The sequence below is a fragment of the Staphylococcus sp. NWU MK-U1 genome (assembly GCF_033283505.1).
In the GTDB taxonomy this organism is placed as follows: Bacteria; Bacillota; Bacilli; order Staphylococcales; family Staphylococcaceae; genus Staphylococcus; species Staphylococcus haemolyticus.
This window is the reverse complement of sequence record NZ_JAVSMG010000001.1, coordinates 346,029-403,699: the sequence shown is the minus strand read 5'-3', so window position 1 is coordinate 403,699 and position 57,671 is coordinate 346,029. Positions and strand designations below refer to the sequence as shown.

At 32.5% G+C, this 57,671-nt stretch carries 50 protein-coding genes, 2 pseudogenes and 1 riboswitch (2 of these 53 cut by a window edge); of the genes and pseudogenes, 38 read left to right on the top strand and 14 right to left on the bottom strand.

The genetic code is table 11. The features are described 5' to 3' along the window. Positions 1-458: the 5' portion of a 7-cyano-7-deazaguanine synthase QueC gene (queC, locus tag SBL16_RS02070; RefSeq protein WP_107612034.1), read on the bottom strand. It extends 214 nt beyond the left edge of the window; 458 of the gene's 672 nt are visible here — the first part of the coding sequence; its start codon is at positions 456-458; its stop codon lies off the left edge, out of view. Positions 459-618: 160 nt separating this feature from the next. Continuing rightward, positions 619-665: riboswitch (PreQ1 riboswitch) on the bottom strand. A 155-nt stretch (positions 666-820) separates the two neighbouring features. Here queC and SBL16_RS02065 point away from each other — a divergent pair. The 7 genes from SBL16_RS02065 to ltaS all read left to right on the top strand — a co-directional run bounded on the left by SBL16_RS02065 (position 821) and on the right by ltaS (position 7,623). After that, positions 821-1,393 carry an anthranilate synthase component II gene (locus SBL16_RS02065; protein WP_107612035.1) on the top strand — a complete coding sequence of 191 codons (573 nt, stop codon included), beginning with the start codon at positions 821-823 and terminating at the stop codon, positions 1,391-1,393. A gap of 3 nt (positions 1,394-1,396) precedes the next feature. Continuing rightward, the gene (locus SBL16_RS02060; RefSeq protein WP_107612036.1) at positions 1,397-2,542 is read left to right on the top strand and encodes a chorismate-binding protein; all 1,146 of its coding nucleotides are present in this window, start codon (positions 1,397-1,399) and stop codon (positions 2,540-2,542) included. Continuing rightward, positions 2,543-3,151 carry an aminotransferase class IV gene (locus SBL16_RS02055; protein ID WP_107612037.1) on the top strand — a complete coding sequence of 203 codons (609 nt, stop codon included), beginning with the start codon at positions 2,543-2,545 and terminating at the stop codon, positions 3,149-3,151. A 57-nt stretch (positions 3,152-3,208) separates the two neighbouring features. Next, on the top strand, positions 3,209-3,415 hold the full coding sequence (locus SBL16_RS02050; RefSeq protein WP_107612038.1) for a hypothetical protein: 207 nt from the start codon (positions 3,209-3,211) through the stop codon (positions 3,413-3,415). Positions 3,416-3,439: 24 nt separating this feature from the next. Further along, entirely contained in the window at positions 3,440-4,156 is a 717-nt protein-coding gene (locus SBL16_RS02045; RefSeq protein ID WP_053018718.1) for an allophanate hydrolase subunit 1, read from the top strand. Continuing rightward, the gene (locus SBL16_RS02040; protein WP_107612039.1) at positions 4,144-5,148 is read left to right on the top strand and encodes a biotin-dependent carboxyltransferase family protein; all 1,005 of its coding nucleotides are present in this window, start codon (positions 4,144-4,146) and stop codon (positions 5,146-5,148) included. Before SBL16_RS02045 ends, SBL16_RS02040 begins: the two co-directional genes overlap by 13 nt. Before the next feature lie 537 nt (positions 5,149-5,685). Further along, positions 5,686-7,623 (top strand): polyglycerol-phosphate lipoteichoic acid synthase LtaS, encoded by a 1,938-nt coding sequence (gene ltaS, locus SBL16_RS02035; RefSeq protein ID WP_107611493.1) that lies wholly within the window; start codon positions 5,686-5,688, stop codon positions 7,621-7,623. Between the two features lie 218 nt (positions 7,624-7,841). On the opposite strand, the gene SBL16_RS02030 is transcribed toward ltaS, so the two are convergent. Continuing rightward, positions 7,842-8,660: a ZIP family metal transporter gene (locus tag SBL16_RS02030; protein WP_107611492.1), complete on the bottom strand. Its 819-nt coding sequence runs from the start codon at positions 8,658-8,660 to the stop codon at positions 7,842-7,844. 119 nt (positions 8,661-8,779) lie between these two features. Between SBL16_RS02030 and SBL16_RS02025 the strand changes: the two genes are divergently transcribed. The 7 genes from SBL16_RS02025 (at position 8,780) to SBL16_RS01995 (ending at position 18,673) form a co-directional block, all read left to right on the top strand. Then, positions 8,780-10,660: an ABC-F family ATP-binding cassette domain-containing protein gene (locus SBL16_RS02025; protein WP_107611491.1), complete on the top strand. Its 1,881-nt coding sequence runs from the start codon at positions 8,780-8,782 to the stop codon at positions 10,658-10,660. Between the two features lie 14 nt (positions 10,661-10,674). Further along, on the top strand, positions 10,675-12,453 hold the full coding sequence (recQ, locus tag SBL16_RS02020; protein ID WP_107611490.1) for a DNA helicase RecQ: 1,779 nt from the start codon (positions 10,675-10,677) through the stop codon (positions 12,451-12,453). A 184-nt stretch (positions 12,454-12,637) separates the two neighbouring features. After that, positions 12,638-13,606 (top strand): ABC transporter ATP-binding protein, encoded by a 969-nt coding sequence (locus SBL16_RS02015; protein WP_107613362.1) that lies wholly within the window; start codon positions 12,638-12,640, stop codon positions 13,604-13,606. Continuing rightward, the gene (locus SBL16_RS02010; protein WP_053018714.1) at positions 13,603-15,117 is read left to right on the top strand and encodes an ABC transporter permease/substrate-binding protein; all 1,515 of its coding nucleotides are present in this window, start codon (positions 13,603-13,605) and stop codon (positions 15,115-15,117) included. The genes SBL16_RS02015 and SBL16_RS02010 overlap by 4 nt, the downstream gene beginning before the upstream one ends. 169 nt (positions 15,118-15,286) lie before the next feature. Beyond that, a complete protein-coding gene (locus SBL16_RS02005; protein WP_107611488.1) occupies positions 15,287-16,801 on the top strand; it encodes a peptide MFS transporter in 1,515 nt (504 codons plus the stop codon). A gap of 108 nt (positions 16,802-16,909) precedes the next feature. Then, entirely contained in the window at positions 16,910-17,965 is a 1,056-nt protein-coding gene (hisC, locus tag SBL16_RS02000) for a histidinol-phosphate transaminase (protein ID WP_107611487.1), read from the top strand. A gap of 174 nt (positions 17,966-18,139) precedes the next feature. Further along, a complete protein-coding gene (locus SBL16_RS01995) occupies positions 18,140-18,673 on the top strand; it encodes a 5' nucleotidase, NT5C type (RefSeq protein WP_107611486.1) in 534 nt (177 codons plus the stop codon). A gap of 72 nt (positions 18,674-18,745) precedes the next feature. Here the strand turns inward: SBL16_RS01995 and SBL16_RS01990 are convergent, their stop codons facing one another. The 4 genes from SBL16_RS01990 to SBL16_RS01975 form a co-directional block, all read right to left on the bottom strand. Beyond that, complete coding sequence (locus SBL16_RS01990; protein WP_107611495.1) at positions 18,746-19,672, bottom strand: diacylglycerol/lipid kinase family protein; 927 nt, start codon at positions 19,670-19,672, stop codon at positions 18,746-18,748. Positions 19,673-20,115: 443 nt separating this feature from the next. Next, positions 20,116-21,621 (bottom strand): S-Cys-Gly-3M3SH uptake peptide MFS transporter, encoded by a 1,506-nt coding sequence (locus SBL16_RS01985; protein WP_317952548.1) that lies wholly within the window; start codon positions 21,619-21,621, stop codon positions 20,116-20,118. 300 nt (positions 21,622-21,921) lie between these two features. Then, positions 21,922-22,422, bottom strand: coding sequence for a preQ(1) synthase (gene queF / locus SBL16_RS01980; protein ID WP_107611484.1), 501 nt, complete (start codon positions 22,420-22,422; stop codon positions 21,922-21,924). A gap of 5 nt (positions 22,423-22,427) precedes the next feature. Continuing rightward, positions 22,428-23,312, bottom strand: a complete 885-nt coding sequence (locus SBL16_RS01975; RefSeq protein WP_160380477.1) for a DMT family transporter — start codon at positions 23,310-23,312, stop codon at positions 22,428-22,430. 788 nt (positions 23,313-24,100) lie between these two features. Here SBL16_RS01975 and nrdI point away from each other — a divergent pair. The 8 genes and pseudogenes from nrdI to SBL16_RS01935 all read left to right on the top strand — a co-directional run bounded on the left by nrdI (position 24,101) and on the right by SBL16_RS01935 (position 32,955). Continuing rightward, positions 24,101-24,499 (top strand): class Ib ribonucleoside-diphosphate reductase assembly flavoprotein NrdI, encoded by a 399-nt coding sequence (gene nrdI / locus SBL16_RS01970; protein ID WP_037536384.1) that lies wholly within the window; start codon positions 24,101-24,103, stop codon positions 24,497-24,499. Then, positions 24,462-26,567 (top strand): class 1b ribonucleoside-diphosphate reductase subunit alpha, encoded by a 2,106-nt coding sequence (gene nrdE, locus SBL16_RS01965; RefSeq protein ID WP_011276424.1) that lies wholly within the window; start codon positions 24,462-24,464, stop codon positions 26,565-26,567. The genes nrdI and nrdE overlap by 38 nt, the downstream gene beginning before the upstream one ends. Positions 26,568-26,694: 127 nt before the next feature. Further along, the gene (nrdF, locus tag SBL16_RS01960; RefSeq protein ID WP_011276423.1) at positions 26,695-27,663 is read left to right on the top strand and encodes a class 1b ribonucleoside-diphosphate reductase subunit beta; all 969 of its coding nucleotides are present in this window, start codon (positions 26,695-26,697) and stop codon (positions 27,661-27,663) included. Positions 27,664-27,912: 249 nt separating this feature from the next. Then, positions 27,913-28,881 carry an ABC transporter permease gene (locus tag SBL16_RS01955; RefSeq protein ID WP_011276422.1) on the top strand — a complete coding sequence of 323 codons (969 nt, stop codon included), beginning with the start codon at positions 27,913-27,915 and terminating at the stop codon, positions 28,879-28,881. Next, positions 28,871-29,830 (top strand): iron chelate uptake ABC transporter family permease subunit, encoded by a 960-nt coding sequence (locus tag SBL16_RS01950; protein ID WP_107611481.1) that lies wholly within the window; start codon positions 28,871-28,873, stop codon positions 29,828-29,830. Before SBL16_RS01955 ends, SBL16_RS01950 begins: the two co-directional genes overlap by 11 nt. Continuing rightward, positions 29,827-30,609: an ABC transporter ATP-binding protein gene (locus SBL16_RS01945; protein WP_011276420.1), complete on the top strand. Its 783-nt coding sequence runs from the start codon at positions 29,827-29,829 to the stop codon at positions 30,607-30,609. Before SBL16_RS01950 ends, SBL16_RS01945 begins: the two co-directional genes overlap by 4 nt. Before the next feature lie 115 nt (positions 30,610-30,724). Further along, the gene (locus tag SBL16_RS01940) at positions 30,725-31,762 is read left to right on the top strand and encodes a ferrated catecholamine ABC transporter substrate-binding lipoprotein SstD (RefSeq protein WP_016930968.1); all 1,038 of its coding nucleotides are present in this window, start codon (positions 30,725-30,727) and stop codon (positions 31,760-31,762) included. Between the two features lie 154 nt (positions 31,763-31,916). Then, positions 31,917-32,955, top strand: a pseudogene (locus tag SBL16_RS01935) (ferrated catecholamine ABC transporter substrate-binding lipoprotein SstD). A 57-nt stretch (positions 32,956-33,012) separates the two neighbouring features. Here the strand turns inward: SBL16_RS01935 and SBL16_RS01930 are convergent. The 3 genes from SBL16_RS01930 to SBL16_RS01920 form a co-directional block, all read right to left on the bottom strand. Continuing rightward, a complete protein-coding gene (locus tag SBL16_RS01930) occupies positions 33,013-33,327 on the bottom strand; it encodes a CHY zinc finger protein (RefSeq protein WP_029376644.1) in 315 nt (104 codons plus the stop codon). A gap of 32 nt (positions 33,328-33,359) precedes the next feature. Next, a complete protein-coding gene (gene murB / locus SBL16_RS01925; protein WP_107611479.1) occupies positions 33,360-34,283 on the bottom strand; it encodes a UDP-N-acetylmuramate dehydrogenase in 924 nt (307 codons plus the stop codon). A gap of 89 nt (positions 34,284-34,372) precedes the next feature. After that, positions 34,373-34,888, bottom strand: coding sequence for a GrpB family protein (locus SBL16_RS01920; protein ID WP_107611494.1), 516 nt, complete (start codon positions 34,886-34,888; stop codon positions 34,373-34,375). Between the two features lie 109 nt (positions 34,889-34,997). Here SBL16_RS01920 and SBL16_RS01915 point away from each other — a divergent pair, with 109 nt between their 5' ends. The 3 genes from SBL16_RS01915 to SBL16_RS01905 all read left to right on the top strand — a co-directional run bounded on the left by SBL16_RS01915 (position 34,998) and on the right by SBL16_RS01905 (position 37,758). Next, positions 34,998-35,873, top strand: coding sequence for an EMYY motif lipoprotein (locus tag SBL16_RS01915; protein WP_107611478.1), 876 nt, complete (start codon positions 34,998-35,000; stop codon positions 35,871-35,873). A gap of 132 nt (positions 35,874-36,005) precedes the next feature. Continuing rightward, positions 36,006-36,326: a bacillithiol system redox-active protein YtxJ gene (gene ytxJ, locus SBL16_RS01910; RefSeq protein WP_011276412.1), complete on the top strand. Its 321-nt coding sequence runs from the start codon at positions 36,006-36,008 to the stop codon at positions 36,324-36,326. 310 nt (positions 36,327-36,636) lie between these two features. Then, on the top strand, positions 36,637-37,758 hold the full coding sequence (locus SBL16_RS01905; protein ID WP_053017754.1) for a glycerate kinase: 1,122 nt from the start codon (positions 36,637-36,639) through the stop codon (positions 37,756-37,758). Between the two features lie 75 nt (positions 37,759-37,833). On the opposite strand, the gene pepT is transcribed toward SBL16_RS01905, so the two are convergent. From pepT to gdpS, 4 genes are all read right to left on the bottom strand, one after another. Beyond that, on the bottom strand, positions 37,834-39,063 hold the full coding sequence (gene pepT, locus SBL16_RS01900) for a peptidase T (protein ID WP_107611477.1): 1,230 nt from the start codon (positions 39,061-39,063) through the stop codon (positions 37,834-37,836). A 14-nt stretch (positions 39,064-39,077) separates the two neighbouring features. Then, positions 39,078-39,572, bottom strand: coding sequence for a threonine/serine exporter family protein (locus SBL16_RS01895; RefSeq protein ID WP_011276409.1), 495 nt, complete (start codon positions 39,570-39,572; stop codon positions 39,078-39,080). A 16-nt stretch (positions 39,573-39,588) separates the two neighbouring features. Continuing rightward, a complete protein-coding gene (locus SBL16_RS01890) occupies positions 39,589-40,350 on the bottom strand; it encodes a threonine/serine exporter family protein (RefSeq protein ID WP_037536365.1) in 762 nt (253 codons plus the stop codon). Between the two features lie 224 nt (positions 40,351-40,574). Then, positions 40,575-41,645: a GGDEF domain-containing protein GdpS gene (gdpS, locus tag SBL16_RS01885; RefSeq protein ID WP_037536363.1), complete on the bottom strand. Its 1,071-nt coding sequence runs from the start codon at positions 41,643-41,645 to the stop codon at positions 40,575-40,577. Positions 41,646-42,009: 364 nt separating this feature from the next. Between gdpS and SBL16_RS01880 the strand changes: the two genes are divergently transcribed. Beyond that, positions 42,010-43,095 (top strand): glycosyltransferase family 4 protein, encoded by a 1,086-nt coding sequence (locus SBL16_RS01880; protein ID WP_107611476.1) that lies wholly within the window; start codon positions 42,010-42,012, stop codon positions 43,093-43,095. A gap of 60 nt (positions 43,096-43,155) precedes the next feature. Here the strand turns inward: SBL16_RS01880 and SBL16_RS01875 are convergent, their stop codons facing one another. After that, positions 43,156-43,797 (bottom strand): YigZ family protein, encoded by a 642-nt coding sequence (locus tag SBL16_RS01875; protein WP_037536361.1) that lies wholly within the window; start codon positions 43,795-43,797, stop codon positions 43,156-43,158. 143 nt (positions 43,798-43,940) lie between these two features. Between SBL16_RS01875 and fakB1 the strand changes: the two genes are divergently transcribed. The 12 genes and pseudogenes from fakB1 to uvrA all read left to right on the top strand — a co-directional run. Beyond that, positions 43,941-44,807 (top strand): fatty acid kinase binding subunit FakB1, encoded by an 867-nt coding sequence (gene fakB1 / locus SBL16_RS01870; protein ID WP_107614335.1) that lies wholly within the window; start codon positions 43,941-43,943, stop codon positions 44,805-44,807. Positions 44,808-44,952: 145 nt separating this feature from the next. Beyond that, positions 44,953-46,209 (top strand): DEAD/DEAH box helicase family protein, encoded by a 1,257-nt coding sequence (locus tag SBL16_RS01865; RefSeq protein WP_317952538.1) that lies wholly within the window; start codon positions 44,953-44,955, stop codon positions 46,207-46,209. Next, positions 46,202-46,876, top strand: a pseudogene (locus SBL16_RS01860) (ComF family protein). Before SBL16_RS01865 ends, SBL16_RS01860 begins: the two are co-directional and overlap by 8 nt. 61 nt (positions 46,877-46,937) lie before the next feature. Continuing rightward, the gene (gene hpf / locus SBL16_RS01855) at positions 46,938-47,516 is read left to right on the top strand and encodes a ribosome hibernation-promoting factor, HPF/YfiA family (RefSeq protein ID WP_053019045.1); all 579 of its coding nucleotides are present in this window, start codon (positions 46,938-46,940) and stop codon (positions 47,514-47,516) included. 430 nt (positions 47,517-47,946) lie between these two features. Next, on the top strand, positions 47,947-50,484 hold the full coding sequence (secA, locus tag SBL16_RS01850; protein ID WP_107611473.1) for a preprotein translocase subunit SecA: 2,538 nt from the start codon (positions 47,947-47,949) through the stop codon (positions 50,482-50,484). Positions 50,485-50,586: 102 nt separating this feature from the next. Next, a protein-coding gene (prfB, locus tag SBL16_RS01845) for a peptide chain release factor 2 (RefSeq protein WP_100479628.1) occupies positions 50,587-51,703 on the top strand; the annotation gives its coding sequence in 2 pieces (ribosomal slippage) (positions 50,587-50,658 and positions 50,660-51,703; 1,116 coding nt in all). 260 nt (positions 51,704-51,963) lie between these two features. Continuing rightward, a complete protein-coding gene (locus SBL16_RS01840; protein ID WP_182477419.1) occupies positions 51,964-52,821 on the top strand; it encodes a CHAP domain-containing protein in 858 nt (285 codons plus the stop codon). A gap of 400 nt (positions 52,822-53,221) precedes the next feature. Further along, a complete protein-coding gene (locus SBL16_RS01835; RefSeq protein ID WP_107611471.1) occupies positions 53,222-54,037 on the top strand; it encodes an oxidoreductase in 816 nt (271 codons plus the stop codon). Between the two features lie 207 nt (positions 54,038-54,244). Further along, positions 54,245-54,886: a YfbR-like 5'-deoxynucleotidase gene (locus tag SBL16_RS01830; protein WP_107611470.1), complete on the top strand. Its 642-nt coding sequence runs from the start codon at positions 54,245-54,247 to the stop codon at positions 54,884-54,886. Between the two features lie 5 nt (positions 54,887-54,891). Next, positions 54,892-55,119, top strand: a complete 228-nt coding sequence (locus SBL16_RS01825; RefSeq protein ID WP_037536344.1) for a CsbA family protein — start codon at positions 54,892-54,894, stop codon at positions 55,117-55,119. A 451-nt stretch (positions 55,120-55,570) separates the two neighbouring features. Continuing rightward, positions 55,571-57,556: an excinuclease ABC subunit UvrB gene (uvrB, locus tag SBL16_RS01820; protein WP_016930981.1), complete on the top strand. Its 1,986-nt coding sequence runs from the start codon at positions 55,571-55,573 to the stop codon at positions 57,554-57,556. 7 nt (positions 57,557-57,563) lie between these two features. Continuing rightward, positions 57,564-57,671, top strand: partial view of an excinuclease ABC subunit UvrA gene (uvrA, locus tag SBL16_RS01815; RefSeq protein WP_107611469.1) — the start only. Its footprint extends 2,727 nt past the window's final position; only the first 108 of its 2,835 coding nucleotides appear in the window; its start codon is at positions 57,564-57,566; its stop codon lies off the right edge, out of view.

Sequence of the window (57,671 nt, the reverse complement as noted above, 5' to 3'; positions counted from 1 at the left end):
ATAGATAAACTAAGCGTTACATTCATTGATTTAATAAAGCTATCACGACAGTCTGGATAACCTGAAAAGTCCGTTTCACAAACCCCGGTAATAATATGTTTAGCATTGCGTTGATAAGCTAATGCACCAGCAAATGATAAGAATAATAAATTACGTGCTGGTACAAACGTGTTTGGAATACCGTCTTCACCAGTTTCAATGTCCATATCATGTTGTGTTAAGGCGTTTGGAGTTAATTGTGATAATAGTGACATATCTAAAATATGATGTTTTAAATTTTGCTCTTTTGCGATGCGTGTAGCAACTTCAATTTCTGCATCATGTCGTTGACCGTAATTAAATGTTACCAATTCAACATCTTTAAAATGTTTTTTAGCGTAAAATAAACACGTTGTGCTATCTTGCCCCCCGCTAAATACTACAATGGCTTTGTCCTTGTTTAAATTTTGATTTGTCATGAATATTCTCCTTTTTTGAAAAGATTAGATCATACTTTATGCCGTCTCTAACCTAGCCATGAGAACATAAAAAAAGTCTATCTCTATAAAAAAGATAGACTTAGAAACATTTCAACTAGTTATACAAAAGTAATGTTACTTTCAAACTAAATATTTCGATTATTGTCTAGTTTTTTATAGAGGGTTTCAGCTAGGAACCTCTTTTGAGTTTTTAGTACGCTAGTTAGCGTAATATATTCACTTCTTAAAATCAAGCTATATTTTAAAGCAATATAAATAGTAAACCCTTACATTTTCAAAAAATTATTAATTATAATAAAGTTATAGATGAAGTTATTTAACATAGAGTTGGAGCGACATAAATGATTATAGTTATAGATAATAAAGATTCATTTACATATAATTTAATAGAATATTTTAAGACAGAAACTGATAAAGAGATAGTTGTATACGAGGTAGATGACGTTTCCGTTGATCTATTAAGGTCATCTAACGTAGAGGCAATTGTCATCTCGCCAGGTCCAGGTAAACCTAGTGACTATCCAATTTTAACTGAAATTATGAATCAATTTGAGGGTGAAATTCCTATATTAGGTGTCTGTTTAGGTTTCCAATTTATTTATGAATATTATGGAGGTACGATTATTCATGGATTAAAGCCGGTTCACGGTCATACCACAACGTTAACTCATAGAGGAACTGGACTATTTAAAGGACTACCTCAAGCGTTTGAAGTAATGAGATATCATTCACTCATTGCAGATAAAAATCATATTCCTACCATTTTAGATATGACAGCTTATAACGAAGAAGGGATTATAATGGCTTTTGAACATAATAAATATCCTATTTATGGCGTTCAGTATCATCCTGAATCTATTTTAAGTGAATATGGGCATGAACAGATACGACTATTTTTAGAAAAGTGGGGATAGACTATGAACATCGCGTTTAATTATAGATACTATACGACACCTGACCATTTTGAAACAGTAGCATTAAATTTTGACACGTATGCCTCTAAAAAGGTGGCTTACACTTTGAATGACATCGGTGCAGTAGTTCGCTTTGCTCAAGATGAACAATCAAACGGGCGTTACGTAGCGCTATATCTTACATATGAAGCGGCAAAATTTTTTAATCAAGAAATGGCTACGCACGAATTGAATAATAATCAAGTCATAGCTCTTGCATATAGTTTCAATCCTAATATGGCTAAACATCCGTCTAACAATCTTTCGCAAAGCTACAAACCTAAACATCAGTTTCGCTTTTTGGAAAGTGATGCAGAAATGCAAGATAAGATCAAACAAGTTCAAGACGCAATCACTGATGGAGAAACGTATCAAGTGAACTATACAACACGTTTAGTTAGTGATATCCATTACCCTATCTCTGATTTATATTATTATTTAACTCAGACAAATAATGGTGATTATACTGCATTATTAGATGTAGAAGAGATTAAAGTTGCCTCAATTTCTCCTGAATTATTCTTTCAAAAAGGAGCATTCAATAACCAAGAAAATGTAGTTGTAAGTAAACCGATGAAAGGGACAATGCCACGTAGTATTAATAAAGATGAAGATTTGATGAATTATGACATATTGAAGAACTCTCTTAAAGATCGTGCTGAAAATGTAATGATTGTTGATTTATTGCGTAATGATATTTCTAGAATTTCTAAGCCAGGAACTATACACGTTAATAAGCCATTCTTTATAGAAAGTTATAAGACTGTTTATCAAATGACGAGTATGGTCTCGGGTCGATTAGAAGCCGAAACGAGTTTGACCGATATTTTAAAAGCGCTGTTTCCATGTGGTTCCATTACGGGCGCACCGAAACTTAATACGATGTCATACATTAAAGCGCTTGAGCCTAATCCTAGATATATTTATTGTGGAACAATTGGATTATTATCTCCGGATAATAAAATGATATTTAATATTCCAATTCGAACGCTTGAGTATCGAAATGAGAAAGTTCATTACGGTGTGGGTGCAGGTATTACAATTGATTCTATACCTGAAAAAGAAGTACAAGAGTTTCGAGATAAAACAAAGATATTGGAGATGTTATAAATGAACTTGTTTGAAACGATGCGTCTGGAAAATGGTGAAATTCCAAGACTTCAATATCATATTAATCGAATACAACAATCATGTGGACGTTTGGGTTATGCCTTTTCAAAGGAAAACTGGTTACATCTTGTAAAAGAGATTATAAAAAATCATCAACAGGGCACGTTCCGACTTAAAATAGAAATAGATAAAACTGGCGATATGAATTATGTAATTAAACCTTTATCTCAAAAGTCGCTGTTTACGGCTAAATTTCAGCAAGTTCAAACGCATTATAACGAACGATATATCATTAACAAAACCACAGAACGCCAGCATTTAGCACACAATCATGAAACAGATTTAATATTATTATATGATGAAAAAGGTAAAATTCTGGAATTTGATATTGGTAATATCATGATAGAGGAAGAAGGTACATACTATACGCCGAGTTATGACAACGACTTTTTATTGGGATGCATGCGTCAATCTCTTATAGATGAAGGAAAACTTTCAATCAAAAATTATACTAAAACAGAACTCAGCGAGAAATTAAATAATCAGCAGGTACGTATCTTTTTACTAAATAGTTTACGAGAGGTTGCCGATGTGTCTATTTATCTATAAAATAATATTGGAAGTATATGCGTATTTATTGATAAAAACGAACTAACGGAGTGAAATATGGCAATATTATGGGTTGTAATTATTGTGATTTTAAATGTGATAAGTAAATATTTAGCAGATCGATATTTAAATAATAATGCACTCATTAATGCACGTATTGTGGCAACCGTTACCGTTTTAATTCAATGTGTATTCATTTATTTTTTAATTAAATCAATCATTCCTTATGCGGTTGATTTTCTAAATATATTTTATCATCATTAAATATAATTATTTTGAGGTGGAGTTATGAAGATTTATAGTCAGGGAGATCAAGCAATTGTAATTGCGGTTGAAAAAGATGTATCTAAAAATGTAACAACTGAGTTAATCGCAGTGCGTAATCATTTATTAAAGAAAGATTTACCATTTATAACTGAAATTGTTCCTACTGAATCAGATATGATGATTTGCTATGATGCTCGAGATATGATTAAACATCATAATATTACTTCACCTTTTCAATATATGAAGGCATTAGTAACATCTATACAAGAAGAAATAAAACAATTAGAAATGAACAAAGATGAGAGCACGACCTATGAAATTCCTATTATTTATGGTGATGAATTTGGCCCCGATTTACAGGACTTGCTAGAGTATTACAAATTAACAAAAGATGAATTTATTCAATTACATTCTGATAAGGCTTACTTTGTCTCTATGATGGGCTATGCTCCTGGCTTTCCATATTTAACTGGAATGAATGAAGCATTGTATGTTAATCATACAAGTAATAAGAAGAAACTTGTTACTGCAGGTTCAGTTATTATTGAAGGAAAAAAATGCGGGATTGTAACAACTGATACATATAATGATTGGTTAGTGATAGGGTACACGCCTATGACGTTGTTTACTCCTGAAAAAGAAGATTTTACACTGCTAAAATTAGGAGATAATGTCACTTTCAAACCAGAAAAACGCAAAGATATTGAATTAGGAGAATTTAAACCATGTCAATCATAATAGAAAAAGCCGGATTGTTTAGTAGCTTTCAAGATTTCGGGCGTCATGGATATGAATATGCAGGTGTTATTCCGTGTGGAGCTTTAGACACACTAGGTCATGAAATTGCAAATCGTCTTGTCGCTAATGACAAGAATGAAGCAACACTTGAAATGACACATATTATGGCTAAAATTCGATTCACTGAACCTACTTTAATTGCATTAACAGGTCAAAATTTTGAAGCTTATACACAAAACATGCGAGTAAAACCTTATAAACTATACCTTTTAGGTAAAGATGATGTGTTATCTTTTAAAGAAACAAATAAAACGTCACGTGTATATCTTGCTATAGGTGGAGGATTTAAATTAGACAATTGGCTGGGTTCGAATTCTACAGATTTAAATGTTCACATTGGTGGCTATCACGGGCGTAAACTTGAAAATGGCGATGAAGTTGAAATGAAAAGAGAATATACTGAACGTCATCATAAGTTGTTTGAAAATCTAAAAGAAAAGCGTACTACTGATTGGGGTATTGATGGTTATGCATTGTCGTTCAACTATATCTCTGACGTGTTTCATGTTATCGCTAATAAAGGTACTGAAGACTTTGATAAGGAAACGCAATCCCATTTTATTAAAGGCGAATATAAAGTAACTAATAAATCGAATCGTGTTGGTATGTTATTAGATGGTGAGAAGATAAAAGCATATTACGATGATATGCCTGCACATCAATCTGTTAAAAGAGGAACGATTCAAGTTAAACGAGATGGTACACCGATTATCTTATTAAACGATCATTATACAATAGGAAGTTACCCTCAAATTGGAACGATTGCGAGTTATCATTTGACTAAACTTGCACAGAAACCACAAGGTTCACGTTTGAAATTCCAATTTATTGATATTGAAACTGCTGAAAAAAATGTTGTGAACTTTAGCAATTGGATGAATCAACTGTTTCACGGCATTGAATTCAGAATGCAATTAGAAATGATGAAATAACTGTTAATAATTAATTGAATGGACGATTTATTTATACGGATTTTTAATAGATTGAGTAGGTCTATAGTCTGATTAAAAATATCATATAAGAAGCTATAATAAATAAATCAGTGCGTCATCATTATACTTGTATATATTTGTGACAAACTATTGAGATGTCGATATATAAAGATGTTTTTTCTTGATAAATGAGTAAAAATACTATATATTTATATATTGAACTACGGGCAATATTACAATAATATTACAAAGCTCATAATTTGTTAATACTTTATTAATAATTAAATAGAATAGCATCCAACATTGTATACATAAGGCATTACTAACGTATAGTTCGTCATTGGGATAAAAATGTAAGAGTGAATTATCGTTTGTATTTAATGTATGTGTATGACATATTCTTAATAAATTAAAATAGCGAAATTTAAAAATTAGTAAGTAATTGCATAACGGTCATATTTGAGTAAGTGTTTAAGTCTTCGGTTAAGTCTTTAACATTTCTTCAAAGTTGAATAACTATAAACGGAGGAAACATACATGAGTTTACACAAAAAGAAAATAAGTCTTTTTGCGTTTTTCTTACTGACTGTTTTTACAGTGACATTGAAGACGTATTTTTCATATTATGTTGATTTTTCTTTGGGTGTTAAAGGACTAGTTCAAAACTTAATACTATTGATGAATCCATATAGTTTAATCGCGCTTATTTTAAGTGTGTTCTTATTCTTTAAAGGAAAAAAAGCACATTGGTTCATCTTTATTGGAGGATTTTTACTATCATTCTTGCTATATGCAAATGTAGTTTATTTTAGATTCTTCTCGGACTTTTTAACATTTAGTACACTTAATCAAGCGGGGAATGTTGAGTCTATGGGTGGTGCTGTTGGGGCATCATTTAAATGGTATGACTTTGTTTACTTTATAGATACTATTATTTATCTATTCATCCTTATTTTCAGAGGAAGTTGGTTAGATAAGCGTGTCTTCAGTAAAAAGTTTGTACCGGTTGTAATGGCTGCTTCAGTAGCATTATTCTTCTTGAACTTAGCTTTTGCTGAAACAGATCGTCCTGAGTTATTAACACGTACGTTTGACCATAAATATTTAGTGAAGTATTTAGGTCCCTATAACTTTACAGTTTATGATGGCGTTAAAACGATCCAGAATAACCAACAAAAAGCATTGGCTTCTGAAGATGACCTAACTAAAGTATTGAATTACACGAAACAAAAAAATACAACGCCAAATTCAGAGTATTTTGGTGTTGCTAAGAAGAAAAATATTATTAAAATACATCTAGAAAGTTTCCAAACATTTTTAATCAATAAAAAGGTTAATGGTAAAGAAGTAACACCGTTCTTAAATAAATTATCTACAGGTAATGAAGATTTTAGATACTATCCAAACTTCTTCCATCAAACTGGTCAAGGTAAAACATCAGACGCTGAGTTCACAATGGATAACAGCCTTTATGGTTTACCACAAGGTTCTGCATATTCATTAAAAGGTGATAATACTTACCAATCATTACCTGCCATTTTAGATCAAAAGCAAGGTTATACTTCTGATGTTATGCACGGTGACTACAAAACATTCTGGAACCGTGACCAAGTTTATAAACATTTTGGTATTGATAAGTTCTACGATGCAACATATTATGATATGTCTGACGATAATATCGTTAACTTAGGTTTAAAAGATAAACCGTTCTTTAAAGAGTCAGCAGAATATCAATCTAAAATGAAAGGACCATTCTATTCACACTTAATTACATTAACAAACCACTATCCATTCACATTGAGTGAGGAAGATGCAGATATTGATAAACCTAATACAGGTGATTCAACTGTTGATGGTTACATTCAAACAGCGCATTATTTAGACCAAGCACTTGAAGAGTACGTAACAGATCTTAAGAAGAAAGGTTTATACGACGATTCAGTTATTATGATTTATGGTGACCACTATGGTATTTCAGAGAACCATAATAATGCGATGGAAAAATTATTAGGTGAAAAGATTACGCCAGCGAAATTTATGGACTTAAACCGTACAGGTTTCTGGCTAAAAATTCCTGGTAAAGAAGGTACAGTAGATAAGACATATGCTGGTCAAATGGATGTTATGCCTACTATATTACATTTAGTAGGAATTGACTCTAAAAACTTCTTAATGTTTGGTACTGACATGTTATCTAAAGATCATAATGATGTAATTCCATTCCGTAATGGTGATTTCATTACGAAAGATTACAAATATGTAAACGGTAAAGCTTATTCTAATAAAACTAATGAACTATTAGAAACGGAACCTAAAGATTTAGATAAGAATAAGAAACAGGTTGAGAAAGATTTAGAAATGAGTGACAATGTCTTAAATGGTGACTTGTTCAGATTCTATAAAAATCCTGATTTCAAAAAAATTGACCCGTCTAAATATGAATACAAAACTGGTCCTAAAGGGAATCAAAAATAATCAAGTAAAGTCTATAATATAAAATTTCTAGACTAATGAAAAAAGACAATTTCTATTGAAATAAATAGAAATTGTCTTTTTTATTATGATTTTGATTATGTGTAACATGTTGAGTTGCAATATATAGTTGATGCTATAGATACATGTCTTAAATGATGTTGTCATTTAAATAATTGCTGATTAATAGTTAATTTAAATATCTGTGATAATTGCAAGTTTTATCCAAGCGCTACATCTAAAATCATCATAATTGTAAAGCCTAACATTAGACTTAGTGTTGCTAGATCCGTGTTGTTACCAGATTGCGAGTCAGGTATTAGTTCTTCAACAACAACAAATATCATAGCGCCAGCTGCAAAAGCTAATGCATAAGGTAAAACAGGTGTAATAACTAAAATCAATGCAGCGCCAATAGTAGCAAAGATAGGTTCTACAATCGCAGAAGCTTGCCCGTAATTAAACGCTTTCCAACGAGATGCGCCTGCCGCTCTAATAGGCATAGATAATGCTGCACCTTCCGGAATGTTTTGTATTCCTATACCAATTGCTAACCCTAAAGCACCTAGAAATGTAGCTTGACTATTTCCAGTTGCTATACCACCAAAAGCAACACCAATCGATAGTCCTTCTGGAATATTATGTAACGTAATAGCTAGTACTAATAGTGTATTCTTACTTAAAGAAGTCTTAACACCTTCGCGGTACTGACTCTTATCGCCAATTCTTTGATGTAAATGAGGAATAACTGAATCGAGGACACGTATGAAGATACCACCAAATAAAAAGCCAATTGCAGCAGGTAACCAAGCAGGTAAACTACCATCTTTACCATATTCAATAGAGGGTTGTAATAAAGACCAAAAGCTGGCAGCTATCATAATGCCCGCAGCAAATCCTTGCATAGATATTAGAATTCGTTCATTTACGGATTTAAATATAAATACAGAAGCAGCACCTAATGCTGTGAGTAGCCAAGTAATAATACCTGCTACAAGCGCCTGTAAATAAGGCGGTAAATTTTCGAAAAAGTCAATCATAACTCTTGTCTCCTTGTATCATTTAAGCCTAAAAAGGTGTATAATATATAGAACTGATTTAAGCTTATCAAAAATATTTAAAAAATTCGATATTTCGATTTTGAAAAGGAAGTAGATGCATGGAAGCGTATAAAATAGAGCACTTAAATAAATCATATGCGGATAAAATCATTTTCGATGATTTAAACCTATCTATTTCTGAACATGAGAGAATAGGATTGGTTGGAATAAATGGTACTGGTAAAAGTACTCTACTTAAAGTTATCGGAAATATAGATGATGATTATACAGCTGATATTACGCATCCTAATCAATATCGTATACGGTATTCTTCTCAAAAGCAGGATCTAGATGGAGATATGACTGTTTTTCAAGCTGTACTTAGCTCAGACACAACGACTCTTCAAATTATAAAAGCTTACGAAGAAGCAGTTAATGCTTATACACAACAACAAGATGACGCGCATTTTCAAAAGATGATGGAAGCACAAGAGGCTATGGACCAAAATAGTGCATGGGATTATAATGCAGAAATTAAAACCATATTATCTAAACTAGGTATTAATGACACGACCAAAAAGGTGAACGAACTGTCAGGTGGTCAGCAAAAACGCGTAGTGCTTGCTAAAACGCTTATTGAACAACCTGATCTATTATTATTAGACGAACCTACAAACCACCTAGACTTTGAATCTATAACATGGCTAATCAATTATGTGAAGCAGTATCCTCATACCGTATTGTTTGTAACCCATGATCGTTACTTTTTAAATGAAATTGCGAGTAGAATCATTGAATTAGATAGAGGTAAATTAAAATCTTATCCAGGTAATTATGAAGATTACATAGCAATGCGAGCAGAAAATGAAATTATTGAACAAAAACAACAAGAAAAGCAAAAGGCTTTATATAAACAAGAATTAGCTTGGATGAGAGCTGGCGCTAAGGCAAGAACGACAAAGCAACAAGCGCGTATCAATCGTTTTAATGATTTAGAATCGGAAGTACAAGCTCAACACGTTCAAGATAAAGGGCAACTGAATCTAGCGTATTCAAGATTAGGCAAACAAGTGTATGAGTTAGAACAACTTTCAAAACAAATTAACGGCAGAACATTATTTGAAGATATTACTGAAATTATTCAAAGTGGGCAACGTATTGGTATTGTTGGGCCAAATGGAGCTGGAAAGACCACGTTATTAAATATTTTAAGCGGAGAAGACAACAATTATACAGGCACACTTAAAATTGGCCAAACTGTAAAAGTAGCATACTTTAAACAAACAGAAGAAACGTTAGATAGAGATATACGTATGATTGATTACCTACGAGAAGAGAGTGAAGTGGCTAAAGAGAAGGATGGAACTTCAATTTCTGTAACTCAATTACTAGAACGTTTCTTGTTCCCAAGCTCAACACATGGTAAGAAGATATACAAATTATCAGGCGGAGAGCAAAAACGCTTATATTTATTAAGATTACTCGTGCATCAACCTAATGTACTGTTGCTAGATGAACCAACAAATGACTTAGATACAGAAACATTAACTATTTTAGAAGACTATATTAGTGGTTTTGGTGGTTCAGTTATAACTGTTAGTCACGATCGCTATTTTTTAAATAAAGTCGCTCAAGAGTACTGGTATATTCATGACGGAAAGATGGAACGTATTGTAGGGTCCTTTGAAGATTATGAGTCTTATAAGAAAGAGCAGGATAAATTAGCCGCCCTAGAGAAACAAGCACAACAACCAAAACAAAAAACAACGGTGCGAAAAAAATCAGGGTTGTCTTATAAGGAAAAACGAGAATATGAAACTTTGATGGAACGCATTGAACAAACTGAAACACGCTTAGAAGAAATAGATGAAGAGATGATTGAGGCCAGTGCTGATTATGCCAAAATCAAAGAATTAAATGAAGAGAAAGAACATTTAGAGCTAACATATGAAGCAGACATCACGAGATGGAGTGAATTAGAAGAACTAAAAGAGCAATAAGGGGAATGTAAAGTATGGAAGCAACATTATCGCATTATTTTGGGTATGACAATTTCAGACCTGGTCAAAAAGAAATCATAACTAAAATAATGGATCATCATAATGTTTTAGGTGTATTACCTACAGGTGGTGGTAAATCAATTTGCTACCAAGTGCCTGGATTAATGTTAGGTGGAACTACAATTGTAATTAGTCCACTAATATCTTTAATGAAAGACCAAGTTGATCAACTTAAAGCAATGGGGATTAAAGCAGCATTCTTAAATAGTAGTTTAACTAAGAAGCAACAAAAAGAAATCGAAGATGATTTAATGAAAGGTCATATTCAGTTTTTATATGTTGCGCCAGAACGTTTCGATAATCAATATTTTTTAAGTTTATTAAGTCGAATTGATATTCATCTTATCGCGTTTGATGAGGCACATTGTATTTCTAAGTGGGGGCATGACTTTAGACCTAGCTATCAAAGTGTAATTAAGAAAGTATTCACATTACCTCAAAACTTTACAATCGTTGCACTAACAGCAACAGCTACTGCAGAAGTACAGCAAGATATTATGGGAAAGTTAAACATCGATAGACGAGATGAAGTAAAAACAAGTACGAAACGTCGGAATCTTATTTTTAAAGTGAATCCTACCTATCAACGTCAGAAATTTGTTGTAGATTATGTGCAGAAACATAAAGAACAAGCAGGAATTATCTATTGCTCTACACGTAAACAAGTTGAGGAGTTACAAGAAGCATTAGATGTTATCAATGTTTCTTCGGCAATTTATCATGCTGGTTTAACAAATAAAGAACGTGAGACTGCTCAAAACGAATTTGTATATGATAAAGTGAAGGTTGTTATAGCGACAAATGCTTTTGGTATGGGGATAGATAAATCAAATGTTAGATACGTTATACACTATAATATGCCAGGTGATTTAGAATCATATTATCAAGAGGCAGGACGTGCAGGTCGTGATGGATTAGAAAGTGAATGCATTCTTTTATTTAGTGAACGTGATAAAGGATTGCATGAATATTTTATTACTGTTTCACAGGCTGATGAAGATTATAAAGATAAAATGGGTGAGAAACTCACTAAAATGATTCAATACACGAAAACGAAAAAATGCCTTGAAGCGACTGTAGTACATTATTTTGAACCTAACGAAAAATTAGAAGAGTGCGGGCAATGTAGTAGCTGCATTCAACAAAATAAAACATATGATATGACGCAAGAAGCTAAAATGATCATTAGTTGTATCGCACGCATGCGTCAAAAAGAAAGCTATAGCGTAATCATTCAAGTCTTGCGTGGAGAAACAAGTGATTATATTAAATATAATAATTATGATAAGTTGACGACACATGGTTTGATGAAAGATTATACCACTTCAGAATTAAGTCATTTAATTGATGAATTGCGCTTCAAAGGGTTTTTAAACGAAAATGATGAAATCTTAATATGTGATGAAAGTGTTAAAAAGTTACTTAACAATAAAGAGAAAGTATTTACGACACCATTTAAACAAAAATCCAAAGAAAAAGTCTATATCAATACAGTTGAAGGTGTAGATCGAGCATTATACAGTGAATTAGTTGAAGTTCGACGAAAATTAAGTGAGAAATTGGATATTGCACCGGTTAGTATTTTTTCGGATTACACATTAGAAGAGTTTGCTAAACGCAAGCCAGAATCCAAACAAGAAATGATATCAATAGATGGTGTTGGTAGCTATAAATTGAAACATTATTGTCCGAAATTCTTAGAAATTATACATTCATATAAAGCGAGTATATAAAGTGAAAGGTAAGGTTGTTACTATTTCTGTAGCGAACCTTACCTTTATTTTATTGTCACATTATTAATTTTAAATGTAATTTCTATATTTCGATTAATTTAATATGAATTCATAATTAAACATGTTTAAATAGGGAATAAGAATGCAAACTATTTGAATAAGTAGAGCAAATGAAGGTGACTAAATGATTGAATTTAAAAACGTAACAAAACGTTATGGGAATAATGTGGCAGTTGATGATGTAAGTTTCAAAATAAATGAGGGTGAGTTTTTTGTAATCATAGGTCCATCAGGGTGTGGTAAAACAACCACTTTGAAAATGATTAATAGACTTATTCCGTTAAGTGAAGGTTATATTTATTTTAAAGATAAACCAATAAGTGATTATCCTGTTTATGAAATGAGATGGGATATTGGATATGTGTTGCAACAAATCGCACTTTTCCCACATATGACCATTAAAGAGAATATTGCACAGGTTCCGCAGATGAAAAAATGGAAAGATAAAGATATAGATCAACGTGTTGACGAATTACTTGAAATGGTTGGTTTAGAACCTGAAAAATATCGAGATCGTAAACCAGATGAATTATCAGGTGGTCAAAGACAGAGGGTTGGTGTAGTAAGAGCATTAGCTGTAGATCCACCAGTTATATTGATGGATGAACCTTTTAGTGCACTGGATCCAATCAGTCGCGAAAAACTACAAGATGATTTAATAGAATTACAAACTAAAATCAAAAAGACAATTGTATTTGTAACGCATGATATTCAAGAAGCAATGAAGCTAGGTGATCGAATATGTTTACTAAACAATGGACATGTTGAACAAATAGATACACCACAAGCATTCCGTAATCAACCTAAAAATAAATTTGTAGAAGAGTTTATGGGCAGCCATTTAGAACAAGATAAAGAAAGCTTACAGTTGAAAGATCTTAATATTACTTCGCCACTCACAGAAAAAGAAACACAACATGATTATCCTGTAATCAATAGTGATGTGCAATTACGTTCAGTTTATTCTACATTAGCCCAACATGAAGCAGTTATTGTTAATGATGTATCAACCTCTACGCAATCACTCTTAAAACGTGAAGATATCTTTAAGTATTTATCTGAGATAGACCATGATAAGGAGGTTAAAGCATGAGCGAACTGTTTAGCACACTCAATGATCGTAAAGGCGAAGTACTTACGACCATCTTGGAACATATCCAAATTTCATTTATTGCACTGCTAATCGCAATTTTAATCGCCGTGCCATTAGGGATTGCTTTAACAAAGACGAAGCGGTTATCTGAAGTCGTTATGAATATAGCTGCTATATTACAAACCATTCCGTCATTGGCATTATTAGGGTTAATGATTCCAATATTTGGTATTGGTCGCGTGCCAGCAATTATTGCATTAGTTGTGTATGCACTGTTGCCAATTTTGAGAAATACATATACAGGCATTAAAGAAGTTGATCCGTCTCTTATTGAAGCAGCTAAAGGTATTGGTATGAAGCCGATGCGTCGTTTGACTAAAGTAGAATTGCCAATAGCGATGCCAGTGATGATGGCCGGTATTCGTACTGCTATGGTTCTAATTATCGGTACAGCAACTTTAGCCGCATTAATTGGTGCTGGTGGACTAGGGGATTTAATTTTACTAGGTATTGACCGTAACAATACGTCTCTAATCCTTATCGGAGCGATTCCTGCTGCACTACTCGCAATTATGTTTGATTTAATACTACGTTATATGGAGAAATTATCTTATAAGAAACTACTAATCACTGTAGGTGCAATGATTCTTATTATACTATTAGTCATTGTTGTACCACTTTTCGGTAAAAAAGGTGACACAATTACGCTTGCAGGTAAATTAGGTTCAGAACCTTCAATTATTACGAATATGTACAAAATTTTAATTGAGGATGAAACGGATGATACAGTTGATGTTAAAGATGGTATGGGTAAAACATCATTCCTATTTAATGCATTAAAATCAGACGACATCGATGGATATTTAGAATTTACAGGGACAGTTTTAGGTGAATTAACTAAAGAAGATTTAAAATCTAAAAAAGAAGATGCAGTATATCAACAAGCTAAACAAAGTCTAGAGAAAAAATATGACATGACGATGTTAAAACCAATGAAATATAATAATACGTATGCTTTAGCGGTGAAGAAAGACTTTGCTAAAGAAAATAATATTAAAACAATCGGTGATTTACAAAAGGTTGAAGATAAAATTAAACCAGGGTTCACTATGGAATTTAATGATCGACCTGATGGTTATAAAGCTGTGTCGAAAGCTTATGGTCTCAACTTATCTAATGTTAAAAAAATGGAGCCTAAATTACGCTATACTGCAGTGGAAAAAGGTGATATTAATTTAATTGACGCTTATTCAACAGATGCAGAATTAAAACAATATGATATGGTAGTCTTAAAAGATGATAAACACGTATTCCCACCATATCAAGGTGCACCAATGTTTAAAGAAAAATTCTTAAAACAACATCCAGAAATTAAAAAACCGCTCAACAAATTAGAGGGTAAAATTTCAGATGAAGAGATGCAAGAAATGAATTACAAAGTGACCGTGAAAAATGAAGATCCGTATAATGTTGCGAAACATTATCTTGAAAAAGAAGGTTTAGTAAAATAAATAGACACGTGAAAATGTTGGAACAAGACAACGAATTAATTATGAGTTCGTTGTTTTGTTCTTTTTTTAAAGCGCAAAATTTGTAAATACAATTGTAATCTGAATTATTTTTAATTACACTATTCTATAAATACACAAAAAGCGTGTATGGTTTTTTAGGGGGGAGAATATGAATACTAGAAATTATTCGAGACAAGAAATTGTTGAGAGTGTACCTCAAAAGGGATTCTTTGGACATCCCAAAGGTTTAAGTACACTATTCTTTACTGAATTTTGGGAGCGATTCAGTTACTATGGTATGAAAGCGATTCTAGCTTATTATCTGTACTATTCAGTTAGTAAAGGTGGCTTCGGCTTACCACAGGGAACAGCGTTACAAATCGTATCATTATATGGTGCACTCATCTATATGTCTGGAACCATCGGGGGTTGGATAGCAGACAGAATCATTGGTACAAGACATGCATTATTTTATGGTGGCATATTAATTATGTTTGGTCACATCATGTTAACGATACCAGGTAGTTTAACAGTAGTAATGATAGCACTATTACTTCTTATTATTGGTACAGGTTTATTGAAACCTAATATTTCAACTACAGTTGGTGAATTATATGACCATAATGATAGACGTTTAGATGCTGCTTTTACTATTTTCTATATGGGTATCAATTTAGGGAGTTTTCTATCACCATTTGCAACAGGTTACTTACAAACAAGATTAGGGTTCCACTTTGGTTTTGCGGTAGCAGCAATAGGGATGTTCATCGGATTAGTCACTTATTTTATTACAAATAAAAAGAATCTAGGATTGGCTGGTTTAAGCGTTCCTAACCCACTTAGAAAAGAAGAAATCAAAAGATTATCAATTATTACCGGCATTGTCGTAATAATATTCGCAATTATCCTACTTATCTTGCAATTTATTGGAAAATTGAGTTTATCTAGTTTCAGTGTCATTGTAACGATTGTAGGTATCGTATTACCAATTTGTATTTTTGTTTATATGTTATCAAGTAATAAGACGCACAAAGAAGAGCGTTCTAGAATTTATAGTTACATACCGTTGTTTATTACGTCTGTTGCATTTTGGATGATTCAAGAACAAGGTTCGACCGTTTTGGCTAACTTTGCAGACCAGAAGACAGAACTTAGCTTAGCTAAATTGACTAATGGTGCGTTAGATTTCCACATACCAGCAGCTTGGTTCCAGTCTGTCAATCCAGTATTTATTATTATGTTAGCACCTGTCTTTGCTAGTTTATGGACTAAATTAGGCAGACATAATCCAAGTACAGTATATAAATTTGCATTGGGTGCCATCTTTGCAGGTTTATCATATCTAGTCATGATTATACCTTTAAATAGTGATGCGCTTTTGATTCACCCTATATGGTTAGTGTTAAGTTTCTTCTTAATTACATTAGGTGAATTATGTATCTCACCAGTAGGGTTATCTGTAACATCTAAACTAGCACCTGCAAAGTTCTCTGCACAAATGATGGCATTGTGGATGCTCAGTAACGCCACTGCACAAAGCCTCAATAGCCAAATCGTTGTATTATTTAAGATTATTAGTGAGAAAGAGTTCTTCTTATACTCAGGATTGTTTACACTGCTTATTGGTGTTATCTTAGTAGCTATTTCTCCAATAGTTAAGAGAGCGATGAATGGTGTACATTAAGTTAATATAAATTTTTACTAGTCAATGACTTGTAATTTAACAATGTTAGAGGAACAGGTTTATAATTGAATAAACATTTTTAATTTTTTGAAAAAGGAGTGGTTGGCAATGAAACAACAATTAAATCAATTAGCAGCGTATCAACCAGGATTATCACCACAAGCACTTAAAGAAAAGCACGGTATAGAAGGCGAATTATATAAACTTGCTTCAAATGAAAATTTATATGGTCCTTCTCCAAAAGCAAAGCAAGCAGTTCAAGCACATTTAGATGAGTTATTTTATTATCCTGAGACTGGCTCACCTTCATTACGTAAGGCAATTAGTGAACATTTGAACGTGGATTCTTCTCGAATTCTATTTGGTGCGGGGTTAGACGAAGTTATCTTGATGATTTCAAGAGCAGTGTTAACGCCAGGAGATAAAATAGTTACAAGTGAAGGCACATTTGGACAATATTATCATAATGCGATTGTAGAGTCAGCTGAAGTTGTTCAAGTACCTTTACTAAATGGTGGGTTTGATTTAGAGAATATTATTAAAGAGGTCGATGAAGAGACTGCTTTAGTGTGGCTATGTAATCCGAATAATCCGACTGGAACCTATTTTAATCATGATGAATTGGAACACTTTTTAGAACGCGTACCTAGTCATGTGCCTGTATTGATTGATGAAGCTTACTTTGAATTTGTGACAGCAGAAGATTACCCAGATACATTGAAATTGCAAGAACGCTTTGATAATGCATTCTTGTTAAGAACATTTTCTAAGGCATATGGATTAGCTGGGTTGCGTGTAGGGTATGTCGTAGCTACAAATGAAGCTATTGAAAAGTGGAATATCATTCGACCACCATTCAATGTCACTCGTATTTCAGAATACGCAGCGATTGCAGCATTAGAAGATCAAGTTTATTTGAAAGATATTACAGCTAAAAATGCTAAAGAACGTGAAAAATTCTTTGAGATACCACAAAGTGAACATTTCTTACCTAGTCAGACGAACTTTGTATTTGTAGCAACTGAAAAAGCACAAGAATTATATGAAGCGTTACTAAAAGTGGGTTGTATCACACGTCCGTTTCCAACGGGCGTTCGTATTACAATCGGGTTCCCAGAACAAAATGACAGAATGATTGAAGTATTAAAACATTTTGATTATTAAGTTGGTCAAATACGTAAGCTCTTTAACTTACAATGATTAGTTGAGTTTTAGAAGTACATCATAAGTTGATTATGCAAGGGGGGCTACAATAGATTCTAAATGTCTTGTAGCACTCCCTTTTAAATTTTTGCTATACTTTAAAAGTATATAGGTGATGATTAAGGGAGAGATAGTATGTCTAGAAAATCTATAGCAATAGATATGGATGAAGTATTAGCAGACACGTTAGGTGCAATTATTGAAGCGGTTAACGTAAAAACGGAATTAGGAATTACAGTTGAGTCTTTAAATGGACAAAAGCTTAAAAATGTAATACCAGAACATGATGGTTTAGTTCGTGATATTTTAAGAGCGCCAGGCTTCTTTAGAAATTTAACTGTTATGCCTCATGCACAAGAAGTCGTTAAGAAATTGACTGAGCAATATGATGTTTACATTGCTACTGCAGCTATGGATGTTCCAACTTCATTTCATGATAAATATGAGTGGTTACTTGAATTCTTTCCATTTTTAGATCCGCAGCAATTTGTCTTCTGTGGTCGTAAAAATGTAGTGAAAACAGATTATTTAATAGATGATAATCCTCGTCAATTACAAATATTTGAAGGTGAACCAATCATTTTTACTGCGTCTCACAATATAAGTGAAGAACGTTTTAAACGTGTTAACGGTTGGAAAGATGTAGAAGCATTCTTTCTAGGGGAGTAGTTAAAATAAGCGATTAAGGTATGATAATCCAATCATTAACCTTAATCGCTTTTATATTAGTATAATAAATTCTTATTGTTCAGCATTCTCTGGAAAAGTTAGAATCTGAAGTGCTTTTGGTAGAACTTCAATTGTAATTGGCGTTTCAAGACTAATTTCACCGTCAATATCTACTTTCATAACTGGATCCGTCGATAATGTAATATGTTTGCCGGCTATGTGATCAATTCCGTTTGTAATTTCATTCCAATCCATACTATCGCGTTTTTTGAACACATCATTGAGAATAGTAAAACTTTGTTTATCAAAAATAAAACTATTCACTTTACCATCTTGAGGTGATAAATCCATAAGTGGTATTCTACTGCCACCGATATTAGGACCGTTAGCAACGACTAGCATAGAGGTATTACCATTAAGTTCTTTATCATCTACAGTTAATGTATAATCAAAATCTTCTGGATTCATTAATGTTTTAACAGTTGAACCAACATAGCTTAATTTACCGAAGATATCTTTACGACCTTCTTGCACGTTTTCCGCGTTTTGAACTATAAGTCCTAATCCCACAAAGTTAAGCACATAAGTGCCATTCACTTTCATAACATCATATGATTCCAAGTGAGACGTTTTAAGTTGTTCACTAGCTTTACTAAAGTTAGGGTTCAAGTTTAATGTTTTAGTGAAATCATTAAATGTACCTCCAGGAATAATTCCAATAGGTACATTTAGGTCATTTGCCAAAACACCATTAATTAATTCATTAACTGTACCATCGCCACCTAGTATAAAAACGATATCAACATCACTACTATATTCTTGATTTTTAATTCTTTCACAATACTTAATAATGTCGCCTTCATTTTCACTTAGTTGAATTGATAGGTGTTTGCACATAGTAGTAAGTGATTTAGTTACTTCTCCTAAACCTTCATATATATCTTTGAGACCACTATGTTCATGGTAAAAAAGAACACCATGATTAAATTTTTGACCCATACGTATGCCTACTTTCATTTATTTACTCTGATTTAACATTTATTTACCCGAAATGTTATTTGCTTAATTATAATTTGAGTAAAACAAGTGCTTAAGTATTTATCATTACATTTTTTTAGTTGATATACAAAGAAAATGACAAGATAGAGGGAGCAAGGCAGAAATAATATTTTCTCAAAATTTATTTCGTTGCCCCGCCCCGGCAAGGTTGACTAGAATTAAAAAAAGCAAGTTACAAGTGCATTTTTAATTCAGTCAACTACTGCCAATATATATTTGTAGCCTGAGACATTGAATTATGTCCCAGGCTCAGGCTCTTGTCAATGTCTCAATAAAGATAAGAATTATAAAAAACCCCTTCATAGTTTATAAAAATACTATGAAGGGGCTCAAGGTAACTACATGTCTTGATTAAATTATATCTTTTAACAACACAAAGGTGATTAATGAATACCTTTCATTGCTTTTGAAATTTTAGGAGTGAAAGCTAAGATGATTACTGTAATTACGATAGCAACGCTTCCTAAGAAGATGAAATAATTCGTTTGCCCTAAAGGCTTGATTAATTTAACTAATGTACCATTAAGTGCTTGTGCAGATGCGTTTGTTAATAACCAAACACTCATCATTTGAGCATTAAATGCTTTCGGTGCTAATTTAACAGCCGCACTATTACCAGTAGGTGATAAACATAATTCACCAACTACACATACAACGTATGATAGGATAACCCAGTTTACTGAGAAGTGTGTATCACCATAACTCATACCGATAAGTCCCATTAAAATGTATGAAGCACCAGCTAATAGCGTACCTATTCCAAATTTTACTGGGAGGCTTGGTTGTTTTTTACCCATTTTCAACCAAATCGCAGATACGATTGGTGCAAATAAAAGAATAAATAATGGGTTAATTGATTGGAACCATGCTTCACCGAAATCTGTTGTCCAACCGAATAAATTCATTTTCATATCAGAACGTTCTAAACCATAAATGTTTAATACGTTTGATCCTTGTTCTTGTATTGCCCAGAATAACATTCCTAAAATAAATAACGGAATGAATGCTTTAACACGAGAACGTTCTACATCTGTTACATCTTTACTGCGAATCATAGTAGTGAAGTAAATGATTGGTAAAGCTATACCAAGTACTAGAACCGTATCACTAATAAGATTGAATGATAAAGTGTTTGTGAAATATGTAACTAATAGTACAATCGCAATGACTGCTACAATGATACCTACGATTAATCCATATTTTTTCTTTTCTTCAGAAGATAGTGGGTTGGTTGGATTCATACCAACAGAACCTAAATTCTTTTTATTGAAAATCATATACCATACTAAACCTAATGCCATACCAATCGCTGCAATTAAGAAACCACCGTGATAGTTTTTCACGTCTAGGAAATGTTGCAGAATGATAGGTGAGATAAGCGCACCTAGGTTAACTGACATATAGAATATAACGAAACCGGCATCCATACGAGTATCATTCTCAGGATATAATCGTCCAACGATGTTTGAAATATTTGGTTTCATTAAGCCTGAACCAATAATGATAAAGAACATTGATGCAAATAAACCGAACATTGCGAATGGTAAACTTAGACAAATATGTCCGATGATAATGAGTACTGCACCAATCAAGGTTGCCCCTCTAGTACCGAATAGTCTATCTGCGACCCATGCACCAGGAATTGAAGACATGTAAATTAATGCGCCATAAACTGACATGATAGACATGGCAGTCGTTTGATCAATTCCTAAACCACCATTTTTAATTTGATCATACATGTAGAAAATAAGCATGGCACGCATGCCGTAATAACTAAATCTTTCCCAAAATTCTACAAAGAATAGTACTCCTAAACCACTTGGGTGTCCGAAGAACCCTCGCTGAGGTATTGTTTGAACAGCTTGTTCATGGGAATTGTTTGTTGCCATATGTATCCCAATCCTTTCTTTCTTTAAAGACTGAAATTTAAAATCAAAAATATGATAAGTAAAATTGATTAATTTCTTAAAAATAGAAATTTTTAGAAATTTCAGTCAATGAGTTGATGATTTAAAATCGAATGAGAATAAGTTGCTTTATTTAGATCATCTTACTCTTTTGGAATTTTAAATGATAATAATAAAATACGCTTTAATTCACTAATAGGCAATAGTAAATTTAAATAAAATCTCACAAATAATGAAAAAATCCACTAAATTGTTTGACAATTTAGTGGTTAAGTTAATCTTTTATCTGTTATCTATTTTTTCTGGATATAAATCATGATTCATTAATCGGTGGTCAGCCATCTTCTCATATTTAGAATTTGGGCGTCCATAATTAGTGTATGGATCTATTGAAATACCGCCTCGTGGAGTGAATTTGCCCCAAACTTCAATATAATGTGGGTCCATTAAGTCAATTAAGTCATTCATAATGATATTCATACAATCCTCATGGAAATCCCCATGATTTCTAAAGCTAAATAAGTACAATTTCAATGACTTAGATTCTACCATTTTAATATTTGGAATGTACGAAATATAAATCGTTGCGAAATCTGGTTGACCTGTAATTGGGCAAAGAGATGTAAATTCAGGACAATTGAATTTTACGAAGTAATCGCGTCCTTGGTGTTTATTATCAAATGTTTCCAAAACTTCTGGTGTATAGTCAAATTCATATTTATTATTTTGATTACCTAATAAGGTAATATCTTGTAGTTCTTCTTTTTGACGTCCTTGAGTCAATTGAATCACTCCTTAGTGTTAGATTGTTGTTTAGTTATAGCGGTTTGTCGTCGTGCCTTTTCGAACATATAATAGCTTGCACCAATAATAATGACATAACCGATTAAAGCATAGAAATCAGGTGTTTCACCGAATAAAATAAATCCGAATATAGCCGTGAAAATGATTGAAGCATACGTAAAGATAGAAATATCTTTTGCAGGTGCAAAACTATAGGCTAGTGTAATACCGATTTGGCCAACTGCAGCAGAAAGACCTGCCCCTAAAAGATAAACCATTTGTATTGTCGTCATTGGCTCATAAGTTGCGATTGAAAACGGTATTAAAACGACAACTGAAAATAATGAAAAATAAAAAACTATAGTATATGGTGCTTCTCTAATACTTAATGCACGAACACATGTGTATGCAGAGGCAGCAAAGATACCTGAAAATAATCCAGCTAAAGAAGTAATCATTGTTGAAGAAAACTCTGGTTTAACGATAAATAACATACCTAAGATTGCTACAATCATAGCAATGATTTGATATTTTCGAACTTTCTCATTAAGAAAAATTAAACTGAGTAAAATAGTCCAAAAAGGGTTGAGTTTCATCAGTGTATCCGCATCGCTTAATACCATATGATCTATAGCATATATATTTAATAAGACACCTATAAGGCCTAGTGTAGATCGAGAAATTAAAAGAGGTTGGCTACTTAATTTCCCAAACATAGGTTGTTTATATTTAAATATGAAGAATAATGGTATGAACATTGCAACAAAATTTCGAGCTAGGGATTTTTGAAATACAGGTAAATCTCCGGCGAGTCTAAAAAAGACTGACATAAAACTAAAACCGACAGCTGAAATTAAAATTGCAATAATACCTTTAACTTTTGGATTCAAGGTTAATCGCCTCATTTGTAAAAAATTACCGTATATATAGTAGCATAATTCAAATGCTAATGCATGAATACTTGAAAATAATACCAAGATGTATTATTATTTATATACGAACAAACGTTCTGTTAATATTAAAAACACGTTAAATACTATTTTTTTACAAATGTTATATTCGTGTTTTTGAAGCAAATTATAATTAACATTTGAATAATTGTGCAAAATATATTGATAATTTAAATGATTGGACTTCAAGAATGCCGACAATTCAATAGTTTATTTAGCTGCTAAAAATGCAACTAAAACACATCAAATATTCAAAAATAAATATTTGCGTCAATTTAAGTTTGGTCTGATGCACATTCAGACGTTTTCCCGAACTTTTGTCACGAAATAGTTACTTTTAATTAAGAGAGCAATTCTGTATAATGAAACACAGAATATAGTATTGAATTTTAAAATGAACCACAACATGTTGTGGTTGTATAAAAAGTTTGTGTTATACAAATTATTCATTTTAAAGGCAATTTCACACTGATTTTAAGTTGGAATTCCCAATTTAATACTATTAATACGAACGAGCATATAGATGAAATAGTCTCGAAATTTTAGTCTGAACACTACATGTAGTGGCTAGAAATGAAAGTCACTTCTTTTAGTATATTAATCATCAGCTAGTTGACATCCAATTAAATGTCTAAAATATGTCGTATTTATTGTCTAGCAAGTTTTCTTATCTATTAAGAGAACTTCTTTTTAATTAATATTATGGACTGACGAAAGAAGGCGTTCCAATGAAAGTAGTTTATTTTTCTTTTTCAGGTAATGTAAGAAGATTTATTAAACGAAGTGAAATTTCAGATGTAATGGAAATTACTAAGGATAATTGTACAGATCCATTTGAAGAACCTTATATTTTAGTTACGGGAACAATTGGATTTGGTGAAGTGCCTAAAGAAGTACAATCGTTTTTAGAAGTTAATCATCATAATTTACACGCTGTTGCGGCAAGTGGTAACCGTAACTGGGGACAAAACTTTGCGAAAGCGGGTAGAACAATTTCCGAAAAATACCATGTACCTTTATTAATGAAATTTGAAGTACAAGGTTCTAATAAAGATGTTATTGAATTTAAAAATAAGGTGGGGCATTTCAATGAAAATTATGAACGAGAAAAAGTACAATCATATTGAACTAAATAATGAAGTTACGAAACGTAAAGACAATGGTTTCTTTAACTTGGAGAAAGATCAAGAAGCATTAGCGGTTTATCTAGAAGAAATCCATGACAAAACAATTTATTTTGACAGTGAGATTGAACGTTTACACTATCTAGTAGATAATAATTTTTATTTTAATGTCTTTGACAAATATAGCGAAGAAGATTTAGTTGAAATCACTGAATTCGCCAAATCTATCAACTTTGAATTTGCAAGCTATATGTCTGCTAGTAAGTTTTATAAAGATTATGCGCTAAAAACTAATGATAAATCACAATATCTAGAGGATTATAATCAACATGTCGCAATCGTTGCACTATATTTAGCGGATGGTAATAAGCAGCAAGCGAAACAATTTATCTTAGCAATGGTTGAACAACGTTATCAACCTGCAACTCCAACTTTCTTGAATGCTGGTCGCGCACGTCGCGGTGAATTAGTATCATGTTTCCTACTAGAGGTAGATGATAGCTTGAACTCTATCAATTTCATTGATTCTACTGCCAAGCAATTAAGTAAAATTGGTGGTGGTGTAGCAATAAATCTTTCTAAATTACGTGCTCGTGGTGAAGCCATCAAAGGTATTAAAGGTGTAGCCAAAGGCGTGCTACCAGTTGCCAAAGCATTAGAAGGCGGATTTAGCTATGCTGATCAACTAGGCCAACGTCCAGGTGCGGGTGCAGTATATTTGAATATCTTCCATTATGATGTAGAAGAGTTCTTAGACACTAAAAAGGTAAATGCTGATGAAGACTTACGTTTATCAACAATTTCAACTGGTCTTATAGTGCCATCTAAATTCTTTGATTTAGCAAAAGAAGGCAAAGATTTCTATATGTTTGCACCACATACGGTTAAACAAGAATATGGTGTAACATTAGATGATATTGATTTAGAAAAATACTATGACGACATGGTTGCAAACCCTAATATCGTTAAGAAGAAAAAAGACGCAAGAGAAATGTTGAATATGATTGCGCAAACACAATTACAATCAGGTTACCCATACTTAATGTTTAAAGATAATGCTAACAAAGTACATGCCAATTCAAATATTGGTCAAATTAAAATGAGTAATTTATGTACAGAAATCTTCCAATTACAAGAGACATCAGTGATTAATGATTATGGTATCGAAGACGAAATTAAACGCGACATATCATGTAACTTAGGTTCATTAAACATTGTAAATGTGATGGAAACAGGTAAAATTAAAGATTCTGTTCATACAGGTATGGATGCATTAACAGTAGTTAGTGATGAAGCAAATATTCAAAATGCACCAGGCGTGAGAAAAGCTAACAGTGAGTTACACTCTGTCGGTCTAGGCGTAATGAACTTACACGGCTATTTAGCTAAAAATAAAATAGGATATGAATCAGAGGAAGCTAAAGACTTTGCAAATACTTTCTTCATGATGATGAACTATTATTCAATAGAACGTTCAATGGAAATTGCGAAAGAACGTGGAGAAGTATACCAAGACTTTGAACAATCAGATTATGCTAGTGGTAAATACTTTGAGTTTTATACTTCTCAAGAATTTGAACCTAAATTTGAGAAAGTGAAACGACTATTTGATCATATTGATATTCCAACTGCTAAAGATTGGAAAGCATTACAAGAACAAGTTCAACAACATGGTTTATATCACGCATATAGACTTGCAATTGCACCTACACAAAGTATTTCTTATGTACAAAATGCAACAAGTTCAGTTATGCCAATTGTTGATCAAATTGAACGTCGTACTTATGGTAATGCTGAAACATTTTATCCAATGCCATTCTTGTCTCCTGAAACAATGTGGTATTATAAATCAGCATTCAATACTGACCAAATGAAATTAATAGATTTAATCGCTACGATTCAAACACACGTGGACCAAGGTATTTCAACAATTTTATATGTGAATTCTGAAATTTCAACACGTGAATTATCAAGATTATATGTTTATGCTCACCATAAAGGGCTTAAATCGCTATATTATACTCGTAACAAATTATTGAGTGTAGAAGAATGTACAAGCTGTGCTATCTAATTTAAGAAACTTAAGATAACAAATTTTGAAAAGGAGGAAGGTTGTAGAGTCAAAACTTAAAAATGACTCTCGACTTATCCTCTAAACGAATGAGATTTGCTTTTTAGTAATTAAGGAGGATTTATAAATGAAGGCCGTCAATTGGAATACCCAAGAAGATATGACGAATATGTTTTGGCGTCAAAATATTTCTCAAATGTGGGTAGAAACAGAATTTAAAGTATCAAAAGATATTGCAAGTTGGAAGACACTAACTGAAGACGAGAAGAATACATTCAAACGTGCGTTAGCAGGATTAACAGGATTGGATACACATCAAGCAGATGATGGTATGCCGTTAATTATGTTACACACAACAGACTTACGTAAAAAAGCAGTGTATTCATTTATGGCAATGATGGAACAAATTCATGCGAAAAGTTATTCACATATATTTACAACTTTACTTCCATCTAGTGAAACAAACTATTTACTAGATACTTGGGTAATAGAAGAGCCTCATTTAAAATATAAATCTGATAAAATTATTGAAAACTATCACAAATTGTGGGGCAAAGAAGCCTCTATATATGATCAATATATTGCAAGGGTATCAAGTGTATTTTTAGAAACCTTCTTATTCTACTCTGGTTTCTATTATCCTTTATATTTAGCTGGACAAGGTAAAATGACTACTTCTGGTGAAATCATTAGAAAGATTTTACTAGATGAATCAATCCATGGTGTGTTTACAGGATTAGATGCTCAAAGTTTACGTAACGAACTATCTGAAAATGAAAAACAAAAAGCAGATAAAGAGATGTATAAATTATTAGAAGATTTATACGCTAATGAAGTATCTTATACACATATGTTGTACGATGATATCGGCTTAAGTGAAGATGTATTGAACTATGTCCAATACAATGGAAACAAAGCATTGTCTAACTTAGGTTTTGAACCATACTTTGAAGAAAAAGAATTTAATCCTATCATTGAAAATGCATTAGATACTACAACTAAAAACCATGATTTCTTCTCAGTTAAAGGTGACGGATACACATTGGCATTAAATGTAGAAGCCTTACAAGACGAAGATTTCATTTTTGATAATTAATTATCAAAGACTAACATTAATAAGCCACTAGATTCAATGTTGTTGATAACAACTACGAATTTAGTGGCTTATTTTTGTATGAAAAAGAGTACATCGTATTTGAACAAAAATAAATATTTACTTATGTATAAAAATACTATTGAAATTCACGTCTGTAATCTTTAATATTAATATTGACGACAATGATAATCATTATCGATGATAACGATTATCATATCGATACATATAGCAAGATGAGGAGAATTATTAGTGAAGTTTTTATTTAAGGGTTATGTTTTACTTATTTTATTAGTTTGTTTAACTATAGTCTCCTTATTTGTTGGAGTGAGTCAGCTCTCTCTTTCAGATATTTTCCACTTAAGTGAAGAGCAACAAAATATTTTGTTCTCAAGTCGTATTCCACGGACGGTTAGTATCCTACTTTCAGGTAGTTCACTCGCGTTAGCAGGATTAATTATGCAACAGATGATGCAAAATAAATTTGTAAGTCCAACTACGGCAGGAACAATGGAGTGGGCCAAGTTAGGTATTTTGATTTCGCTTATCTTTTTTCCGAAAGGTCACATCCTAATCAAGTTGCTATTTTCAGTAGGTTTGAGTTTAGCAGGGACATATTTATTTGTGAAGTTAATTAATTTGATTCGTGTTAAAGAAGTTATCTTCGTACCATTATTAGGAATTATGATCGGTGGTATTGTATCTAGCTTTACTACTTTTATTGCGTTAAGAACCAATGCATTACAAAGTATTGGCAACTGGATGAATGGTAACTTTGCAATTATCACAAGCGGACGTTATGAAGTGCTTTATCTTGTAGTTCCATTACTCATTATCGCATTTATTTTTGCGAATCATTTTACGATTGCTGGTATGGGGAAAGACTTTAGTCATAATTTGGGTGTAAGTTATGAAAAAATTATAAACATTGCATTATTTATTACAGCAGCATTGACGGCTTTAGTTGTTGTTACTGTAGGTACTTTGCCATTTTTAGGTCTCATTGTACCTAATATTATTTCAATGTATAGAGGGGACCATCTGAAAAATGCACTTCCACATACGTTGATGTTAGGGTCAATATTTGTATTATTCGCTGATATCATCGGTAGATTAATCGTTTATCCTTATGAAATTAATATAGGATTAACGATAGGTGTATTTGGGACAGTGATATTCCTAATCTTACTAATGAAAGGTAGAAAGCATTATGCAAATTAATTCTAACAAGAAAATCATCATATTAATTATTGCGACAATTTGCATGGCAGCATTTTACTTATTAGTAGGTTTAGACTTTGAAATTTTTCAATATCAATTTCAGAGTCGATTAAGAAAATTAATACTTATACTCATTGTTGGTGGTGCTATAGGGGCATCAGTTGTTATATTTCAAGCAATTACAACGAATCGATTATTAACACCATCAATCATGGGTCTCGACTCCGTTTATCTATTTGTAAAAGTGTTGCCAGTTTTTTTAGTCGGTACACAAGCTGCAGTGGTTACAAATGTGTATTTAAACTTTTTTGTGACGTTAATTGCGATGGTCTTATTTTCATTATTGCTTTTTGAAGGCATGTTTAAATTAGGACATTTCTCAGTGTATTTCATTTTACTTGTAGGAGTCATCTTAGGAACATTCTTCCGAAGCATTACTAGCTTTATTCAATTAATCATGGATCCTGAGTCATTCTTAGCGGTTCAAAGTGCCATGTTTGCGAGTTTCGAAGCATCAAACTCACGATTGGTATTAGTATCTACATGTTTATTGCTTGTCTTAATTATTATTACCGTGATAATGCGTCCATATTTAGATGTACTACTACTTGGAAGAGCACAAGCAATAAATTTAGGTGTTTCTTACGAGACAATGACGCGCTTGCTACTCATATTAGTGGCACTATTAGTTTCTATTTCCACTGCTTTAGTTGGTCCTGTTACATTTTTAGGATTACTAACTGTAAATTTAGCCCATGAATTAATGAAGACATATGAACATAAATATATATTGCCAGCGACGATATTAATTAGTTGGATTAGTTTATTTATGGCGCAATGGGTCGTTGAGAATTTATTTGAAGCGACAACAGAGTTTAGCTTAATCATTGATTTAATCGGTGGAAGTTACTTCATTTACTTACTTGTCAAAAGGAGAAGTGCAAATTGATTGAAATAAAAAATTTAGACAAAGCTATACAGAATAAGCCAATTTTAAAAAATATTAACGTCGACATTCAAAAAGGTAGACTAACATCGCTTATAGGACCTAATGGCGCCGGTAAAAGTACTTTACTGTCTGCTGTTAGTCGTCTGTTTGAGTATGAAAAGGGAACAATTAAGATTGAAGGTAAAGCTGTCGTAGATTATAAAAATGATGATTTAGCTAAAAAATTAAGTATTTTAAAACAAACAAATCATACAGAAATGAATATAACAGTTGAGCAATTAGTTAATTTTGGTCGATTTCCATATTCAAAAGGTCGTATGAAGAAAGAAGATTATGAACAAGTTGAATATGCTCTAGACTTATTGCAACTCCAGAGTATTCGTCATCGAAATATAAAAACGTTATCTGGTGGTCAAAGACAACGTGCTTATATTGCAATGACAATTGCTCAAGATACAGATTATATATTATTAGATGAACCGTTAAACAACCTAGATATGAAACATTCTGTACAGATTATGCAGACGTTACGCCGCCTCTGCAAAGACTTAAATAAAACGATTGTCATTGTTCTACACGATATAAATTTTGCTTCATGTTATTCAGATGACATCATTGCACTAAAAAATGGTGAAATTGTCAAAGCAGATACAAAAGATAACGTTATACAAGCTGAGATTTTAAAACAATTATACGAGATGGATGTTCATATCGAAGAAATTAGAGGACAACGAATTTGTTTGTATTACGATGAAGACACTTTTGACTCACTTTTATAATTAAATAATTTAACCTCATATTTCAAAGGGGTGATGCTATTCGAAGACGTAGACAAGAGAGAAGTCCAATTGATGCGCAGCATAAAGGTTAAATATTTTTAGAGGAGTCGTACATATGAAAAAAACAGTCTTATTTTTAGTATTATCTTTAGTATTAGTTTTATCAGCTTGTAGTAATGGATCAAGTAGTAACGATTCGGGTTCTAAGAGTGACAGCAAAGATTCAAAAGAAACTGTGAAAATTAAAAATAATTTCGAAGCTTCAGGTAAAGAACGAGATGGTAGTGACGCTAAGAAAGTAAGCAACACTGTTGAAGTTCCTAAAAATCCTAAAAATGCAGTAGTCTTAGATTATGGTGCTTTAGATGTACTTAAAGAATTAGGTGTGGCTGATAAAGTAAAAGGCTTACCAAAAGGTGAAAACAACGAATCATTACCTGATTTCTTAAAAGAATTTAAAGATGATAAATATGTTAACACTGGAAATCTTAAAGAAGTTAATTTTGACAAAGTAGCTGCTGCTAAACCAGAAGTTATATTTATATCAGGTAGAACGGCAAATCAGAAGAATTTAGATGAATTCAAAAAAGCTGCACCAGACGCTAAAATCGTTTACGTAGGTGCGGATGAGAAAAACTTAGTTAAAGACATGAAGAAAAACACTGAAAACTTAGGTAAAATTTACGATAAAGAAGATAAAGCCAAAGACATTAACGAAGACTTAGATGAAAAAATATCTGAAATGAAAGATGAAACTAAGAAGTTCAATAAAACTGTAATGTATTTATTGGTAAATGAAGGTGAATTATCAACATTTGGTCCTAAAGGTCGATTTGGTGGTTTAGTATTTGATACTTTAGGCTTTAAACCAGCAGATGAGAATGTTAGCAATAGTCCACATGGTCAAAATGTAAATAATGAATATATTAGCAAGCATAATCCAGATGTTATTTTAGCAATGGACCGTGGTGAAGTTGTAGGCGGAGAATCAACTGCTAAAAAAGTGTTAAGTAATAATGTTATTAAAGACGTTAAAGCAGTTAAAAATGATAAAGTATATCAATTAGATCCTAAATTATGGTACTTTGCTTCTGGTTCAACTACAACAACTATGAAACAAATTGATGAATTAGAAGAAGTAGTCGATAAATAAATTGATGGTATAAGTTTTCAATATCGCCCAGAATAGGGCGATATTTTTTTGAATAAAATTAGTGTTGAAAATTATTTTATAATAAAGTAATATAATTTTAAGTGATATTGATAATCGTTATCACTTAATAATACAACTAGAGGATGTTGCAACGATGAAGAAAATAATTTTGTTTTTAATATTAAGTCTTGCTTTAGTCTTAACAGCGTGTGGTAAAAGCTCTGACGGTAACAATGATACTTCGAAGAAGAATGACAATAAAGACATTGTTCAAATTGAAAATAAATTATAAGACAAGAGGCGAGAAAAAAGATAAAAGTGATGCCAAAGAAATTAAAGAAACTGTTGATGTGCCGAAGAATCCAAAACGTGCAAATGTCTTTGATTATGGTGCTGTTGATGTATTAAAAGCGTTTGGCGTTCAAGACCGCATTATTGGATTACCTAAAGGTGAGAAAAATGCTGCGTTACCTGAATTTCTTTCAGAATTCAAAGATGATAAATACATCAATACTGGTAATTTAATACAAATTAATTTTGATAAAATAGCTAAAGCTAAACCAGAGGTCATTTATATTTATGGAAGAACAGCAACAGTGAAGAATATAGATGAACTTAAAAAAGCTGCACCAGACGCTAAAATCGTTTATGTTGGTGCCAGTGAGAAAAATTATATAAATGATATGAAATCTGTAACAACTAAATTAGGAAAAATTTATGGTAAAGAAGATAAAGCTAAATCATTAATTGAAGAGTTGAATAAAAAAATAGCGGATACAAAAGCGAAAGTTGAAAAATTAGATAAGAAAACAATATATCTTTTAGTTAATGAAGGTGAATTATCTACATTTGGACCAGGTGGTAGATTTGGAGATTTAATCTACGATACATTAGGATTTAAACCTACAGATGAGCATGTTAAAGCAAGTCCACATGGCCAAAATATTAATAATGAGTATATTACAAGTAAAAATCCAGATATTATTTTAGCAATGGATAGAGGACAAGTTGTAAGTGGCAAATCAAGTGCAAAACAAACGTTATCTAATGATGTAATTAAAGATGTAAATGCAGTTAAAAATGGTAATGTTTATGAATTAGATCCTAAACTATGGTACTTTAGCGCTGGTTCAACTTCAACAACAATCAAACAAATTGATGAATTAAATCAAATCTTGAAAAAATTAAAATAATAAAAACCTAAAGCATAAAGGCTTAGTAACAATCTTTCAATCGTTACTAAGCCTTTATTATAATTCAAAATATAAATGATAGTGGAATTTACAACGACTATTAAAATGTGCTTGGCATTTAGGACATAGCTCTGTCATCATATAATCTTGAATAGACATTTCATGTTTACATACACCACACATAATTGCCTTTTCATCAAATTCTTGTTCTGACCATCTTTTGATAGGATGTGTTTCGTGTTCTTCGTGACATTGATAACACGGATAATATTTATTGCAGCATTTGAATTTTATTGCTATAACATCTAAAAAAGTATGGTAATGTGTGCATCGTGTTTCATTGTCTACAAGTGAGCCATAAACCTTTGGCATCATTCATCGTCTCCCATCAACATATATAGTTGCTATTCTTCAGGATGCTCTCCAATAATACGAACTTCACGATGAAGTTCGACATCGAATTTTTCTTTCACTACTTTTTGTACGTGATGAATTAGATCTTCATAATCAGTAGCTGTTCCATTATCTACATTAACCATGAATCCTGCATGTTTTTTAGAAACTTCTACGCCACCAACACGATAACCTTGTAAATCTGAATCTTGTATTAATTTTCCTGCAAAATGACCGGGTGGTCTTTGGAACACACTACCACATGATGGGTATTCTAGTGGTTGTTTAGACTCACGGCGTTCAGTTAAGTCATCCATCTTCGCTTGAATTTCGTCTAATTTTCCTGGTTCAAGTGTAAAAGCAGCTTCAAGTACAACTAAATGTTGCTTTTGTACAATACTATTTCTGTAATCTAATTCTAATTCTTTATTAGTAAACTGAATTAAATCACCTTCTTCATTAACACAAAGCGCGTAGTCGATACAATCTTTGATTTCACCGCCATATGCGCCAGCATTCATGTAAACAGCTCCTCCAACAGAACCTGGAATGCCACAAGCAAATTCTAAACCTGTTAACACATGGTCTCTAGCAGCACGTGAAACATCTATAATTGCAGCACCGCTTCCAGCAATAATAGCATCATCAGAAACATTAATATGCTTTAATGATAATAAGCTAATAACAATACCACGAATGCCGCCTTCACGAATAATAATGTTTGACCCATTTCCGAGGTATGTGACCGGGATATCTTTTTCTTTAGCGTATCTTACAATAGCTTGTACATCCTCATTATTAGTGGGAGATAAATAAAAGTCTGCATTTCCACCTGTCTCGGTGTATGTATATCGTTTTAAAGGTTCATTTACTTTGATAATATCTTCAGGTATTAAGGATTTTAAATCTTGTAAGATGTCTTCTTGCTTTAACATAAGTACATCCTTTCTTCTCTTCTATAATCTAATTTTTATTATAGCAATTTTATAGATGATTTGCGAAAACGACAACAGAATTCAAAGTTTTACAACTTTTGAAATATATCTTCAAAGTATTTCTGTTTTTGATTTTCGTATGGTCTTATATAATTAATATGTTGGACAATAGAAGTCTTTTTTTCTGAAAAGTGACGTGCTATATCTGATTGTGTTGCAAGTGCTTTGTCTACTTCAACATACTGTTTAAATAAGGGTGTGTCCATTTGAATGATGTGTAAGCGAATGGTTTGTCTCAAATCAATCATATTATTAAACTTAGCCATCATAACTTTCTTCTTATAGGGATGATGGAGACGGTAAAAGCCTAAATAATTTAATCGTTTCTCATCTAGAGCTGTGATATCATGTAAATTATTTACACCAACTAAAACATCTAAAATGGGCTCTGTTGCATAATTAAAATGACTTGTACCTCCAATATGTTGCGTGAACTTTACAGGAGAATCTAGCAAGTTGAATAATGATGTTTTAGTTGTTTGATATAATGTGTCATATTCAGATTGAGTGTCGTCATGAATAAAAGGTTGAACGGTTGAGTACATTCGTATCTCCTTTAAATTATAAGTTTTGACAAATTCTGAAATACTATAACACAAATCATTTTCAATATAAATAGCTTTAGGTATAATACGTGTTGATAGGAGTGCATTTATGAAGAAATTAGCAATACTTTCTATAATGTTGATATGTGGCATATTGCTCTCATCGTGTGGCAATCAAAGTAGCGCGGACTTAAAGGATTTTCAAACACAACTTAATAAGGTTGAAGATGAGAAGAAAGATCTTAAAACTGTAATGGACAAGATTCACTTGAAACAATTGGATCAATTGAGCAAGACGGACACCACTGATAAGAATAAAAGAGAGTTTGAAGCACTACAGAGAGATATTAACAAACACTTAATTCCTCAATTTAAAAAATATGAAAAGTCAGCTAAACAATTACCAGCTGAACATCAAGATGTTAAAGACTTAAAGAACAAGTACTTAGAAAATGTAAAACAGGAAAAACAATCTATATATGATATTAAAACCTTTGTAGATTTATGTAATAAGTCAATTAAGGCGAATGAAGATATCTTGGATTATACAAAGTTATTTGAAAGTAATCGCTCACAAGTAGAAACGCAAATTAAAAAGGCAAATAATCAAGAAGATGCCAATCAGTTAACATCTAAAATTGAAAGTAACAATCAAAATCTTAAAGAAGCTGCACAAAAATACTTAGAAAGTGATGATACTAATTCTAAGAAAGCAATTGACGAACATATTAAACCGTTAATTGAGAAGCAAATTACAGAATTAAACCAAACCAATATTACTGACCCAAAAGTCAACAGTGCTCGCAAAAATGCGATTGAAATGTATTATAATTTATTGAATTACTATGATACGCGAGAAACTACGATTGAAATAGAGAAAAAACTTTCTAAAATTGATGTAGAAAAGTTACCGAAAACGGGTAAAGAATTAAGTAAGGATAATAATGGTTTTTACGAAGATTTGAAAAAGTTAAAAAAGCAATAGATAGACATAGTTGATAAAATTAAAATTTTTGGTTAACAATGGACTTTGAAATGTGTATAATTGAACCCATTGAGTAGTTTATAAAGATTATAAAGAGCAACATGGGCATAAATAATTTTAGAGGTGAATAGAATGGCTATAAAGCTGAGTTCGATTGACCAGTTTGAGCAAGTACTTAAAGATAATAAATATGTATTTGTATTAAAACATAGTGATACTTGTCCAATCTCAGCAGATGCATACGATCAATTTAATAAATTTTTATATGAAAGAGATATGGATGGCTATTACTTAGTCGTCCAAGAAGAAAGAAAACTTTCTGACTATATCGCTGAAAAGACAAATGTGAAACATGAATCGCCACAAGCGTTCTATTTTATTGATGGTGAAGCAACTTGGAATGCTAGTCACAGTGATATTAATGTATCTTCATTAGCTCAAGCTGAAGAATAACAACTATCAACAATTAAAAATAGTAAACGCGTTTAGGTTAAAAATAATAGTTTAGACTGCATTATAAAGCGCAGTAACTGACAAATCTGAGAGACTGGCCACACGATGGCTTCTCAGCTTTAGTCATCCATGCAGGAGTGAGCAATGAATTCTAGATGAATTCCGTGTCACTCCTGTTTTTATTTATCTATTTGCAGCAGCTATTATTATGAAAAGTAGAGACAACCCATGTATAATGTGAAAGTGAAGTCGAATGTATAACATCTAAATCAATATATAAATAAAGAAAATGGCATGAGGTGAATAACAGATGAAAATATTAGTAGCAATGGATGAATTTAACGGTATAATCTCAAGTTATCAAGCGAATCGCTTCGTTGAAGAAGCGGTAGCCAGTCAAATTGAAGATGCTGATATTGTACAAGTGCCATTATTTAATGGGCGTCATGAACTAATGGATTCAGTGTTCTTATGGCAATCAGGTACGAAATATAGAGTAAATGTGCATGATGCGGATATGAAGGAAGTCGAAACAGTTTATGGTCAAACTGAACAAGGATTAACTATAATTGAGGGGAATTTATTTATAAAAGGACAAAAACCGGTTGAACAACGTTCAAGTTACGGTTTAGGAGAAGTAATTATAGATGCACTGAATAATGGAGCCGATAACATTGTTATTTCACTTGGTGGCATCGATAGTTTCGATGGTGGTATTGGGATGATGCAAGCTTTAGGTGCTCAATTCTATAATGATGAAGGAGAACTTCTAGATGCACGTGAAGGTGCTCAAGTGATTAAATTTATTCGTCGAATAGATTTTTCTGCAATACCTCAAAATTTCAAGGATGCACATATTAAATTGATGTCTGATTTTTCTAGTAAATTATATGGTAAGCATAGTGAAATTATGAAGACGTATGAAACACATCAAATGACACGAGAAAAAGCTGCAGAAATAGATAATTTAATTTGGTACTTCAGTGAGCTTGTTAAAAATGAAATGAAAATTGCTATGGGCCCTATCGATAGAGGTGGCGCTGGTGGTGGTATTGCAGCATTATTAAATGGATTGTACGATGCTGAAATATTAACAAGTCATGAATTGGTTAACCAAATAACACATTTAGATGATTTAGTTTCTCAGGCAGATTTAATCATCTTTGGTGAAGGTGTTAAAGAAGAGGATCATTTACTTGAAACAACGACTTTAACGATTGCAGAATTAGCGCAAAAACATAATAAACCTGCGATTGCTATTTGTGCGACTGATGACAAATTTGATGTCTTTGATCAGTACCATGTTACAGCAATGTTTAATACTTTCGTTGAGATGCCAGAAAGATACACAGACTTTAAAATGGGTATACAAATCCGACACTTTACTGTTCAAGCACTTAGATTATTAAAAACGACATTAAATAATGCATAAATGAATAACTAACAAAAGGCAAACCGCAATTACCTATATAATCATGGTAATTGTGGTTTGCCTTATTCGTTATGTTTATTTATGGTGATGTGTGACTTCTTGAGCAATACCAATGATGACTTGCACTGCTTTCTCCATTACATCGATTGACGCATATTCAAAAGGTCCATGGAAATTACCGCAACCTGTAAATATATTAGGAGTTGGTAAGCCTTTAAATGATAATTGTGAACCATCAGTTCCACCACGAATAGGTGCAGTGTTTGGTTCTATATTTAAATCTTTAAACACTTTTTTAGGAATATCAATAATATATGGATGTGGTTCAATCTTTTCAGCCATATTATAATATTGATCTTCTATATCTACTTTCACTGGGAAATCTTCATAATGGACATTAATATCGTCACGAATTTCTAATAATTTTTTCTTACGTAATTCGAATGATTCTTTATCATGATCACGAATGATATACTGTAATGTTGCTTTTTCAACATTACCTTCGAATTTCATCAAATGATAAAATCCCTCATAGTCTTCCGTACGTTCAGGAACTTCGCCAGCGGGTAGTAGACTATGAAATTGATGGCCTAATGAGATAGCATTGACCATGATGTTTTTAGCAGATCCTGGATGGACATTCACACCATGTGTAGTTATCTTAGCCTCAGCGGCATTAAAACTTTCAAATTGTAATTCTCCAAATTCACTGCCGTCCATTGTATAAGCGAAATCTGCATTGAAACGTTCCACATCGAATTTATGAGGACCTCGTCCAATTTCTTCGTCTGGCGTGAATGCGATACGGATTCGACCATGCTTGATTTCTGGGTGTTCTATTAAATATTTTACTGCTTCCATGATTTCGACAACTCCAGCTTTATCATCTGCACCTAACAGTGATGTGCCGTCAGTAATCATTAGCGTATGACCTATAAGTTTTTTTAATTCTGGAAAAGTTTCTTGACTCAATACTCGACCAGTATCACCTAATTTAATTGTTTTACCATCATATTGTTCTACAATTTGCGGATTCACATTGCTGGCATTAAAATCTGGTGATGTATCAACATGTGCCAGAAACCCAACGGTAGGGACGTCGAAAGATACATTGCTTTCTAACGTCGCAAATAAATATCCATTGTCGTCGAGATCCGTTTCTAAGCCAAAACCTTCAAGTTCTTGTTGTAATAAACGCAATAAATCCCATTGCTTCTCAGTAGAAGGTGTAGTTGAAGATTCCGGATTAGATTGTGTATCGATTTTTACGTAACGTGATAATCTATCTATAAGCTGTGCTTTCATAGCAAGACATCCCCTTAGACTCTATTATTCATATTATATGATTTTCTATATGTTTTACCTTTAATTTTATCATAATACTGCTTTATACGTGTGTAAATATAGTAGAGGATTTCTGCTACTAAAATGCCGAATGCGATTGAACCAGAAATAAGTGTAACTTCTAAGAAAGTATTCACTGCTTGCGTATAATCATTTGAGACTAGATAACGTGTTGCTTCATATGCAGTTCCACCTGGAACAAGTGGAATAATTCCGGGCACTATAAAAATGATAACAGGGCGCTTATAACGACGACTCATAACATGGCTAAGTAACCCGAGTATTAAACTTCCTAGAAATGAGGCACCTACTTTTCCTAAATCCATATCTACAGTGAATTGATAAATTGTCCATGCTACAGCACCTACAAAACCACATGCTGCGAGTAGTCGCTTCGGTGCATTGAAAATAATTGAGAAGAGTACTGTAGAAATGAAACTAATTGTAAAATGGAATAAATAAAATAACATTTATAAACAGCCTTTCTTAAATAATTAGTAAAACGATGGCTACACCAGCACCGATGGCGAATGAAGTTAATGCAGCTTCCACGCCTCTAGACATTCCAGCTAATAATTCACCAGCCATTAAATCTCGAATTGCATTACAGATTAATATACCAGGTACAAGTGGCATTACACTTGAAATGGTAATGATATTTTGATTCGTGGCAATACCAAGTTTGGTAAATGTGGCTGCAATCGTGATGACGACAGCGGAAGCAACGAATTCTGAGAAGAATTTAATTTGAATAAAACGCTGTACTAAACTAAAAGTAAGAAAAGCAGCTCCACCAGCTATAACAGCAATCCAGCAGTCAGATGCTACACCGCCAAACATGAATAAAAAGAATCCGCAGGCAATTGCAGCAGCAAAAAAGTTTAGTAAAAATGAATATTGCAATGATGCTCGGCGCAAATGAATTAATTCAGACTTTGCTTCATCAATGGTTAATTCATTTCTGGAAATTTTTCTAGATAAACTATTAGTGAGTGCGATTTTTTCTAAATCTGTAGTACGTTCACGGATTCTAATAAGTCGTGTATTTGTTCGATCATTGAGTGAAAAGATAATGGCTGTTGATGTTACAAAGCTATATGTATCATGTAAACCATAACTATGAGCTATACGATTCATCGTATCTTCAACACGATAAGTTTCCGCACCAGCTTCTAAAAGAATTCTACCAGCTATTAAAACTACATCAATCACTTTATTTTCATCGATAATAGTGATTGAATCTGACATAAACGGCACCTCCGTAACATTAGATAATTGAATTTATTTCAATAGACAATTTGAAGTGTACAACTTGCACACGCAACTTGCAATAGTACGCTTAGTATTCATACCACATCTAGGCCGTTGCTAACATGAAATTAAGTATAATTACATATAAAAAAGTCAACATATTTAGATAACCAGATATATTAATAATTTGGTTAATCAATATGTTGACTTCTTTTATGTTTCTATAATTTAATGATTGGATTAAACATCACTTGATTACGACCTTCATTCTTAGCAACGTGAACCATATCATCGGCATCTTTGAAGACTTTTCGTTGTGATTTATGGTCATCTTGCGAAAGGTAACCTACACCAATAGAGACAGATAATTTTATGACTTCCTTATTTGGTAAGTGGAATGAAGACTTTTCAACACCTGTTCGAATATTTTCAGCTAATTTAACGCTTTGATCCAATGAGTAATTACGAATCACGACTGAAAATTCTTCGCCGCCATTACGAAAAATTTGAAACTGCTTTGGTACATAATTCTTCAATAACTGTGACATTTGTTTGAGCACAGCATCACCAGATTTATGTGAATACGTATCATTTACATCTTTAAAACCATCTATATCAATTAATAATAAGGCAAGACTTTCATTTTTATCCTCAGCAATCTGAGATACATGATTTAAATGTCTATCAAATTCTTTTACATTACCTAGTCCAGTAAGATAGTCATACTTATCTTCATTTTCATAGCGTGTGACTAATGAAAAGAAGTGCCACATATCTACAAATGTAATTGCAGAAGCGATGGTTAAAACGAATGAAATTGGGACTAAAAATGCGATTTCAGTAAGATCATATAGCGGACTAAAGATAGATAAAATAAGTAAAATAATAACACTAATCAAATTTAAAACGACTAAAGCTACAATGTCATTTTGTTTTAAAAAAGGTCCAACCATACTTACAATGATACCTATTACAATAAGTACTACACCATAAAGAAGTGAGTTTCCAAATGCGAACACTTCTACTAAAGCAACGATAACTGCCGATACAAGCGTATAGCCCATATTAGTAAAGCGTCCTAAAAATAACAATGGGACAAATGTTAAATGAACTAAGTACTCTTGATGGAATGGAATTGGATAAGCTGCAAGTAGCAATGCAACAATCGTCATTAATACAGTGACATAGCCTTTTGAAAAGACCATTATTTTATTTTCGGAATATTGTAATCGATGAAATAAATAAATGCCAGCTACCATAACTGCAACATTATAAATGATAGATTCAATCATATTGGAATCGACTCCTTTAATTTAACCATTAGTTATTGTAAGTGAAAACTTACCATTTGTCATTAAGTTGTATCAGATTACATAAATAAAATAGATAGAATATTTGAACTTTTATATTCAAATGAATACTGAAGTGATATGATATAAATTGATTATCTTTACAAAAAATTTACAATTAATTAAAAAATAAGGATTAATTTGAAGAAATAGGGTAAAATAGTTGAAGTTTAATGAACTATTTAAAGAATAGTTAGTAATTTACAACTATAGTCCAATACAAAAATGATTTGAAAATTGTTTAAATAGAATGAATAGATAACTCGCAAATATGTAAAATTAAAAGAGATTTATTGAAGGTGAACTGATGTATACTTTACTACTTATTGCTGTAACATTGGTAATCAGTTTAATATTAACACCTATGATTATAAAGGTCTCTATTAAATTTGATTTAGTAGATAGGCCAAATTTTAGAAAAGTACATACAAAACCAGTTTCAGTATTGGGTGGTACTGTTATACTACTTTCTTTCTTAATAGGAATCTGGCTTGGACATCCGATTGAAAGAGAAGTTAAGCCCTTAGTTATGGGGGCTATAGTTATGTATTTAGTAGGATTAATTGATGATATTTATGATTTAAAGCCTATTTTAAAGTTAATTGGTCAAATTGTCGCAGCTTCAATCGTAGCATTTTATGGAATTACCATAGATTTTATTTCGTTTCCTATGGGCCCGACAATTCATTTTGGAATATTAAGTATACCGATTACCATTATTTGGATTGTGGCGATAACTAATGCTATCAATTTAATTGATGGTTTAGACGGACTGGCTTCTGGAGTATCTGCAATTGGTCTTATTACAATTGCTTTTATTGCGATTTTACAAGCTAATGTATTTATTATCATGATTTGTAGTGTACTAATAGGATCATTATTAGGATTTCTATGTTTCAACTTTCACCCGGCTAAGATCTTTTTAGGGGATAGTGGTGCACTACTGATAGGATTTATCATTGGTTTTCTATCCTTACTTGGCTTTAAGAACATCACATTTATTTCATTGTTTTTCCCAATTGTGATTTTAGCTGTACCATTTATTGATACGTTATTTGCAATGATTCGAAGAATGCGAAATGGTCAGCATATTATGCAAGCAGATAAGTCGCATTTGCATCATAAACTTTTAGCTTTAGGATATAGCCATAGACAAACGGTATTATTAATTTATTCAATAGCGATTTTATTTAGTTTATCAAGTATCATTTTATACTTATCTCAACCTTTAGGTGTACTCCTAATGTTCATTTTAATTGTTATCACAATTGAATTGATTGTTGAATTTACAGGTTTGATTGATGATAGTTACCGTCCGATACTTAATTTAATAACAAAAAAGAATGAACAACATCACGGTAATAATGGTGTTGATCAACATGATAAAAAATAAAGCCTTGTTTGTAATAACTACTTAAATGATTAAGTAGTGTTATACAAACAAGGTTTTTTATTAATTAGTGGGTATATCAAAAGGTAATTTCTTTACGTCCGCTTCATGCAATTCGAAATTTCCAGCTGTGTTCTTATTTAAAAATGCAATAAAGTCATCATATTCAGTTTGTACGACATCAATTTGATAACTAACCTTATCGGTATAAGTGGTATCTCTTAGAAAGTACGTTGTAGAGGCCAATTCATATTCTAACTTTCCAGTTAAATCATAATTGATAGTCACGGTAGTAGGAATAGCATCACGCAGTTCTACACGTCCTATATCATAAATGACGTCTCTAACAGCACCACTATATGCCCGTATAAGTCCGCCACCACCAAGTTTAATACCCCCAAAGTATCGAGTAACAACGACACAAACATTATGTACATCTAGTTTTTTTAAAATATCAAGCATAGGGACACCCGCAGTGCCACTTGGTTCACCATCATCATTGGCTTTCTGAATATTCATTTGATCACCGACTGTATAAGCTGAACAGTTATGCGTAGCCTCTTTGTGTTGTTGCTTAATTTCGTTTATGAATGCTTTAGCTTCATCCTCTGATGAAACAGGTTTGATATGTGCGATGAATCTAGATTTATTAATGACATTTTCAATCGAATGTTCCTGTTTAATCGTAATAATATGATTGCTCAAAGATGTTCACCTCCAATAAATAAAAAGAATATTTGACCTTTATTATACACGCTTCATTTTAAATGAATAAATATCTGATTATGAATTTCTTTTTTAATAAAAATAATTTATAATAGCTTTGAGTATAATTGAGGAGGACTACTATGAAAATCGCATTAATGGCAGATTCAACTGGGTATCTACCACAAGACTTTATGGACCAATATGAGATACCTATTGCACCATTAAGTGTTGCATTTGATGATGGAGAAACGTTTACTGAGAATGATAACGTACCAATTGAACGTTTTTATAATAAAATGGCCTCATCTAAAACATTCCCAACAACAAGTCAACCGGCTATTGGAGAATGGATTGAGAATTATGAGAAGTTAAGAGATAAAGGCTACACTGATATTATTGTGATTACTTTATCAAGTGGTATAAGTGGCAGCTATCAATCAGCTACACAAGCTGGAGAAATGGTAGAGGGCGTCAATGTTCATACGTTTGATAGTAAATTGGCAGCGATGATTGATGGAAGTTATACAATCTATGCTAAGGAACTCATTGACAAAGGATTTACACCAGAAGTAATTATTGAAGAATTACAAGAAATCCGAGAACAAGCTGGTGCTTACTTAATTGTTGATGATCTTAAGAATTTACAAAAAAGCGGACGTATAACTGGTGCTCAAGCATGGGTTGGAACATTATTAAAAATGAAACCTGTACTTCGTTTCGAAAAAGATGGCAAAATTCATCCTTTTGAAAAGGTACGTACTAAAAAACGTGCATTTAATACATTAGAAGAGAATATCTTTGAAATTATTAAAGATATTGATGAAGTGACCGTTTTTGTAATTAATGGTGATAAAATTGATGAAGGTAAAGACTTTTATAACCATTTAAAAGAAACATATCCAAACATCAATATCCAGTATTCAGAATTTGGACCAGTTATTGCATCTCACCTTGGTTCAGGCGGATTAGGTTTAGGATATTTCCCAAGAAAAATCGAAATTAATTAATTGTTGATAATTTAAGTCTAAAAGCGTTTAAGAAAGTATTGTTTAGCACATAGTGTTTCAATACTTTTTTAACATCTTTTAGGCTTTTTTATTTTAAAAGGAGTGATTCGTAATAAAATTTTACGGAAAGTTAGTTAGTCCAGATGTGGCGTTAAGTGATGAGACAGTTATTCAAATTACACCTGTTATTATCGCTACAGATGATAATTATCAATGTCTTCAATGTGGCAATTCAGATAAACGTTATATGTATGAATATGAAACACCCTTTTCAGAAGAACGTATTATTTATTGTAGGTATTGTATACAATTAGGGCGCATGGACAATATTACAGAATTTAGAATTACGCAAAGTGAGAATGCTATTTCTGATGGATATTACGACTTACCCTTTCAATTATCAGAACAACAACAATATGCTTCAGAGGCCATTGTACAAGCAATTAAAACGCTTCACCCATTATTATTATATGCGGTTACTGGTGCGGGTAAGACTGAAATGATGTGTGAAGGTATACGGGTAGCGCGCCAACTTGGGTTTAATGTAGCCATAGTATCCCCAAGAGTAGATGTTGTAGTAGAAATTAGTTTGCGCATTAAAGAAGCATTCATTTCAGAAGACATAGATGTATTACACCAAAGTAGCCAACAACAATATAATGGTCACTTCATTGTTGCAACCGTTCACCAATTGTTTAGATTTAAATCTCACTTTGATGTTATATTTATCGACGAAGTTGATGCCTTTCCTTTATCAATGGATCCTCGGCTTATGGAGGCAATTCGATTATCATCAAAACAAAAACATAGCCACATATTTATGACGGCAACACCTCCGAAAAAGCTGTTGAACCTTTTATCTTCTGAGCAAATCATTACATTACCTGCGCGTTTCCATAAACATCCACTACCTGTCCCCAATTTCACATATTTCAAATTAAACGTTAAGCATATACAACTTAAATTGAAAAGAATTTTAATGAATCAAATTACCGAAAAACGATACACACTAGTATTCTTTAACAATATTGAATTGATGGTAAAGACGTACGAACATTATCGTTACCAATTTTCAGATTTAATCTATGTTTCAAGCAAAGATGCACTACGATTTAGCAAAGTTCAAGCACTACGAAACGGTGAACATGCAATCGTTTTTACGACAACAATTTTAGAAAGAGGTTTTACAATGGCACAATTAGATGTCATTGTCATCAATGCACATACTTTTGAAAAGGCTGCACTTATTCAAATTGCGGGTCGGGTTGGTCGTAAACAAGAAGCACCTACAGGAAAAGTGATATTTATGCATGAAGGTGTGAGTATAGCTATGATACAAGCTAAAAGAGAAATTAAAAAAATGAATCGATTAGGTATAGAACGTGGGTGGGTAATTGGTTAAATGTATACAATGCGGATTGCCAATATATGAATCGCTTAATGTTTTTAACTTTTATCGAGTACCTCAACGTATGTGTTCATCATGTCTAGAAATGTGGGATAGTGTGAAATTAATTAAGAATGACCAACGTTGTCCTAAGTGCTTAAATTATCGGGATAATAAAGAAAATGACTGCTTGGATTGTCAATTTTTAGCTAAAAATTTTAAACTAATGGAACAGCTTTATTGTGACTACCAATATTCCGGTATTATGAAAGAAATGATACAGCAATACAAACTAATGAAAGATTATTATTTAGCTGAGGTTATAGCCTCACAACTCAAATTACCAAAAACATCTTATGATCTGATTGTACCAATTCCATCTCCAATTGAACGAGACACTCAAAGAACATTTAACCCAGTCGCAACAATATTAGAAAAAATGGGGGTTCAATAATCGAACCTATTGGCAACTGAATTGCGTCCCAAACAGTCAAAACTTGGGAAAGTAGAGAGAGCAAGAGCTATAAATCCTTTTTATATTAAAGAAGATGTGGACTTAACTGATAAAGAAATATTACTCGTTGATGATATTTATACAACAGGATTAACAATTCATCATGCAGGATGTAAATTATACGATAAAAATGTCAGAAAATTCAAAGTGTTTACGTTTTCAAGATAGGTTAAACGTGGTATTATAATAGTAAGAATTACCAACATAAGAGGTTAAAGGAGAGATAGCTATGATTAGATTTGAAATTCATGGAGATAACCTCACTATTACAGATGCCATCCGCAACTATATTGAGGACAAAATTGGTAAACTTGAACGTTATTTTAACGATGTGCCTAATGCAGTCGCACACGTTAAAGTAAAAACGTATCAAAATTCTACAACTAAAATCGAAGTAACAATTCCATTGAAGAATGTTACATTAAGAGCAGAAGAAAGACATGATGATTTATATGCAGGTATTGATTTAGTTACTAGCAAATTAGAACGTCAAGTACGTAAATATAAAACACGTGTTAATCGTAAGCATAAAACGCATGGAGAACCAGAAGCGTTTGTAGCTGAAGTACAAGAAGCACCGCCAGAAACTGTTGATGACGTTAATGTTGAACCAACAAATGATAGTGAAATTGAGATTATCCGTTCTAAACAATTTAGCTTAAAACCAATGGATTCTGAAGAAGCAGTATTACAAATGGAATTATTAGGACATGATTTCTATATCTTCACTGATCGTGAAACAGATGGTACAAGTATTGTTTATAAACGTAAAGACGGTAAATATGGATTAATTGAAACGACTGAATAATTGATTAATAGTAAGTTATTAATTTAAATCAATTTTGAAATATATTTATGGTGTTAAGTTCACAATGACAATTTGCAGATATAACTAAGCTGAGAAGGTAATAATAATTAAATACACTCAGTTATAGTTATCCTTATAAGGGTGGGACAATGAATTCAAAATGAATTTTGTTCCACTCTTTTTTGTAACTTATATTATAGTAATTCGTGGACGCTAATATCATGCTGTGCTAATGTAATGAGGTAATTGGATATTAAAATAATAAATTAGGCTTAGCGATTCAAATTAGGGGAAAAAGGAAGTAAGTTATTTAAGTTGCGCACAATTAAGCGTCGCACTTATATGAGTATTTAAGTATAAATTCTAAAGTATAAATGATATGATAAATTGTTGTAAGCCAAACAGTTTTTAAGCTAAAGGAGCGGACGTAATGGGATTTTTATCAAAAATTGTTGACGGCAATAAAAAAGAAACTAAACGTCTAAGTAAAATAGCCGATGAAGTACTTTCGTTAGAGGAAGATATGGCTATCTTAACTGATGAAGAAATTAAAAAAAAGACGAAGCAATTTCAACAAGAGGTACAAGAAATTGAAGATGTAAAAAAACAAAATGACTATCTAGATAAAATCTTACCTCAAGCATATGCTTTAGTAAGAGAAGGGTCAAAACGTGTCTTTAATATGACACCTTATAAAGTGCAAGTAATGGGTGGTATCGCCATTCATAAAGGTGATATCGCTGAAATGAGAACCGGTGAAGGTAAAACTTTAACAGCGACGATGCCTACGTATTTAAATGCGCTTGCAGGTCGTGGTGTGCACGTAATCACAGTTAACGAATACTTATCTAGTGTTCAAAGTGAAGAAATGGCAGAGTTATATGAATTCTTAGGCCTAACTGTAGGATTAAATTTAAATAGTAAATCAACAAGTGAAAAACGTGAAGCTTATGCTCAAGATATTACTTATAGTACGAATAATGAATTAGGATTTGATTATTTAAGAGATAATATGGTGAACTATGCCGAAGAGCGTGTAATGAGACCATTACATTTTGCAATCATCGATGAGGTAGACTCTATTTTAATTGATGAAGCTAGAACGCCTTTAATTATCTCTGGGGAAGCAGAAAAATCTACGTCGCTTTATACACAAGCGAATGTATTCGCCAAAATGTTAAAAGCTGAAGATGATTATAAATATGATGAAAAGACAAAAGCAGTTCATTTAACTGAACAAGGTGCAGACAAAGCTGAACGCATGTTTAAAATTGAAAATTTATATGATGTACAGAATGTGGAAGTTATTAGTCACATTAATACAGCATTAAAAGCACACGTAACATTACAACGTGACGTGGACTACATGGTTGTTGATGGAGAAGTACTCATTGTTGACCAATTTACTGGACGTACAATGCCTGGTCGTCGTTTCTCTGAAGGGCTTCACCAAGCGATAGAAGCTAAAGAGGGCGTTAAAATTCAAAATGAATCGAAAACAATGGCATCCATTACTTTCCAAAACTATTTCCGTATGTATAATAAATTAGCTGGTATGACTGGTACTGCAAAAACAGAGGAAGAAGAATTCCGTAATATTTATAATATGACGGTTACACAAATTCCTACGAATAAACCTGTTCAACGTGATGATAAATCTGATTTAATTTACATTAGTCAAAAAGGTAAATTTGATGCAGTCGTTGAAGACGTAGTCGAAAAACATAAACAAGGTCAACCCGTTCTTTTAGGTACTGTTGCGGTTGAAACAAGTGAATATATCTCAAATTTACTTAAAAAGCGTGGTATTAGACATGATGTTTTAAACGCTAAAAACCATGAACGTGAAGCGGAAATTGTTGCAAATGCAGGACAAAAAGGTGCTGTGACAATAGCTACAAACATGGCTGGTCGTGGTACTGATATTAAACTAGGTGAAGGTGTAGAAGAAATTGGCGGTTTAGCAGTTATTGGTACTGAACGACATGAATCTAGACGTATAGATGACCAATTACGTGGTCGTTCTGGTCGTCAAGGTGATAGAGGGGATAGTCGTTTCTATTTATCACTTCAAGATGAATTAATGGTTCGTTTCGGTTCTGAAAGACTTCAAAAAATGATGAACCGTTTAGGCATGGATGATTCAACTCCTATTGAATCAAAAATGGTATCCCGCGCTGTTGAATCTGCTCAAAAACGTGTTGAAGGTAACAACTTTGATGCACGTAAACGTATACTTGAATACGATGAAGTGTTACGTAAGCAACGTGAAATTATCTACAATGAAAGAAACAATATTATCGATTCAGAGGATAGTTCACAATTAGTTAATGCAATGTTACGTTCTACATTACAACGTGGTGTGACCTATCATATAAGTGAAGAAGATGACAATCCTGACTACGCTCCGTTTATTAATTACGTTAATGATGTCTTTTTACAAGAAGGCGATCTTAAAGAAGAAGAAATTAACGGTAAAGATTCTGAAGACATCTTCGAAGTAGTTTGGTCTAAAATTGAAAAAGTATATGAAAGTCAAAAAGCCAAAATTGGTGACCAAATGGCTGAATTTGAGCGTATGATATTACTACGCTCTATAGATACTCATTGGACAGATCATATTGATACTATGGACCAATTACGTCAAGGTATCCATTTACGTTCATATGCACAACAAAATCCACTTCGTGATTATCAAAATGAAGGTCATGAGTTATTTGATATGATGATGCAAAATATTGAGGAAGATACATCTAAATTCATCCTTAAATCTGTAATTCAAGTTGATGAAGATATAGAAAGAGAGAAAACAACTGACTTTGGAACAGCTCAACATGTCTCTGCTGAAGATGGCAAAGAAAAAGCTAAAAAGCAACCTATTGTTAAAGGCGACAAAGTTGGTCGTAATGACCCATGTCCTTGTGGTAGTGGCAAGAAATATAAAAATTGTCATGGAAAAGAAGAATAGGTATTATGTTCAATAATAAGTGGGAGTTGTGAAATAGAATTCACGCTCCTACTTTTTACATATCCAATCAATATGAATTAGGTAAGAATAGGAGAGATAAATATGGAATTATCTGAAATTAAGCGAAATATAGATGAATATCGTAACAACTTAACACAAATTAGGGGGTCTCTTTGACTTAGAAAATAAAGAGACAAATATTCAAGAATATGAAGAAATGATGACTGAACCTGACTTTTGGGATGATCAGAATAAAGCACAAGATGTTATTGATAAAAATAATGCATTAAAATCAGTTGTAAATGGTTATCATGAATTAGAAGAAGAAGTTGAGGATATGACGGCAACTTGGGAATTATTGCAAGAAGAGTTAGATGATGATGTAAAGAGTGATTTAGAACAAAATGTTCTCGACTTCAAAGAGAAAGTTGATCAGTTTGAATTGCAATTATTATTAGATGGTCCACATGATGCGAATAATGCAATTTTAGAATTACATCCGGGTGCTGGTGGTACTGAATCACAAGATTGGGCTAGTATGTTACTACGTATGTACCAACGTTATGGTGAACAACAAGGGTTCAAAGTTGAAACTGTTGATTATTTACCAGGTGATGAAGCGGGCGTCAAAAGTGTCACATTGTTAATTAAAGGGCATAATGCGTATGGTTATTTAAAAGCCGAAAAAGGTGTTCATAGACTAGTTAGAATTTCTCCATTTGATTCATCTGGGCGCCGTCACACGTCATTTGCTTCATGTGATGTCATTCCGGAATTTAATAATGATGAAATTGAAATAGAAATTAATCCTGACGATATTACAGTAGATACATTTAGAGCATCAGGTGCTGGAGGTCAGCATATAAATAAAACAGAATCTGCAATTCGAATTACGCACCATCCAACAGGCATCGTAGTTAATAACCAAAATGAACGTTCACAAATTAAAAACCGTGAAGCAGCGATGAAAATGTTAAAAGCTAAATTATACCAATTAAAATTAGAAGAGCAAGAACGTGAAATGGCTGAAATACGTGGTGAACAAAAAGAAATTGGTTGGGGAAGCCAAATTCGTTCATATGTTTTCCATCCTTATTCTATGGTAAAAGATCATCGAACAAATGAAGAGACTGGTAAAGTTGATGCAGTCATGGATGGGGAGATTGGACCATTCATTGAATCGTATCTAAGATATACAATGAATCAAAGTGATAATTAATGTAAAAGAATTGAAAATAGGAGTGAGATAGAGTTCGTTTTGAATTGATTATCTTACTCCTAATTTTTTTGAGAATCTAAATAATAGCTAAGTAAATGTAAATTGAAATGTTATTTATTACTAGAGTATATAATTTCATATGTTATTTAAGCCCTTTTTAACCTTTATATTACAAGCCGATAACATTGAACTTCTATAAAATATGTTGTGCTACAGTATAAAAGAACAATAATATAAAACAACAAAGGAATGACAACATGATTAATAAGACTCTTACAGTAACATTGACTTCTATTGCAGCTTTAGCAGGTTTAAGTGGTTTAGCTAATGCACAAGAACATACAAATTCAACACATACAACTTCACAACAATCAAATACATACAATAGTCAAGTGGAGCAAGAAACAAATCTAGGATTAACAAATAAAGATATCGTTAAAGTTAAAGCTGGCGATACATTATACCAAATTGCGTTATCACATCACTTATCACTTGAACAATTATATAACTTTAATCCAGGTGTAACTGCATTAATTCATCCAGGTGACTTAATTGCAGTAAGTGAAAAAGGTGCAGCAAAATTAGAAAATAAAGAGATCAATTATGCACAAACTTATGCAGAAACAACAGCATTTAATCAATCAGATGTGGTAGCTCAATCGGTAAGTGCTAGCACAACAAATGTGACTGGTTACAATATTGTACCTACAAGTGCACCTACAACTACTACGCACGATTCATACTACTCATCAGTGAATACACCAGTATCGTATCAACATATTACAACTGCCAATCAAGGAAACCGTTATAGTTTCGGAAATTGTACATACTATGCATTTGATCGTCGACAACAATTAGGGCGCTCAATTGGTAGTTATTGGGGTAACGCCAATAACTGGGCATACTCAGCAAAAAATGCTGGATTAACAGTAGATAATCGTCCAGAAGTAGGTGCTATTTTCCAAACAACTGCTGGTTATTATGGTCATGTTGGTGTCGTGGAACATGTTAATCAAGATGGATCAGTATATGTTTCAGAAATGAACTGGAATGGTCATTATAACCATGTTACAAATAGAACAATTACAAACACTTCAAGCTATAATTTTATTCACTAACAAATTTAAAGACATTATTTTTAATATATTCAAATGTCAGAGTTCAATGGCTATGCAATTTAGCATAGTTATTGAACTCTTTTTTTATGAGGTATGCCGTTTTATAAAAATTTATAGGAAGACTAAACGAAATAGCGCGGCATAGTTAGAGCAAGGGGTGTTTATTTTATATAAATAGTTAGGAACCGGTTTGTGTACATTTTAGGAAAACAATCTAATCTTTAATTAAAGTACTTATCACAATACATTTCTATGTAACTAGTATATATTGGGTAATAAATGAAAATGAAATAATTGTTATGTATTGAAGAAAGCTCAATGTAAGCGAATATTTATTAATAGTTTTGCTCTTTTTACGCATAATTATGTTTTAAAATAGAATATAAAGGTGGACTCATTTATGGGAAAAGTCATTTTAATTACAGGAGCAACGAGTGGTATTGGTTATAAAACAGCAGAATATTTAGCAGCACAGGGAAATATTGTTTATGGCGCTGGTCGTAGGATAGAAAGCCTTGAAAAAGTAAACCAAGTTAACCCTTTAAAATTAGATTTAACAAATGAAGCATCAATCAAAACGGCAATCGATACAATTATCGCAAACGAAGGAAGAATTGATGTGCTCGTTAATAATGCCGGTTATGGTTCATATGGTGCAATCGAAGATGTCACAATTGAAGAAGCGAAACAGCAATTTGAAGTAAATATATTTGGTTTAGCACGTATTACACAGCTAGTTTTACCACATATGAGAACGCAAAAATCAGGACATATCATTAATATTTCATCAATGGGTGGACGACTTACAACTTATTTTGGCGCTTGGTATCATGCTACGAAATATGCATTAGAAGCCTTTAGCGATGCTTTACGAATGGAAGTAGAGGAATTCGGGATAGAAGTATCTATTATTGAACCAGGTGGGATTAAAACAGATTGGGGGATTATCGCTGCTGATAAATTAGCTGATTCTGCAAAAGGCGGTGCCTATGAAGCTACTGCGATGAAAGTGGCTCAAAGTATGAAAAAGCAATATCATTCTAATATGCTTTCAAATCCAATGGTAGTCACAAAAGCGATTTCAAAAGCAATAGATAGTAATAAACCTAAACCACGTTATCTATTAGGATTTGCAGCTAAACCCCTTGTGTTTTTACATGCTATATTGCCAACCAAAGTATTTGATAAGATGATGAAAGCTTCAAATTCAATTTAACGAATCGTAATATAATCATTCGACAAATTGTATACATAAGACTCCTCGATAGTTCATTTAAGCGTGAAACTATGTTGAGGGTCTTATTTTTTATACTTCTTCAACATTTTACAATATATAAAGAATTGACACTTCTCATAGAAATGTTGATTGATATAATAAATGTAAGTATAATCTTTATTTAATAGAGTATGGAGGTAAGGTAAAATGGGTGTTCATCAATACTTTAAGAGACTTTCTGATTTAGAGAAATTAATTCGCTTACCAGGTAAATTTAAATATTTTGAACATAATGTTGCTGCTCACTCTTTTAAAGTTACTAAGATTGCACAATATTTAGCGACTGTAGAAGAACATCATGGTAATACTATTGATTGGAAAAGTTTATATGAAAAAGCACTGAATCATGATTTTGCAGAAGTGTTTACTGGTGACATTAAAACACCAGTGAAGTACGCTAAAACGGAATTGAAAATGTTGTTTTCTCAAGTTGAACAAGATATGGTGGACACGTTTATTAATGAAGAAATACCTGAACCTTATAAAGATATTTATCGAGAACGACTACAAGAGGGGAAAGATGATTCGTTAGAGGGTCAAATTTTATCTGTAGCCGACAAAATTGATTTATTGTATGAAACGTTCGGCGAAATACAGAAACGTAATCCCGAGGACCTGTTCTTTGAAATTTATGAACACAGCTTGGAAACAATCATGCAATTTGATCACTTAAGTTCTGTTCAAGATTTCATAGAAAATGTCATACCTGAAATGCTAACTGAAAACTTCATTCCTCGAGCAGAATTGCGAGAAACTACAATGGCGATTTTAAATCGAAGAAATGGGTGAGATAAATGATTTGGTACGCTTTAGCTGCATTTTTTCCATGTGTATTAGTCGTGTTGTTTAGTGTGATAACTCGAAGTAAATGGGTTGGTGTTATTGCGACATTAATTTTGATAGCTGCTTCAATTTACAAAGGATTCTTTCACAATGAATGGATAATCTTTATCGATGTAGTGTCCTTATTAGCTGGATATGTCATCATAGATAACCTTGAGTTTCATAAGCATCAAGACTAAACATTATTAAACAGAACTTTTGAATGTTGCTGTAAGTTGGTTTATAGTGTAAATGCACAATTTGTCCAAATGGAAGTAAATATTTAAAGTATATTTAAGAGCGGGCGTCATTAAATTATATATGAATAAATCACACGCATTAGTGGAATATAAAATAAGAATAAATGTTTTTGAAAATACAAACGTAAGCGAACAAACGTTTGTATTTTTATTTATATGTTTGATAAAATAGCCTTAAGTGAGAGTAGTTTACAAATAATAGGAAATTTTTAAGTGAATGAATTTATGAATTTCACTTAATAAGGTGGTTTAAGCTATTTCAGTAGAATTTTTATTAATAATAAAGATACAATTTAAAACAAATCATTGTTAAATTTTCATACATCATTTATTTACATCAAAGTTTAAATAAATAGTTAAGAATGCTTAATTCAAGGAGGCGCTTATCAGAATGGTGGAACATTACCCGTTTAAATTGAATTCTGAGTTTGATCCACAAGGGGACCAACCGCAAGCAATAGAGAAAATAGTTAAAGGTGTTAAAGAAGGAAAGCGTCACCAAACGCTTTTAGGTGCCACTGGTACAGGTAAGACATTTACAATGAGTAATGTTATTAAAGAAGTGGGAAAACCAACGCTCATCATTGCACACAATAAAACATTAGCGGGACAACTTTATAGTGAGTTTAAGGAATTCTTTCCAGAAAATAGAGTAGAATACTTTGTTAGTTATTATGATTACTATCAACCAGAAGCCTATGTACCTTCTACAGACACGTTTATTGAGAAAGATGCCTCAATTAATGACGAAATTGACCAACTACGACATTCTGCCACAAGTGCATTATTTGAACGTGATGATGTCATTATCATAGCCAGTGTCAGCTGTATCTATGGTTTAGGTAATCCGGAAGAATATAAAGATTTAGTAGTAAGTGTTCGAGTTGGTATGGAAATGGATCGAAGTGAACTGCTTCGTAAACTCGTAGACGTACAATATTCTAGAAATGATATTGATTTCCAACGTGGTACATTTAGAGTACGTGGCGACGTGGTGGAAATTTTCCCAGCTTCACGTGAAGAAATGTGTATTCGCGTTGAATTTTTTGGCGATGAAATTGATCGGATTCGAGAAGTTAATTATTTAACGGGAGAAGTCATTCGCGAACGTGAACATTTCGCGATTTTCCCGGCGTCTCACTTCGTAACACGTGAAGAAAAAATGAAAGTTGCCATAGAACGTATTGAGAAGGAATTAGAAGAACGATTAAAAGAATTAAAAGATGAGAATAAGTTATTAGAAGCTCAACGTCTAGAGCAACGTACAAATTATGATTTAGAAATGATGAGGGAAATGGGATTCTGTTCGGGTATCGAGAACTATTCTGTACATCTAACGTTAAGACCTTTAGGTTCAACACCTTATACGTTACTAGATTATTTCGGTGATGACTGGTTAGTAATGATCGATGAGTCTCACGTTACATTGCCACAAATAAGAGGAATGTTTAACGGTGACCGTGCGCGTAAGCAAGTTTTAGTAGATCATGGTTTCCGATTACCTAGTGCGATGGATAACCGACCATTAAAATTTGAGGAGTTTGAACAAAAAACGAATCAATTGGTATATGTATCAGCTACACCAGGACCTTATGAGATTGAACATACCGATGAAATGATTGAACAAATTATTCGTCCTACTGGTCTTTTAGATCCTAAAATTGATGTTCGACCAACTAAAAATCAAATTGATGATTTACTTAGTGAAATTCAAGAACGTATTGATAGAGATGAACGTGTCTTAGTCACAACGTTAACTAAAAAAATGAGTGAAGACTTAACGACATACATGAAAGAAGCGGGTATTAAAGTAAATTACTTACACTCAGAGATTAAAACGTTAGAACGTATTGAAATTATTCGTGACTTAAGAATGGGAACGTATGATGTTGTTGTCGGTATCAATCTATTGAGAGAGGGAATTGATATACCGGAAGTTTCATTAGTTGTTATTTTAGATGCAGATAAAGAAGGTTTCTTACGCTCAAACCGCTCATTAATCCAAACGATAGGTCGTGCTGCACGAAATGAAAAAGGTGAAGTGATTATGTATGCTGATAAAATCACCGATTCAATGCAATATGCGCTTGATGAAACGCAAAGACGTCGTGATATACAAATGGCACATAATGAAAAATATGGAATCACACCTAAAACAATTAATAAGAAAATTCATGATGTTATTAGTGCCACGGTTGATAATGATGAAACAAATGAAAAACAACAAACCGAATTACCTAAGAAAATGACTAAAAAAGAAAGACAAAAAACAATTGAAAATATAGAAAAAGAAATGAAAAAAGCAGCTAAAGATTTAGACTTTGAAAAAGCAACAGAATTAAGAGATATGTTATTTGAATTAAAAGCAGAAGGGTGACAGTTAAATGAAGGGACCAAGTATTATAGTAAAGGGTGCACGTGCACATAACTTAAAAGACGTAGACATTGAACTTCCAAAAAATAAATTAATTGTTATGACAGGGTTATCTGGG

Bases quoted from the DNA above. Each gene is read 5' to 3' on its own strand.
- SBL16_RS02005 (WP_107611488.1), top strand. From the start codon at position 15,287: ATGAATACTAGAAATTATTCGAGACAAGAAATTGTTGAGAGTGTACCT.
- recQ (WP_107611490.1), top strand. From the start codon at position 10,675: ATGGAAGCAACATTATCGCATTATTTTGGGTATGACAATTTCAGACCT.
- SBL16_RS01880 (WP_107611476.1), top strand. From the start codon at position 42,010: ATGTATACTTTACTACTTATTGCTGTAACATTGGTAATCAGTTTAATA.
- SBL16_RS01830 (WP_107611470.1), top strand. From the start codon at position 54,245: ATGGGTGTTCATCAATACTTTAAGAGACTTTCTGATTTAGAGAAATTA.
- SBL16_RS02025 (WP_107611491.1), top strand. From the start codon at position 8,780: ATGGAAGCGTATAAAATAGAGCACTTAAATAAATCATATGCGGATAAA.
- SBL16_RS01930 (WP_029376644.1), bottom strand. From the start codon at position 33,327: ATGCCAAAGGTTTATGGCTCACTTGTAGACAATGAAACACGATGCACA.
- SBL16_RS01995 (WP_107611486.1), top strand. From the start codon at position 18,140: ATGTCTAGAAAATCTATAGCAATAGATATGGATGAAGTATTAGCAGAC.
- SBL16_RS02045 (WP_053018718.1), top strand. From the start codon at position 3,440: ATGAAGATTTATAGTCAGGGAGATCAAGCAATTGTAATTGCGGTTGAA.
- SBL16_RS01890 (WP_037536365.1), bottom strand. From the start codon at position 40,350: ATGTCAGATTCAATCACTATTATCGATGAAAATAAAGTGATTGATGTA.
- murB (WP_107611479.1), bottom strand. From the start codon at position 34,283: ATGTTAAAGCAAGAAGACATCTTACAAGATTTAAAATCCTTAATACCT.
- SBL16_RS02040 (WP_107612039.1), top strand. From the start codon at position 4,144: ATGTCAATCATAATAGAAAAAGCCGGATTGTTTAGTAGCTTTCAAGAT.
- hpf (WP_053019045.1), top strand. From the start codon at position 46,938: ATGATTAGATTTGAAATTCATGGAGATAACCTCACTATTACAGATGCC.
- SBL16_RS01905 (WP_053017754.1), top strand. From the start codon at position 36,637: ATGAAAATATTAGTAGCAATGGATGAATTTAACGGTATAATCTCAAGT.
- ltaS (WP_107611493.1), top strand. From the start codon at position 5,686: ATGAGTTTACACAAAAAGAAAATAAGTCTTTTTGCGTTTTTCTTACTG.
- fakB1 (WP_107614335.1), top strand. From the start codon at position 43,941: ATGAAAATCGCATTAATGGCAGATTCAACTGGGTATCTACCACAAGAC.
- secA (WP_107611473.1), top strand. From the start codon at position 47,947: ATGGGATTTTTATCAAAAATTGTTGACGGCAATAAAAAAGAAACTAAA.
- SBL16_RS02030 (WP_107611492.1), bottom strand. From the start codon at position 8,660: ATGATTGACTTTTTCGAAAATTTACCGCCTTATTTACAGGCGCTTGTA.
- SBL16_RS01940 (WP_016930968.1), top strand. From the start codon at position 30,725: ATGAAAAAAACAGTCTTATTTTTAGTATTATCTTTAGTATTAGTTTTA.
- SBL16_RS01835 (WP_107611471.1), top strand. From the start codon at position 53,222: ATGGGAAAAGTCATTTTAATTACAGGAGCAACGAGTGGTATTGGTTAT.
- hisC (WP_107611487.1), top strand. From the start codon at position 16,910: ATGAAACAACAATTAAATCAATTAGCAGCGTATCAACCAGGATTATCA.
- ytxJ (WP_011276412.1), top strand. From the start codon at position 36,006: ATGGCTATAAAGCTGAGTTCGATTGACCAGTTTGAGCAAGTACTTAAA.
- SBL16_RS02065 (WP_107612035.1), top strand. From the start codon at position 821: ATGATTATAGTTATAGATAATAAAGATTCATTTACATATAATTTAATA.
- SBL16_RS02015 (WP_107613362.1), top strand. From the start codon at position 12,638: ATGATTGAATTTAAAAACGTAACAAAACGTTATGGGAATAATGTGGCA.
- uvrB (WP_016930981.1), top strand. From the start codon at position 55,571: ATGGTGGAACATTACCCGTTTAAATTGAATTCTGAGTTTGATCCACAA.
- nrdF (WP_011276423.1), top strand. From the start codon at position 26,695: ATGAAGGCCGTCAATTGGAATACCCAAGAAGATATGACGAATATGTTT.
- SBL16_RS01915 (WP_107611478.1), top strand. From the start codon at position 34,998: ATGAAGAAATTAGCAATACTTTCTATAATGTTGATATGTGGCATATTG.
- SBL16_RS01825 (WP_037536344.1), top strand. From the start codon at position 54,892: ATGATTTGGTACGCTTTAGCTGCATTTTTTCCATGTGTATTAGTCGTG.
- nrdI (WP_037536384.1), top strand. From the start codon at position 24,101: ATGAAAGTAGTTTATTTTTCTTTTTCAGGTAATGTAAGAAGATTTATT.
- SBL16_RS02050 (WP_107612038.1), top strand. From the start codon at position 3,209: ATGGCAATATTATGGGTTGTAATTATTGTGATTTTAAATGTGATAAGT.
- gdpS (WP_037536363.1), bottom strand. From the start codon at position 41,645: ATGATTGAATCTATCATTTATAATGTTGCAGTTATGGTAGCTGGCATT.
- SBL16_RS01985 (WP_317952548.1), bottom strand. From the start codon at position 21,621: ATGGCAACAAACAATTCCCATGAACAAGCTGTTCAAACAATACCTCAG.
- pepT (WP_107611477.1), bottom strand. From the start codon at position 39,063: ATGAAAGCACAGCTTATAGATAGATTATCACGTTACGTAAAAATCGAT.
- nrdE (WP_011276424.1), top strand. From the start codon at position 24,462: ATGAAAATTATGAACGAGAAAAAGTACAATCATATTGAACTAAATAAT.
- SBL16_RS02060 (WP_107612036.1), top strand. From the start codon at position 1,397: ATGAACATCGCGTTTAATTATAGATACTATACGACACCTGACCATTTT.
- SBL16_RS01950 (WP_107611481.1), top strand. From the start codon at position 28,871: ATGCAAATTAATTCTAACAAGAAAATCATCATATTAATTATTGCGACA.
- SBL16_RS02010 (WP_053018714.1), top strand. From the start codon at position 13,603: ATGAGCGAACTGTTTAGCACACTCAATGATCGTAAAGGCGAAGTACTT.
- SBL16_RS01920 (WP_107611494.1), bottom strand. From the start codon at position 34,888: ATGTACTCAACCGTTCAACCTTTTATTCATGACGACACTCAATCTGAA.
- SBL16_RS02055 (WP_107612037.1), top strand. From the start codon at position 2,543: ATGAACTTGTTTGAAACGATGCGTCTGGAAAATGGTGAAATTCCAAGA.
- SBL16_RS01990 (WP_107611495.1), bottom strand. From the start codon at position 19,672: ATGGGTCAAAAATTTAATCATGGTGTTCTTTTTTACCATGAACATAGT.
- SBL16_RS01895 (WP_011276409.1), bottom strand. From the start codon at position 39,572: ATGTTATTTTATTTATTCCATTTTACAATTAGTTTCATTTCTACAGTA.